Source organism: Agrobacterium sp. YIC 4121 (genome assembly GCF_002008205.1).
In the GTDB taxonomy this organism is placed as follows: Bacteria; Pseudomonadota; Alphaproteobacteria; order Rhizobiales; family Rhizobiaceae; genus Agrobacterium; species Agrobacterium leguminum.
Window position 1 is genome coordinate 172,169 of the sequence record NZ_MRDI01000023.1, and the last position, 57,008, is coordinate 229,176.

General features: G+C 55.9%; 51 protein-coding genes and 13 pseudogenes (2 of these 64 running past the window's edge). 26 read left to right on the forward strand and 38 right to left on the reverse strand.

Annotated elements, in window-relative coordinates:
• Both BTE54_RS20385 and BTE54_RS25165 read left to right on the forward strand, forming a co-directional pair.
• A protein-coding gene (locus tag BTE54_RS20385) for a PIN domain-containing protein (RefSeq protein ID WP_078053772.1) crosses the window boundary here: on the forward strand, window positions 1-295 show its 3' portion. Its footprint begins 284 nt before the window's first position; 295 of the gene's 579 nt are visible here — the last part of the coding sequence; the start codon falls outside the window, past its left edge; its stop codon occupies window positions 293-295.
• Between the two features lie 149 nt (window positions 296-444).
• Window positions 445-2,805, forward strand: a complete 2,361-nt coding sequence (locus tag BTE54_RS25165) for a hypothetical protein (protein ID WP_078053773.1) — start codon at window positions 445-447, stop codon at window positions 2,803-2,805.
• 179 nt (window positions 2,806-2,984) lie between these two features.
• On the opposite strand, the pseudogene BTE54_RS20395 reads toward BTE54_RS25165, so the two are convergent.
• The 7 genes and pseudogenes from BTE54_RS20395 to ribA form a co-directional block, all read right to left on the reverse strand.
• Window positions 2,985-3,303, reverse strand: a pseudogene (locus BTE54_RS20395) (transposase); the annotation flags it as partial.
• A 70-nt stretch (window positions 3,304-3,373) separates the two neighbouring features.
• A complete protein-coding gene (locus tag BTE54_RS20400; protein WP_078053774.1) occupies window positions 3,374-4,261 on the reverse strand; it encodes a hypothetical protein in 888 nt (295 codons plus the stop codon).
• Between the two features lies 1 nt (window position 4,262).
• Complete coding sequence (locus BTE54_RS20405; protein ID WP_078053775.1) at window positions 4,263-5,357, reverse strand: type IV toxin-antitoxin system AbiEi family antitoxin; 1,095 nt, start codon at window positions 5,355-5,357, stop codon at window positions 4,263-4,265.
• Window positions 5,358-5,593: 236 nt separating this feature from the next.
• Window positions 5,594-7,072, reverse strand: a complete 1,479-nt coding sequence (locus BTE54_RS20410) for an MFS transporter (protein WP_078053776.1) — start codon at window positions 7,070-7,072, stop codon at window positions 5,594-5,596.
• Window positions 7,073-7,095: 23 nt separating this feature from the next.
• On the reverse strand, window positions 7,096-7,506 hold the full coding sequence (locus BTE54_RS20415; RefSeq protein ID WP_143240753.1) for a VOC family protein: 411 nt from the start codon (window positions 7,504-7,506) through the stop codon (window positions 7,096-7,098).
• Between the two features lie 99 nt (window positions 7,507-7,605).
• Window positions 7,606-9,342, reverse strand: a complete 1,737-nt coding sequence (locus BTE54_RS20420) for a WD40 repeat domain-containing protein (RefSeq protein WP_078053778.1) — start codon at window positions 9,340-9,342, stop codon at window positions 7,606-7,608.
• Window positions 9,339-9,968 carry a GTP cyclohydrolase II RibA gene (ribA, locus tag BTE54_RS20425; protein WP_078053779.1) on the reverse strand — a complete coding sequence of 210 codons (630 nt, stop codon included), beginning with the start codon at window positions 9,966-9,968 and terminating at the stop codon, window positions 9,339-9,341. Before ribA ends, BTE54_RS20420 begins: the two co-directional genes overlap by 4 nt.
• Before the next feature lie 608 nt (window positions 9,969-10,576).
• On the opposite strand from ribA, the gene BTE54_RS20430 reads away from it, so the two are divergent.
• The 11 genes from BTE54_RS20430 (at window position 10,577) to BTE54_RS20480 (ending at window position 21,401) form a co-directional block, all read left to right on the forward strand.
• Window positions 10,577-11,596, forward strand: a complete 1,020-nt coding sequence (locus BTE54_RS20430; protein ID WP_198939199.1) for an SUMF1/EgtB/PvdO family nonheme iron enzyme — start codon at window positions 10,577-10,579, stop codon at window positions 11,594-11,596.
• Between the two features lie 107 nt (window positions 11,597-11,703).
• Window positions 11,704-12,402, forward strand: coding sequence for a LuxR family transcriptional regulator (locus BTE54_RS20435; RefSeq protein WP_078053780.1), 699 nt, complete (start codon window positions 11,704-11,706; stop codon window positions 12,400-12,402).
• Window positions 12,403-12,480: 78 nt separating this feature from the next.
• Entirely contained in the window at window positions 12,481-13,128 is a 648-nt protein-coding gene (locus BTE54_RS20440) for an acyl-homoserine-lactone synthase (protein ID WP_078053781.1), read from the forward strand.
• A 4-nt stretch (window positions 13,129-13,132) separates the two neighbouring features.
• Window positions 13,133-13,381 carry a helix-turn-helix transcriptional regulator gene (locus tag BTE54_RS20445; protein ID WP_158080274.1) on the forward strand — a complete coding sequence of 83 codons (249 nt, stop codon included), beginning with the start codon at window positions 13,133-13,135 and terminating at the stop codon, window positions 13,379-13,381.
• Between the two features lie 213 nt (window positions 13,382-13,594).
• Window positions 13,595-14,611: a methyltransferase gene (locus BTE54_RS20450; RefSeq protein WP_078053783.1), complete on the forward strand. Its 1,017-nt coding sequence runs from the start codon at window positions 13,595-13,597 to the stop codon at window positions 14,609-14,611.
• Window positions 14,612-14,627: 16 nt separating this feature from the next.
• The gene (locus tag BTE54_RS20455) at window positions 14,628-15,920 is read left to right on the forward strand and encodes a glycosyltransferase (protein WP_078053784.1); all 1,293 of its coding nucleotides are present in this window, start codon (window positions 14,628-14,630) and stop codon (window positions 15,918-15,920) included.
• Window positions 15,921-15,938: 18 nt separating this feature from the next.
• On the forward strand, window positions 15,939-16,859 hold the full coding sequence (locus BTE54_RS20460; protein WP_078053785.1) for a glycosyltransferase: 921 nt from the start codon (window positions 15,939-15,941) through the stop codon (window positions 16,857-16,859).
• Window positions 16,860-16,954: 95 nt separating this feature from the next.
• The gene (locus tag BTE54_RS24850; protein ID WP_112403193.1) at window positions 16,955-17,578 is read left to right on the forward strand and encodes a methyltransferase domain-containing protein; all 624 of its coding nucleotides are present in this window, start codon (window positions 16,955-16,957) and stop codon (window positions 17,576-17,578) included.
• A gap of 305 nt (window positions 17,579-17,883) precedes the next feature.
• Entirely contained in the window at window positions 17,884-19,050 is a 1,167-nt protein-coding gene (locus BTE54_RS20470) for a galactosyltransferase-related protein (protein ID WP_158080275.1), read from the forward strand.
• An 11-nt stretch (window positions 19,051-19,061) separates the two neighbouring features.
• Window positions 19,062-20,282, forward strand: a complete 1,221-nt coding sequence (locus BTE54_RS20475) for an NAD-dependent epimerase/dehydratase family protein (RefSeq protein ID WP_078053788.1) — start codon at window positions 19,062-19,064, stop codon at window positions 20,280-20,282.
• 72 nt (window positions 20,283-20,354) lie between these two features.
• The gene (locus BTE54_RS20480; RefSeq protein WP_078053789.1) at window positions 20,355-21,401 is read left to right on the forward strand and encodes a glycosyltransferase; all 1,047 of its coding nucleotides are present in this window, start codon (window positions 20,355-20,357) and stop codon (window positions 21,399-21,401) included.
• Between the two features lie 57 nt (window positions 21,402-21,458).
• Here BTE54_RS20480 and BTE54_RS20485 read toward each other — a convergent pair whose 3' ends face one another.
• The 7 genes and pseudogenes from BTE54_RS20485 to BTE54_RS20515 all read right to left on the reverse strand — a co-directional run bounded on the left by BTE54_RS20485 (window position 21,459) and on the right by BTE54_RS20515 (window position 26,563).
• Window positions 21,459-21,872 carry a hypothetical protein gene (locus BTE54_RS20485; RefSeq protein WP_078053790.1) on the reverse strand — a complete coding sequence of 138 codons (414 nt, stop codon included), beginning with the start codon at window positions 21,870-21,872 and terminating at the stop codon, window positions 21,459-21,461.
• Between the two features lie 225 nt (window positions 21,873-22,097).
• Window positions 22,098-22,844, reverse strand: a complete 747-nt coding sequence (locus BTE54_RS20490) for a hypothetical protein (protein WP_078053791.1) — start codon at window positions 22,842-22,844, stop codon at window positions 22,098-22,100.
• A gap of 262 nt (window positions 22,845-23,106) precedes the next feature.
• On the reverse strand, window positions 23,107-24,363 hold the full coding sequence (locus BTE54_RS20495) for an MFS transporter (protein ID WP_078053792.1): 1,257 nt from the start codon (window positions 24,361-24,363) through the stop codon (window positions 23,107-23,109).
• Window positions 24,364-24,900: 537 nt separating this feature from the next.
• Window positions 24,901-25,033 (reverse strand): annotated as a pseudogene (locus BTE54_RS24855) (IS110 family transposase); the annotation flags it as partial.
• 246 nt (window positions 25,034-25,279) lie between these two features.
• On the reverse strand, window positions 25,280-25,645 hold the full coding sequence (locus BTE54_RS20505) for a hypothetical protein (protein WP_034499653.1): 366 nt from the start codon (window positions 25,643-25,645) through the stop codon (window positions 25,280-25,282).
• Window positions 25,646-25,791: 146 nt separating this feature from the next.
• A complete protein-coding gene (locus BTE54_RS20510) occupies window positions 25,792-26,073 on the reverse strand; it encodes a hypothetical protein (RefSeq protein ID WP_078053794.1) in 282 nt (93 codons plus the stop codon).
• 154 nt (window positions 26,074-26,227) lie between these two features.
• Window positions 26,228-26,563, reverse strand: coding sequence for a hypothetical protein (locus BTE54_RS20515; RefSeq protein ID WP_078053795.1), 336 nt, complete (start codon window positions 26,561-26,563; stop codon window positions 26,228-26,230).
• A 303-nt stretch (window positions 26,564-26,866) separates the two neighbouring features.
• Between BTE54_RS20515 and BTE54_RS20520 the strand changes: the two genes are divergently transcribed.
• Window positions 26,867-27,154, forward strand: a complete 288-nt coding sequence (locus tag BTE54_RS20520; RefSeq protein WP_034499648.1) for a hypothetical protein — start codon at window positions 26,867-26,869, stop codon at window positions 27,152-27,154.
• A 638-nt stretch (window positions 27,155-27,792) separates the two neighbouring features.
• Here the strand turns inward: BTE54_RS20520 and BTE54_RS20530 are convergent.
• The 6 genes and pseudogenes from BTE54_RS20530 to BTE54_RS20565 all read right to left on the reverse strand — a co-directional run.
• A pseudogene (locus tag BTE54_RS20530) lies at window positions 27,793-28,225 on the reverse strand (oxidoreductase); the annotation flags it as partial.
• A 127-nt stretch (window positions 28,226-28,352) separates the two neighbouring features.
• Window positions 28,353-28,628, reverse strand: a complete 276-nt coding sequence (locus BTE54_RS20535) for a hypothetical protein (protein WP_078053796.1) — start codon at window positions 28,626-28,628, stop codon at window positions 28,353-28,355.
• 192 nt (window positions 28,629-28,820) lie between these two features.
• Window positions 28,821-29,048, reverse strand: coding sequence for a hypothetical protein (locus tag BTE54_RS20540; RefSeq protein WP_034499643.1), 228 nt, complete (start codon window positions 29,046-29,048; stop codon window positions 28,821-28,823).
• A gap of 127 nt (window positions 29,049-29,175) precedes the next feature.
• Window positions 29,176-29,385, reverse strand: coding sequence for a cold-shock protein (locus tag BTE54_RS20545; RefSeq protein WP_003519970.1), 210 nt, complete (start codon window positions 29,383-29,385; stop codon window positions 29,176-29,178).
• Between the two features lie 1,350 nt (window positions 29,386-30,735).
• Complete coding sequence (locus BTE54_RS20560; protein ID WP_078053797.1) at window positions 30,736-32,103, reverse strand: FAD-containing oxidoreductase; 1,368 nt, start codon at window positions 32,101-32,103, stop codon at window positions 30,736-30,738.
• Window positions 32,100-32,561 (reverse strand): DUF4126 family protein, encoded by a 462-nt coding sequence (locus tag BTE54_RS20565; RefSeq protein ID WP_078053798.1) that lies wholly within the window; start codon window positions 32,559-32,561, stop codon window positions 32,100-32,102. Before BTE54_RS20565 ends, BTE54_RS20560 begins: the two co-directional genes overlap by 4 nt.
• Window positions 32,562-32,912: 351 nt before the next feature.
• On the opposite strand from BTE54_RS20565, the pseudogene BTE54_RS20570 reads away from it, so the two are divergent.
• Window positions 32,913-33,122: pseudogene (locus BTE54_RS20570) on the forward strand (glutathione S-transferase N-terminal domain-containing protein); the annotation flags it as partial.
• Window positions 33,123-33,498: 376 nt separating this feature from the next.
• Window positions 33,499-33,579: pseudogene (locus tag BTE54_RS25505) on the forward strand (transcriptional regulator); the annotation flags it as partial.
• A 56-nt stretch (window positions 33,580-33,635) separates the two neighbouring features.
• On the opposite strand, the gene BTE54_RS20580 reads toward BTE54_RS25505, so the two are convergent.
• From BTE54_RS20580 to BTE54_RS20595, 4 genes are all read right to left on the reverse strand, one after another.
• A complete protein-coding gene (locus tag BTE54_RS20580; RefSeq protein WP_078053800.1) occupies window positions 33,636-34,295 on the reverse strand; it encodes a DUF2161 domain-containing phosphodiesterase in 660 nt (219 codons plus the stop codon).
• A gap of 141 nt (window positions 34,296-34,436) precedes the next feature.
• Complete coding sequence (locus BTE54_RS20585; protein WP_078053801.1) at window positions 34,437-35,939, reverse strand: tripartite tricarboxylate transporter permease; 1,503 nt, start codon at window positions 35,937-35,939, stop codon at window positions 34,437-34,439.
• Between the two features lie 38 nt (window positions 35,940-35,977).
• Window positions 35,978-36,457, reverse strand: a complete 480-nt coding sequence (locus tag BTE54_RS20590) for a tripartite tricarboxylate transporter TctB family protein (protein WP_078053802.1) — start codon at window positions 36,455-36,457, stop codon at window positions 35,978-35,980.
• A gap of 73 nt (window positions 36,458-36,530) precedes the next feature.
• Entirely contained in the window at window positions 36,531-37,511 is a 981-nt protein-coding gene (locus tag BTE54_RS20595) for a tripartite tricarboxylate transporter substrate binding protein (RefSeq protein WP_078053803.1), read from the reverse strand.
• 236 nt (window positions 37,512-37,747) lie between these two features.
• Here BTE54_RS20595 and BTE54_RS20600 point away from each other — a divergent pair, with 236 nt between their 5' ends.
• A complete protein-coding gene (locus BTE54_RS20600) occupies window positions 37,748-38,773 on the forward strand; it encodes a LacI family DNA-binding transcriptional regulator (protein ID WP_078053804.1) in 1,026 nt (341 codons plus the stop codon).
• A gap of 10 nt (window positions 38,774-38,783) precedes the next feature.
• Here the strand turns inward: BTE54_RS20600 and BTE54_RS20605 are convergent, their stop codons facing one another.
• Entirely contained in the window at window positions 38,784-39,956 is a 1,173-nt protein-coding gene (locus BTE54_RS20605) for a mandelate racemase/muconate lactonizing enzyme family protein (protein ID WP_078053805.1), read from the reverse strand.
• Window positions 39,957-40,068: 112 nt separating this feature from the next.
• Between BTE54_RS20605 and BTE54_RS20610 the strand changes: the two genes are divergently transcribed.
• Window positions 40,069-40,959, forward strand: a complete 891-nt coding sequence (locus BTE54_RS20610; RefSeq protein ID WP_078053806.1) for a LysR family transcriptional regulator — start codon at window positions 40,069-40,071, stop codon at window positions 40,957-40,959.
• Window positions 40,960-41,131: 172 nt separating this feature from the next.
• Here the strand turns inward: BTE54_RS20610 and BTE54_RS20615 are convergent, their stop codons facing one another.
• The 5 genes and pseudogenes from BTE54_RS20615 to BTE54_RS20640 all read right to left on the reverse strand — a co-directional run bounded on the left by BTE54_RS20615 (window position 41,132) and on the right by BTE54_RS20640 (window position 43,305).
• The gene (locus BTE54_RS20615; protein WP_078053807.1) at window positions 41,132-41,554 is read right to left on the reverse strand and encodes a type II toxin-antitoxin system VapC family toxin; all 423 of its coding nucleotides are present in this window, start codon (window positions 41,552-41,554) and stop codon (window positions 41,132-41,134) included.
• A complete protein-coding gene (locus BTE54_RS20620; RefSeq protein WP_078053837.1) occupies window positions 41,551-41,805 on the reverse strand; it encodes a type II toxin-antitoxin system Phd/YefM family antitoxin in 255 nt (84 codons plus the stop codon). The genes BTE54_RS20615 and BTE54_RS20620 overlap by 4 nt, the downstream gene beginning before the upstream one ends.
• A gap of 231 nt (window positions 41,806-42,036) precedes the next feature.
• Window positions 42,037-42,179, reverse strand: a pseudogene (locus BTE54_RS25510) (dehydrogenase); the annotation flags it as partial.
• Window positions 42,180-42,182: 3 nt separating this feature from the next.
• Window positions 42,183-42,793: pseudogene (locus BTE54_RS20630) on the reverse strand (MOFRL family protein); the annotation flags it as partial.
• 176 nt (window positions 42,794-42,969) lie between these two features.
• A complete protein-coding gene (locus BTE54_RS20640) occupies window positions 42,970-43,305 on the reverse strand; it encodes a hypothetical protein (RefSeq protein ID WP_078053808.1) in 336 nt (111 codons plus the stop codon).
• Between the two features lie 74 nt (window positions 43,306-43,379).
• Here BTE54_RS20640 and BTE54_RS20645 point away from each other — a divergent pair, with 74 nt between their 5' ends.
• Entirely contained in the window at window positions 43,380-43,733 is a 354-nt protein-coding gene (locus tag BTE54_RS20645; protein ID WP_078053809.1) for a cupin domain-containing protein, read from the forward strand.
• Window positions 43,734-43,814: 81 nt separating this feature from the next.
• On the opposite strand, the gene BTE54_RS20650 is transcribed toward BTE54_RS20645, so the two are convergent.
• Both BTE54_RS20650 and BTE54_RS20655 read right to left on the reverse strand, forming a co-directional pair.
• Complete coding sequence (locus BTE54_RS20650; RefSeq protein WP_143240754.1) at window positions 43,815-44,096, reverse strand: hypothetical protein; 282 nt, start codon at window positions 44,094-44,096, stop codon at window positions 43,815-43,817.
• A 5-nt stretch (window positions 44,097-44,101) separates the two neighbouring features.
• Window positions 44,102-46,294, reverse strand: a complete 2,193-nt coding sequence (locus tag BTE54_RS20655) for a prolyl oligopeptidase family serine peptidase (protein ID WP_078053811.1) — start codon at window positions 46,292-46,294, stop codon at window positions 44,102-44,104.
• Between the two features lie 151 nt (window positions 46,295-46,445).
• Here BTE54_RS20655 and BTE54_RS25370 point away from each other — a divergent pair, with 151 nt between their 5' ends.
• Window positions 46,446-47,099: a TetR family transcriptional regulator gene (locus BTE54_RS25370; protein WP_158080276.1), complete on the forward strand. Its 654-nt coding sequence runs from the start codon at window positions 46,446-46,448 to the stop codon at window positions 47,097-47,099.
• An 85-nt stretch (window positions 47,100-47,184) separates the two neighbouring features.
• Here the strand turns inward: BTE54_RS25370 and BTE54_RS20670 are convergent.
• A pseudogene (locus BTE54_RS20670) lies at window positions 47,185-47,916 on the reverse strand (L,D-transpeptidase).
• A 17-nt stretch (window positions 47,917-47,933) separates the two neighbouring features.
• Entirely contained in the window at window positions 47,934-48,854 is a 921-nt protein-coding gene (locus tag BTE54_RS20675; RefSeq protein WP_078053812.1) for an arginase family protein, read from the reverse strand.
• A gap of 123 nt (window positions 48,855-48,977) precedes the next feature.
• On the opposite strand from BTE54_RS20675, the gene BTE54_RS20680 reads away from it, so the two are divergent.
• Entirely contained in the window at window positions 48,978-49,874 is an 897-nt protein-coding gene (locus BTE54_RS20680) for a LysR family transcriptional regulator (protein WP_078053813.1), read from the forward strand.
• A gap of 131 nt (window positions 49,875-50,005) precedes the next feature.
• Here BTE54_RS20680 and BTE54_RS20685 read toward each other — a convergent pair.
• A pseudogene (locus BTE54_RS20685) lies at window positions 50,006-50,238 on the reverse strand (pirin family protein); the annotation flags it as partial.
• Window positions 50,239-50,341: 103 nt separating this feature from the next.
• The gene (locus tag BTE54_RS20690) at window positions 50,342-51,001 is read right to left on the reverse strand and encodes a hydrolase (protein WP_078053814.1); all 660 of its coding nucleotides are present in this window, start codon (window positions 50,999-51,001) and stop codon (window positions 50,342-50,344) included.
• A 136-nt stretch (window positions 51,002-51,137) separates the two neighbouring features.
• Here BTE54_RS20690 and BTE54_RS20695 point away from each other — a divergent pair.
• A pseudogene (locus BTE54_RS20695) lies at window positions 51,138-52,014 on the forward strand (LysR family transcriptional regulator).
• 14 nt (window positions 52,015-52,028) lie between these two features.
• On the opposite strand, the pseudogene BTE54_RS25515 reads toward BTE54_RS20695, so the two are convergent.
• Window positions 52,029-52,508: pseudogene (locus BTE54_RS25515) on the reverse strand (alpha/beta hydrolase).
• A 25-nt stretch (window positions 52,509-52,533) separates the two neighbouring features.
• Window positions 52,534-53,451, reverse strand: a complete 918-nt coding sequence (locus tag BTE54_RS20705; protein WP_078053815.1) for a zinc-binding alcohol dehydrogenase family protein — start codon at window positions 53,449-53,451, stop codon at window positions 52,534-52,536.
• Window positions 53,452-53,754: 303 nt separating this feature from the next.
• On the opposite strand from BTE54_RS20705, the pseudogene BTE54_RS20710 reads away from it, so the two are divergent.
• The 4 genes and pseudogenes from BTE54_RS20710 to BTE54_RS20725 form a co-directional block, all read left to right on the forward strand.
• Window positions 53,755-54,494: pseudogene (locus BTE54_RS20710) on the forward strand (SDR family oxidoreductase).
• A 337-nt stretch (window positions 54,495-54,831) separates the two neighbouring features.
• Window positions 54,832-55,740, forward strand: coding sequence for a LysR family transcriptional regulator (locus BTE54_RS20715; RefSeq protein WP_078053816.1), 909 nt, complete (start codon window positions 54,832-54,834; stop codon window positions 55,738-55,740).
• Window positions 55,741-56,065: 325 nt separating this feature from the next.
• Window positions 56,066-56,863 (forward strand): NADPH-dependent F420 reductase, encoded by a 798-nt coding sequence (locus tag BTE54_RS20720; protein WP_078053817.1) that lies wholly within the window; start codon window positions 56,066-56,068, stop codon window positions 56,861-56,863.
• A gap of 95 nt (window positions 56,864-56,958) precedes the next feature.
• Window positions 56,959-57,008, forward strand: a pseudogene (locus BTE54_RS20725) (DUF427 domain-containing protein); it runs 322 nt beyond the window's last position.

Sequence of the window (57,008 nt, forward strand, 5' to 3'; positions counted from 1 at the left end):
ACATGTCCTCGCGGCAGCCATCGCGGGCAAAGCCTCCGTCATCGTCACCTGGAACCTGAAGGACTTTCCCGCAAGCCACCTTCTCGCCCATGGTGTGACCAGCAAGTCGCCAGATGATTTCCTCACCGATCTCCATGCGGCGTTTCCGGAAGCGCTAATCTCCAGTGTCAAAAGTGCGAGGCATAATCTGCGAAAGTCGATCCCATCGTTTGAGGCGTTCGTCGACGCGCTTCATCAAGGCGGGTTGAAGACGTTTTCAGGGATGCTTCGCCGGAACATAACCGGATTGGCGTGAGCCTGCGTAATCCTTGAAAAATTGACGAGACCGCCCGACAACTTTCTTGGGTCATAGGGTCGTCCTTATGAACTTTACGGTTTCTTAACCGTCTGCCCCTAATTCCGCACGCCCTCGGCCTGAGGCCCCGAGAAAATATGGGATGACACATGCCAAACGAAGACCTTTCCAAACGCCATTTCCAGAAAAAGATCTCGACCTACTGCGATGTCCGCATTGTTCCCGTTGCGCCGGATTGGGTAGTGGACAACCTCCGCGCCTACCTTCTGGCGTTAATCGCGTTTCGAACGACGCCGGCTCTTGCAAACAACCGCTATGACTGGCGGCAGATCGCGCGCGATTGCGGGATCGATGAAGCGCTGACGACAGCGTTGAAGAAGCAACTGCGACCAGCACTGGATGCGATCATGCGCTGGCTGAAGGAGCCGCCTGTAGAAGACGACGCCAAGAAAGGTAAAAGACCGCAAGCGAGACCCAAAGCTCGTGCCACGAACAAGTTTGCCCCCTCCCCGATGGACCAGCATCACGGAGTTGAAGAGGTCGGCAGCTCCCGTTTAACTGGCCGCCCCGGCCCTAAGCCGAGGCGCGTTTCTGACAAACCAGAACCTTTGTTCGAGGCGAACGAAGATCCTAGTTCATTCAAAGATGCCCTCGCCTATCAGATGCGTCGCTTTGGCGAGAGTTACTGGCAACTCCATAGAGCGGTCGTTCGGATAGACGAATCTTTTGATGCAAAAACCTTGCTGTCGTGGATAGAGGGCCAGCGTGTACCTCGCTCGGTCGCAAGCTTCGACATCCTCGGCCGCATTGAGCGCAGATACGGCCTGCCGAACGGCTACTTCAAAGCGAAACTGCCACATCAGTCCAGGTCCTTATATGGCCACGATCTGGAAGACATCAGCCCGGCGGAGCGGCGCCGGCTTGCCTGGCATCTTCCCGACGACTTCGGCAGCCTGCCTTTTTCGAAGCGCGAAGAGATCCTGGAATGGGTCCGGCGCGTCATTATCTCGGGATCGACCGATTACAGGCGTTTCCAAGCGGCAGCGACGAAGCAGCGCTACGCAATCCGGTTCCCCGGGATCACATATGGCGGGAGTGCACTCACCCCTCGACCAGCGGCTTCTAGCTGGCTGCGAGATGAGGACAAAAAAGGGTGTTCGACCGAGGCGTTCGAGGATCCAGACCTGCTCTCCGGCGTCGTCGATGCACCCCCTCGGCTTGCGATGGAGATGGCAGATCTCATCCGCTTCAAAACGTCGACTCTCACCGAGATCGGCTTCCGCAGAAATGGCGTCTGGAATGAGGAGACAGCCAGCCAGAAAATCGAACATCTCGGCCTGATGTTTGGGGCACTTGCGGCATCCCCGAACGGGGTTGTCAAAGGCCGAGGCGTGCCGCTCAATCAACTTACCTTCGGCCTCCTGATCTTCCCGGGCGTGTGGGATTGGTATCTGCAGTGGCGCGAGCGCCGTCGCGGCTTCTTTACTAAATGGGAAGACGACATGCTGATGGTGGCCATGGCCCTTACTCGCGCTGAAGTCGGCTGGATTCGCCAACATCCCGAACTCCTGCGCAACGTGAAGCCAATCGAAGGACTGCTCACGACAGACGAGATCGAGTCTGCTCGTCGGGACTGGCATGGCGCATGCGAAAACTTCCATCGCCATGCCGCCAACCGTTCAAAAGAAATCCAGCGGGTGATGCGGGTCCACCGCGATCCATTCGAGCCGATCATGTGCGTGCTGGAAGCGCAGAGCCCGCTCGCTGAATACCGGAAGATCACCGAGGAGATCTTGAAGCGGATGCCCGACGAGCACCGCTACCCGAGAGCGGCCGCTGAGGCCGTCCGTTCGTTTCTTATGCTGAGGCTTGGCTTACATCTCGGCCTCAGGCAGAAAAACCTTCGGCAACTGCTGGTCTGCCCACGCGGACAGTTCCCCACGGCGGAACGCCGGCTCGAAGACATGAAGTGCGGTGAACTGCGCTGGAACGAACGCGAGCGTGGGTGGGAAGTCTTCATCCCATCCAACGCTTTCAAGAATTCGGGCTCCTCCTTTTTCGGGCAGAAGCCATTTCGCCTGGTGCTGCCGGATCTTCTTGATCTCTACACCTACCTCAATGCCTATATCGAACGGCATCGGAAGGTGCTCTTGGGTCGCGCATCCGATCCCGGCACGCTGTTCGTCAAGACAGTTAAGACGACCAGCATTGACGCCGCTTACAATCAGACGACGTTTTACGAGGCCTGGCGGTTGGTGATTCAGCGCTATGGCATTTACAATCCGTATACCGGCCGCGGCGCCATCAAGGGGCTCCTTCCTCATGGTCCTCACAATGTCCGAGACGTGCTCGCTACTCACATCCTGAAGCAGACTGGATCCTACGAGCAGGCAAGTTATGCCATCCAAGACACGCCAGACGTCGTGCAGCAGCACTATGGGCGCTTTCTGCCACAGGACAAAGCAGCATTGGCGGCCCGGATCCTCAATCAAGTGTGGGAGGCCGCATAGTGTGATGGTTTAGTCTCTCAGCCCATTGCAGGCATGAACGTAAAATGCCCGCATGCGTCGCGCGACTGCCGTCGTCTCTAGCTCTTGAACGGATTCGAACCAATGGCACGCTCACCAAATGAACTAAGCCCCTGAAAAGATGGCGTAACTCCTATTTATGGAACTTGAGGGAGTGCGCCCAGGCTGGAAGCCGTGCGGTGGGACTTGAGATAGGTTACATCATCATGACGGTCTGGTGTTCTGCAGCTTCAGGCACCGCCAGGCCGTCTATCATCTGGATAAACATGCCCTTGTCGCTCCAGCGTTTCCAGCGGTTATACAGCGTTTTCGCCGGGCCATATTCCTTAGGCGCATTGCACCACCGGAGCCCCTTGCGATTGACGAAAATGATGCCGATCAGCACACGCCGATCATCTACGCGCTGGCGGCCATGGCTCTTGGGGAAATAGGGCTAAAGACGAGCCATTTCTCGTTATTCAAACAGAACAAATTACTCATCAGTCAGGCTCCTGGGCGCCCGTCTGAATCATAGCCGTCAATTCAAATCAATAGGTCCTGACTCAGGGCGTCAGGCGCCAACTTTCTTCAGGAGCGTCGATATGAGATCGGAGACCTCACGCTGCCGCAGAATACGGGTGTCGCGATCGGTGTCTTCTCCCAATTCGAATTTCGCCACCGCGACAGCACCATCCTTGGCGAAGCCTTCGGTCCGCTCGTCATCAACGAAGTGCTGAGCCAACAAAGTCAGGCTCTCGGCGATAACCTCCTTGTGTTTACCACCAAGCGCTTTCACGAATTCGTCTGCAGCCGCATCGACGCTACCATCATAATGCTCGATGCAGTAGACGAGGTCGTGGGCGTCTTTTCGCTCGGCCCGTTGGTTGAAGGCATAAGCTTTCAGGCAAACGAACGCCACTAGGTCAGCATAGTGGAGGTCGACCGTTGCAACGCCGTCGTCCCCGAGAAGCTCTGCCGAGATCTTTCGCGTTTTATGATGATCGAAGACAATTGCCGAATGCGGGATGTTCATGGCCGATACGCTGCCTTCCGTGGGCAACTCAACGACCTTGCCGCCTGACTTGTCGGGATCATCGGCGAGGAGTTCGATTGCGACCTTCGTACCACCCGTGCTGATCTCCCAGCGCCAAGAGACAGACTGCCCCTTCGTGTTTGTGCCACGCGTTAATCCGAGTTTTTTGAAATTGTCTTCAAGGCTATGGTAAGCCTCCGTTTCGTTGAGCATCTGAAGCTGGATGACGACGTCGACATCGCCCGTTCCTGCGTGTGCAGGAATTTCGGGAGGCTTCCTCTCGATAAGATAGCGAGGCGTCAAACCACCCACCAGGAAGATGGAGTCACGCCATGGCCCCAACCCTCGAAGAAGCGTAACCAGGACCCGTTCGCAGTTCTCAGTGACCTGATTGCTGTATCCCTCGGCGGTCGACGGTTTCGTCATCTCAGACTCCTAAAACTTCTTTTCTAAGGTGTTCGGCCATATCCCTTGATCGCCCCTCGCCTCGCAAGAGGTCCAGATAGACCTGCAGGGGGCTCGCAAGCCAAAGTCCTGCCCGCTTCTCTTTGAAAAGAAACTCAGTTGGGGAGCGCGTCTCGATCACGTCGAGATTTGCACCTTCCGTCACAGCTCGGACATCAAGATGCTCTAGAACCATGTCTGTCTTTTCACCGGGGGCCATACGGCAAGCTATGCGATTGATAGATGAAAGGTAGGGCGAATATTCTTGTGCAGCCCTGTCTTGGGTAAGCACATACTCGGCGCCAAGAGCCTCGCATTCAGCTTCCAGCTTGTTTGCAATAGTGTCGGCACCTTTACCAGGAACGTAGAAGCGCCGGCGTTTGTGCCGCGGCCCCTCTTCCACATGGCGAGCCCAGCTGTCGAGTAATGAGGTGGTGTCCGACAGGCGCCGTTCTTTATTCGGGCCGTGGCCGCGAGCAGACACCCATTCCAGGCGCTCCAGCGCGCTAAGTGTTTCTGAAGCGGTTCCGAACGATACTTTCGCCCGCTCTGCTAGGTCGCTGACGCCGAACCAGTCTCCGTGATCCAGAACCAGGGCATGCAAGATCTGGGAGCGCTTCCCTGTAAACAGAGATCCAATCGTTCGTTCCCCAGACTTCGGGACCGGGCGCTCGATGTCGAGGTAAGCGCCTGGTGCTGGCACGAAGAGGCTTCCGCCATCATCGAAGTATCCAACCCCCTCCTCTCGAAGCAGCTGGCGAGCGCCAACCGATATGGAGCTTGCTGCGAGAACGGGCACGACAGTCTCAACGCGCTTTGCTTCAGCGTCTTTCTTGGCAGCGAGGAGGCGCCATATCGCCTCGCGGACATCACGAGGATATACGACGGATTTGCACTCGACGATCAAGAGGATGCCTTTGCCGGCTACATTGGCCTCCACTGCAGCGTCTAGGTATAGGTGACGGCCGAAACCGGGCTCGGCTTCAACATGGGAAACCGTGACCTGCGGCAGCCCTTCAAGCGTTTCAACGAGCGCATCGATCGCCTTTGTCGCACGGTCACGCTCGCTTATCTCCATTATTCAACCTTTTTCACTGCAGAGTGAAAATTCAATAAATCATCTAATATTCGATGTCACGCTAATTTTCACTGTGCAGTGAAAATACGCTTTACACAAGCGGATTTCGCCATTCCCGCTCTTCGCCTTGACAGGATTAGAACCCTAGATCCGTCTAATCACACCCTATGCAACTGAAACTATTAGAGGATCTGTGGCAATCTAGGATACGGGTTCGCTCGATCCGTACCTTCGGGTTACACATTAGTAGTCCTGTCGAGGGAGGTCTTATTCAATGATTTTATCCCATTTGGGTCAGAGGTCTTAATCGGCGAGACGATGCGCGTTGCGAAGAGGGCGAGCGGCACAACAAGCGCAGCGACGGTAGAGGTAGTGAAGTACAGCCACCATGCAGCATTCGATAAACTATTCAAATTCACTACGTCCGACACGCCGTTGAAATTCACGACCAATCCGGCAACCGCAGCGCCCAAAGCGCTAGCGAACTGTTGAATAATGGGGATAGACGCCGAGGTTAAATCCTCTTCACGAGGCAGTGCGCGAGATAACACCGCACTTTGCAGATGTGGCCAACAAACACCTATCCCTAAACCCAATCCGGACAAGCAAACTACTATCGCGACCGTTTCGTTTCGGTCGACGGCGACCCTGGGCACAGGAAGAAAAATTGAAAGCCCTACAAACGACAGAAAAACAACGATGGGCCCAACGAGGACGGCAATTCGGGCTTTTCGTCCGGTAAGTCCCGCGGAGCAGATCGCTCCCAACATCCATCCAAAAGCGATGGTCGACACCATATAGCCAGCCCAAAGCGGTTGCTGTTTTTTTAAGAGCTGCAAGAAGTACGGTACATAAATTTCACTCGCTTGGCAGGCGCTGATTAAGATCATCATGAGGTACAAAATGAATAACGGTGAGTGCATTGAGAATGCACCCGTGGGAAGGAGTTTTGCCAAGGAATAATTCTCGCGCCACACAATCACTGCCGCGGATATAAATCCGAGAAGAAGAAAGGCCCCTGCAATGAGAATATTCAATTCTGCGGCGGTGCCAGCCAACGAAAGCAACATGATCGACGCCGAAAGAAGAACAATCTGAAGCAATGGTGGCGGCGAGTCTTTCGAACCAGCAAACTCCTCAGGCAGTACTGACCATGCAATGAAAAAGAGAGAACACGCGGCAGGCAGAAGTATCCAGAAAGAGAGCCGCCATAATTCTGCGGCAGCCATGACTCCGCCGATTGCGGGTCCCAATAAAGTCGCCCCCCCCCACACCACCGACATCAAAGCCAATGCTCTCGGCCATAAACTTTCTATAAATAACGCCCTGACCATAGAATAGGATATGGCGACAAGAATGCCTGCGCCGAACCCTTGAACAAAACGCCCTAAGAGCATGCTCTCCATGTGCAGCGCAGTACCACAGAGAAGGCTGCCGATGGCGAATGATGCCGCTCCGATTGCATAAACCTGACGAGGCCCCAAGCCCGCCGGATGGTGGGCAACAAACACCGATGCGAGTATCGAGGCCACTATGTAGAGAGTAGTGTTCCAAGCGAGAAGATCAACACCACCAATATCTTTTACGATTGAGGGCATCAAAGTCGATCCAACAAAAATGTTGATCGCGTGCAAAGCTATTCCGCCACCCAAGACCACTATCTTAGAAAAATTACCGCCTAAAAACAGCGACTTCCATTCCGCAAGAACACTCATTTAGATCCCTATCGAAACAGCGGTTATTCTGGGCTATATACCTCAATTGTCCATCCATCGGGATCTTGGAAATAAAGAGCAACACGAGACGTTCCTGGCATCTCATAGATAGTTGCCTCGGGATTGTTTCCCCTTACAAGGGTGACTCCATTGTTGCTCAAATGCTCCCCCCAAAGCAGTACTCCCTGACGGTCAGTCCGAATTCCAAAGTGGATCCTCTCATCAGGTTTTCCTTGGTAATCGACCGCTTCCTCCAAGAAAAAATCGAAACCGCGGAAAGACGCGGCGATCTTCCTAGGGCCCAGATGGTTCACATACGAGAAGCCCAAAACTTCGCTGTAAAACGCCCATGAAATGTCCAAGTTATTCACCAGGATGTTGAGATGTTTTATCTCGCTGACTTTTATTATTTCCAGCGTTGGACTAGACGCCATGATGATCTCCTTCAAACAGTAGTTTCTCGACTGCTCTGTTGACGGTCAGAATGGGTGATAAGCGATACGTTTTATCTGTGATCGAGAACCTGTCACTGATCATTCGGCCGCCATTAACTGATTATAGGGCACATCTAGTCTCACATTCACCGAAACGGTTTCGTCGCAAATGGTCACACCATAGACTCTTCCGTCGTAGCAACTCGCCACGAAGCTGCTTGTTACATCCGTCGAAATCGATGAGATACCGCTGGTGCTTGGGCGCACGACATTGAGCCACGTATTAGTCTCGAGGTTATACACTGCGATGCGTCCGCCGTAGTCTCCCGTGGCGATGTACGTTTCATTGGAAGCGACACATTTCGAAGAGTTTCGATGGGGTGTTTTTATTTCCTCTATCTCGCTCCGCCGCCAAAGCCGTAAGGTTAGGTCCCTGCTCACGCTGCAAAATACGCCTGGCGCAACGACGGCACATCCGTTTGCGATCTGGCGGTGTTTTCCGATCCAAGTCTCAATGACTGAAAACGAGCCAACGGAGGCGACGGCCGCGTTGCGATTAGCGCTAACTGCAAAGATCACTTCGCCATCTGTCGCCACGCCCTTGATCGCATTTTCATGCATCTTGATCGACGTCACGACTTCAACCTTGCCGTCGATCTCACGAATGATAACCACTTCGCCGGTGTAAGTTCCGATTGCGGCATGCGGAATATCATCGCGCAGAAACGCACATGCACAGTTTAGCGGAGAGTGGTGTTGATAAACGACTTCTCCCGTCATCGCATTGTGAATACTCCCCATCTGGCCGCCGGTCACGAGAGTGCTGCCGAAGCGCGTAAAAAAATTGCAAAGACCGTTCATATCGGCAACAAACGCGTTGTCTTTCCTTACAATGCCAGCGTCGCCGACCGTATACAACGCATCTCCAACTGGCAAAACCGCGTTCACGCTCTTGCTCGCTTCATAGTCAATATCGTCCCAGGTACCGTTTCGAATATTGTAGACTGCATAGGTCGAGCCGAACGTGGCAAAAGCGATCTTCTCTTTACCCACGAAGGAGCAAGACCGAGGCCAGATTATATTTGGCAATGCAGCCTCGGCGAGTTTGACGATCGCTTCCGCATTGACTTGCCAGATCTTCATCTTCCGATCATAACTGAGACTGACTAGTTGCCGCGACACCGGAGAATAAACAAGTCGTTTGATGCCGGCTTCATGTGCAGTCACACTCGAAATTGCTGTCTCTCCGCGCAGGATCGATATACGGCCTTCATCATCTCCCGCAAAAATAAGTCCCTCGGGGGTTATCGCTACCGTATCGGTTTCGATCCCGTCAAAGTTGCTGACGGAGAGTTGCGAACCATCGCCGGCTGTCCACTGGCGAACGGATCCGTCGTCGCTGCTCGAAACAATCTCGGTACCTGAAGGCATCCACGCGACCGAGATCACATCAGCAGTATGTCCGAGGCAAGTTGCCAGATGATTGCCGTCAATGTCGAAAATGCGGATCGAATGATCTCGTGAGCAGGTTGCGACACGTTTTCCGTCAGGGGAAAACGCCACCATCTCGACGTCATCTGTATGACCCGAAAGGACAGCTCGCAACCGCATTGATGGGACGTCCCAAATGCGTGCTGTATAATCGCTACTAGCACTGGCGAGCAGATCGCCAACGGGAGAGAATACGCACATGTTAGCTAGATGGTCGTGATTGACCCTGGCCAAGGCTTGATGCGACCTCGCATCCCAGAGGATCAACTGATTGTCGTACCCCGCGCTGGCGACGTACATATCCTGGAAGCTGGCAACGCCGCTGATTGGCGCGATGTGTTTCATGATACTGTTCTCCTCGTTTGTGGAACAAACTCAATGTTATGGCCTGCGAAAGCGACTTTGCTTTCCAGGTATCGACGATTGAACTCATTGAGGTGAACGCCTGTTGGCAAAGCCTTCACAACGGCGATCCCGGCCTCTCGGATTTCTCTTACTTTGAGAGGGTTATTGGTGATGAGGTGGATCGCGCCAAGTCCGAGAGCCAGAAGCATCGCACCGGCGGCTTCAAAGGAGCGGGGATCGGCGGCATGCCCGAGACGCACATTCGCCTCGAAGGTATCCAATCCTTCGTCCTGGAGTTTGTAGGCATCAAGTTTGGCGTTCAAACCGATCCCGCGTCCCTCCTGGCGCAGATAGATTATATATCCACCACATTCGGTCATGCGCTCAATCGCCTCGTTCAATTGAGGGCCGCAGTCGCATCGCAAAGACTGAAAAACGTCTCCCGTGACACACTCGGAGTGCACCCGAACGAGAGGCAGGCCCTCAATCAGATGCGGGTTCACGCAAAGGGCAAAATGTTCCTTGCCATCGAGGAATCCATCGAAGGTGATGAATTCCGCGATTGCTTCTTTGATTCCCAGCGGGATTGTCACGCGCTGGCGAACAGCAATCTTATGTGATGCCATTTTCTCAGAACCTCCCGGATTTTGATTCAATGACGCAAAAAATCGACCGAGGTGTACTCAGCTGAAATCTAGTAGTTTTTACTTAAGCATTTGTTTTTATACGATTTTATTTCGTAAACGCTTAACTCAAACTTGTCTTTGGCGCAATTGTTAAAGTACGATGCGCCTGACAATTCCAGCGAGCAGACAGATGGGTGACACGCAATACATGACAGCGCTAACTCTCGTCAGCACCGGTTTGGGGGCGTTCTCCCAACCCGTGTGTCGGATACGTATCGTCTTGGACGGCAAAATCGTCGGCCGCGACATTACAAGTCCGATCGAAGGACCGCATGCCTAAAAGATGCATTTCGAGAGGCTGGAGCGACTGCGAAGGGCGCGACCGCCTACAATAGGACCCTGTATTGGTGGTGACGAACGTCTGATGCTCGCACCTTTGGGAGCCGATGATGTTTGCCCGACGTCGGTTCTCGAACTCATCAATTCGGCAGCGTCAGGTCCGGATTGCTCTGAGCGATACCTTACAGAGAGCGGAAAGGACGTTTTCAAAGTGCCTGGACTGCAGGCGAGATCGAACGCGAGACGTTGGCCATCAGGGAGGAGATCAGATGGATAAAAGTATGCCCGGCGTCAGCCGCTACATCGGAGATGCCGCCGATATCAATGCTATGTCGGATCGGGAAGCGCTTGGTACTGCGGAAGGCTTTCGTTCATGTCGTTTTGACTCGATCAAGGGTAATATCTTCGCTTTGAAGGGCAGCGGCAACGAAGAACTCGCGGCCGTGGTGGAATCGACGTGGGCATCACTGGCCGATCGTCTGGCTGCAGGGATTTTGCTGGGGTTGATGGGAGACCATCGTCTGGCTGCAACGGCTCCTTGCATGGTTGAAGTGCCGCGGGCGCAGGTCAAGATTGGAACCTCACCCATTGAGGTAGGTGCGATTTGTGCGCGACATCCCGATCTGGGATTGAAAGAAGAGTGGTTGATCAAAGAGACACCGTCGTTTGAGATCAATCTCGAGGCTTTCAGAATCGGCAAATATCCGGTCACCAACATCGAATATCGCCGCTTCCTGGTCGAAAACCCCAGGGAAACGCCACCTACATCCTGGCCGTTTGGTTATTTTCCCTTAGAAAGGAGCAACCATCCCGTCTATTCAGTTAGGCCGGAAGCAGCCGACCGATATTGCAGATGGCTGTCCGAAAAAACCGGTCGCCTCTTCAGGCTCCCGACCGAATTCGAATGGGAGTACGCCGCCGCCGGCTCAACTGGTCTTGAATACCCATGGGGCGACGAATTCGACCCCGAAGCTGCCAACACCCTTGAACTCGGTCTCTTTCGATCCGTGGCCGTTGGTTCTTTTGCAAAAGGCGCGTCTCCTTTCGGTGTTTTTGATATGGCGGGGACGGTCGAAGAATATGTCAGTGATTGTTATATGCCTTATCCCGGTGGCGAGTTCGTCCGTGACGATCTCGTCTCGTTTCTGGGCGATAAGTATCGGGTCGCGAGGGGCGGATCATTTACGCGGTTTCGAGACATGGCCCGTTGTCGACGCCGACATGGCGGCCCGCTTGACCGTGCGTTTTACGTAATGGGTTTTCGGCTGGCAGAAACGATCACATCATGACGTCGTGGAGGCCAACCCAAAATTGTTAACACAACTAACATTGACCTCTTTATGCAATCGTGATCCATTTATCTCGCAAAGGTTGAATATCAGGCGGGAGGCCTGCTATGTTCGATAGAAATCCACCGGCTTTCGAGACGCTAGAAGATGCCAGACGTTACCTCAGGTCCTTTGTGGGCACTGCCGGCATAACCAACCTGGCGTACCTCGCAATCTCGCTTCCTTTTGCGGACGACGCCGCTCCACTCGCCATAGCTACCTACTCGGCCGAATGGGCGAGTCATTATCTCGGCAGGGAATATTTCCGAATTGATCCTGCAATCGTACAAGGCCTGACCGGCATTCTCCCATTCGATTGGAGTTCACGACCATACACAGGGGCCGCAATAAAGCGATTTTTTGGAGAGGCAAAGGAATTTGGGGTTAGCCACCAAGGCCTCTCCTTTCCCATTCGCGGCGCCTACGGCGAAAAGGCAATGTTTTCGATCAATAGCGATCTCTCTTCCCGCGACTGGGAACGATTCAAATCCCTGAGATTTGGCGAAATCGCCATGTTTGCTTACTTTTTTCACCTTGAGGTTCTGGCCTTGTGCGGTGCAATTGAGATTCAAGTGCCTCAGTTATCAAAGCGCGAAACGGATGTTTTGAAGTGGGCCTCAGAAGGCAAGTCCGCTTGGGAAAGCGCAAAGATCATGGGCTTGACCGAGAACACGGCAAACTTCTATCTCCGAAATGCGATCTCAAAACTATCCTCGTCCAACAAAACTCAGGCGGTTGCTGTTGCGGTGCGCCGAGGCATCCTATGACGTCAATACTCAACTAATCGAGTATTTATCAACACAACCTGCACGAATATGTTGCGGCCGTCTTGGAGGAGCGGTTTGATGATAATTTTCGATTATGCCGACCAGCTCGCGCAAACAAACAAGGAATTGCTTGATCAGCTCTATCGACTTCGAGCGCGGTCGTTTCTCGACAGGAGAGGTTGGTCTGTCGTCGTCAAAGCCGGAAAAGAAATTGACCACTTTGACAAGCTCAATCCGCTTTACGTTCTGTCGGTGAGCAGGCAGGGCCAACTTCTCGCATCGCTCCGGCTCCTCCCCACAACAGGTCCTCACATGCTCTCGGACGTTTTTCCCGAGACAATGAGCGGAACACCGCTCATTCGCCATCCGTTGATCTGGGAAAGCTCCCGATTTTGTGTCGACACCAAAGCCGTCACTGACCACACTGACCACGGACTAAACTATGCCACCGGCGAGCTGTTGACAGGCTTGTTTGAAATTGCGCTTGGTGCGGGTGTTCTGAACATCGTGTCGGTCTATGATTTGCTCCTTGAGCGGATTCTCCGCAGGGCGGGATGTCGGTTCGATCGCTTGGGATCGCCTTACGAGTACGACGGCTTGCCTACCGTTGCTGGCGTCTTTGACGTGTCTGCCGACTCGATCCGTTCCATTCGGGAGAGATCAGGGATTCGAGGCGATGTCTTCGAAGATTGTTCAAATCCGCCCAAAATCCAGCGGAGAGCTTGAAGAGATGGAACCAGCACCCACTGATATGTCTTCAATGAGTGTTGCAAACGAGCTTGCGACCCTCACCAAAAGAGAAAAAGACGTGCTTCGGCTGATCGTACAGGGGCGGTCTGCCAAGGAAGCAGCTGTGGATCTCGCGGTCAGTAAGAGAACCATTGAGGTCCATCGATACAATGCGATGAAGAAGCTTCGCGCCAAAAATGCAGCGCAGATTGCGTTTCGGTATGCCTCTCAGCTTTTGGCAAGCAACTGAGGCATGTCTCGCTGTTGAGCCGACGCATGCGTCACTCCAACGAACTATGAAAGCAGCGGATCTGGCGCGAGCGTGCCCTGACCGCTGATCCTACTTGGCACCTGGCATGCCTGCTGATCGCCAAGCCCGGATTCCTCGACTGCTTGCAGGACTTGGTCCGAGTGTGTGCAGTGATCGGCATAACCCAAACAAACAGGAACGACGAGGAAGAAAATGAGCGACGCAATTCCAGAAATGACGGTAGGCTCCATTTTCAGGATGGGCGACCAGTTTCATGATTCAGCGCTTCTACATTTTGCCGTCGCCGAACGGCTTTTCGATGACCTTGTTGATCAGACCAGCGCTGCCGAACTTGCAGCACGCCGCGGTTGGTTGCCGGAGAAAAGCGAAATCGTCCTCAACGCGTTGACCGCTTTGGGGTTGCTTCGCAAGGCTGGTGAGAGGTTCCAGAATACGCTCTCGTCTGACTCATTCCTGCGCTCCACATCCACAGAGTTCGTTGGTCCCATTATCGATCATCAACGGCTACAATGGTCCCTTTGGTCAATGATAGGGCAGTCTCTTGTCACTCAGCATTCCACCGTGCATCAGCAGGAGAATCGGCTGGCCAGTGACAGCAAGGCCAACGCTGCATTCAATCAGGCGATGATACGGCTCGCAAAGGATAACATTTCCCAGTTGTTGGAGAGCGGCCTGTTTGCAGGTGCCGGACGAGTACTCGATATATGCGGTGGACATGGTGCCTATCTAGCGGAAATAGCCAAACAATACCCGAACGTTACCGGCGAGGTCTGGGATCTGGCGACGACAAGAGAAGTTGCAGAGCAACAGTTCCGCTCGGGTGCCCTGGAGTCTCGCCTCAGTTTCCGCGAAATTGACATACGCAAAACTGATTGGCGGACGGATGAGCAGTGTGATCTGTGCATGCTAAACGACTGCTTGCACTATTTCACCTACGCCGAAATCCAGGTGATCATTAAGGGCGTGGTCTCGCTACTCCGCCCAGGCGGCAAACTTATCATTCTGACGATGACGCTTGATCCCACCGGGACGGCGCCTCCCAGTGCAGCAGGCTTTTCACTTCACATGATGCTGAATACGCGTCACGGCAAACTTCATCCCACTGATTCAATTGTTGAGCTGCTGCGTGGGGCAGGCCTGCAAACGACCGCAACGACGATCGGGGCGCTGGCTCGCTACACGATGATCGTCGGCGAAAAAAATAGCTAACCATCAGGAGGCGCCGATGGAGAAAGTTGCGATCGTTGTGTGCGCAATCGACGGAATGGAAAGCATGGAGACCGGTGTCGGTGTCGTCGTCAACTCATTCATTGAACACTTCTCGGAGGCGGCCGAAGCAGAAGTGTCGGGCACTCAAGTTTCGGTCTCTCTGCATTGTTTTTTTCCTAAAATGCTCGAAGGGGCAACTGGGCTGCGTGAGGACCTATTGGCAATAACAAAGCGGAAATGCGCCGCGACAGGCGGAGACATCGTCTGCCTCCCAACGTTGTCGGACGCTCGCGAGTGGACCAGCATGTGGTTCGGCACTTCGATGAACTCCGTTCTTCAGCAATGGTCTTTCTTGAGCCGCGAAGCAGCAAAGAAGTTGGATGAGCTTTGCGAGCGATACGATCGAGTGGTCGCGGTCCTTCACGACACGCCGTTTGCGGCGACGATGAGATATTTGAAATCTCCTGAACGCCTCTCCTGTGTTTGGGTCCCACACAGCCTGGGCTCGATATTTGACATAGATACGGACAGGTACGAATTCGAAAGGCACGCCATACAAATACACACTTCGCTGCACGGTCGGGTGGGGTACGTCAGCGAGTTTTTCCAAACAGTACTTCGCGAGCAATATGACGTGTCTCCGGTCGACATGTTGGCCTTCGAACACGTGCTCGACGTGAATTCCTCGCGCTATCAGAAAAAATTCGGCAGCCGATCAGATTTTATCGACCTACTGCCGACAGCTAGTCCGCTCATATTCTCTTGGGGGCGCTGCAAGCCACAAAAGGGATTCGATCTCATTCTCGAGGCAGCTGCAACATTCCTCACCGATCCGGACTTTGATGAGTACCACCTAGCACTCCTGATGCCGGACGCGACGACCGAGCCAGACTATCTCAATCGTGTCAAGGCGTTGGCGGACGTGCTACCGAAAGAGCGGGTCACGATCGGGTGGGAATTTGATCCGGACGCGCCCTATGCTGTCCTGTCAAGCCGTAACCTTAGGTATGTCATTCTGGCTTCGAGATTTGAGGCATTTGGAATCGTTGCGTGTGAGGCAAAAGTCTTCTGCGCCAACAAAGTGAGAATCCTCTTCAGTCCTATCGAACCGTTCATAAGAACGTTCGACGGAACGGAGAATTCCGTTGTGCTCCGCAATCTGTCTGCCGGCGCAATTCTCGACGCCCTCCGGGCGGGAAGCGAAAGTGCCACAGCACGAGCACACGACACAGAGGACTACTTAACCAGACAGCGAGAAATAATCGGCGCGCTTCTTCGTCCTGGCACAGTCACCACAAGATCCATCTGAACTGAATGGGAGAGCAGAATGCGCATGGATGATCGTTTTGAAGCGTCCGTTATCGTTCCGACCTATAACAGGGCGCAGTTATTGGACTGGACATTGCAGAGCCTTGAGAGGCAAGTGACTCGTCACGCATTTGAAGTCATCGTCGTCGATGACGGGTCATCCGACGACACACGAGCGATCGTGGCGCGACACACCGGTGCGCTTTGTTTACAATATCATTTTCAGGAGGATATCGGCTTTCGCCTTGCGGAGGCGCGCAATACCGGGATCATCGCTGCCAACGGAGACATCTGCATATTCACTGACGCCGGCGTCCTGCCATCCTCACGTTTCGTTGATGAGCACGTCAATTGTCACAACGAGGACCTTCGGTCCGATGTTGCAGTCGTCGGCTACACCTATGGCTTCCGCGGACAGATGGAGGACTATGCCGATTTCGAGCATCTCGTTGATCCCGATGATGTTACCGCGACCATCCTGCGGTTGGAAACAGTGAGATCAGGTCACGATATCCGGGACGAGAAATTCTACGCAATTTATGGAGAGGATCTTGCAATACAGCCTGCACCCTGGGTCGCTTTTTGGGGCTGCAATATTTCCGCAAAACGTTCCGCCCTCATGAAAGTTGGAATGTTTGATCCCAACTACAGAGCCTGGGGTTTTGAAGATCTTGACTTGGGCTATCGTCTTTTTGTTGCCGGAAACCGGTTTTGCTTCCGCCGAGCGGCAACAGCGGTCCATTACCCGCAAGAAAAGGACAATGAACAGTCCGACCGATCGGATGTTGAAAATAAGAAATATTTTCATCGCAAGTTTAGGAACAGGGAATCGAGTCTGATCTCGATGACACCCTATAACCTTCGGCTCAACGGCATGATGCTTGCAGGAATGTATCCGCAGGTCTTCAATGAAACCTTTCTTGAGGCCGCTGGATGGTGAGCACCAAAGTGGCTGTTAAGCCGGGTGCCATCAATGCCTGAGTTTTGACTGCGTTACCGTTGCCTGGTTGGCACGCCCAAGGCCTGGAGGGGCAGATGAATATGGAACAGACAACCGCATCGAACCGAAAGAATAACTATCGCGGTCTCGTACCGACGCTATCAGCGGATCACAAGCACCTTGGCGGAAATATCAAGTACGGCGATCCCTTTACATACTGCCCGTCTGTATTGCGGTACGTCGTATCCCGCTTCGCTGTCCGAACCGCCTTGGACGTAGGGAGCGGCACCGGCTATGCGGCAGACTTTCTCTACAGGCAAGGCGTGAGCGTTATCGCAGTGGACGGCCTTGGCGAGAACGTCAGGAACGCAGTTTACCCTACCCTCATGCACGATCTCACGAAATCCGCCGTTCATTGCAACGTTGATCTCGTTTTGTGCCAGGAGGTCGTTGAGCACATTGATGAAGAGCATCTCGACAATGTCCTCTCCAGCCTGTGCTGTGGGAAAATCATAGTCATGACTCACGCACTGCCTGGCCAGCGCGGCCACCACCATGTCAATCTACAGCCGCCGAATTATTGGATAAAGCATCTCGAAGACCGTGGTTGCGGGTTATTGGCCGAAGATACGGATCGTATCCGTCGATGTGCGGAAGTGGATGGTGCATCCTTCATGCGAGATACCGCACTCGTTTTCGCGAACTATGCCCATTACTGACTGGACGGTTAGCCGAACCGGAATGTTTCTTACGCCATCGCACTTTAGTGAAGCGCACTTGGCGTCGTGAGGGCAGACGGACTGTAACCAGGCCTTTCGCGTACAAAGAAGATCTTCGCGGCGCAGTACTCGCTCGGATGTACTGCCAGTACAACCGAATTAGCCGATGGAAGGGCCACTTTATTTGACCATCAGCACTGAAGGGAAGTGATGCAGTTAATCCCGACGAGGTGCAAGGCGCTAAAGCACTGAGGCACCCATACCGCAATCGGTTTTTGATGACGAACGCAACGAGGATCATTGATATGTTTGCGCAAAATGTTGAGTGCGAATTTGATACTGAGCGGGCGCTGATCAGTTCCACGATCACCCACGCAGATCCCTATCCAAAGTTCATAAATCCGAAACGCTGGCTGGAAAATCGGGAAATCCACGCCAAAGCATTCTCCGCTCTGCATCACAGCTACGAGGTTCCCGAGCATATTAGGTTCCAATTTAACCGAGGTGGACCGGTCGACTATGAGATGTTGTACTCACTGGTAAGAGGTCCGATCGTCGCCTTTCTGTCCGCTCCAGGATCTCAGCGGAGCGCTTCTATCACGGAGGTCGCCGCGGAGGTCGCCGAAAAATCGACGCAACTTTTTTGCCGACAGTCGTTCGACCGCGCTGACCAGGAACTGAACGAATTCTCGGATACGTCGGTGTCTATCGCGATAATAATTCCCTTTCGTGCAATAGCAGCGTCAGATGGGCGCCTAGAAAATCTCCGGCTTGCCCTCCAACGACTGGCAGAAGCCAGGGAGCGATTTACCAACCTAACCGTCGTGGTCGTTGAGTCAGACACCATCAGTCGATATGAGGGCGAGGTTACGGCGAGCGGCGCCATCTATCGGTTCCAGAAAGACTCTGGGCCTTTCAATAAGTCGGCCGCCATCAACCTTGGATATCGTTCACTCCCTACCAAGCCGCAATTGCTTTGCGTCCTAGACAGCGACGCCTATCTAGATCGGTTTTTCATAGACATTTGCATTACCGGTTCGCTTCTACGCGGCGACTGTGCGTCCATGCCTTTCCGCGACATGTTCTTTATCGACATTCTCGGTTCTTCCCGCCTTCGTTCACAATGCGTGAAAGGCACGGGCCCACTTACAGGTTATCTTACGAAAAACTCGCCAGGCGGCTGCATTTGGGTAACAAGCGAAATCTTCGAGCGTGTCGGCGGGTTCAACGAAGGCTTCGCAGGATGGGGCGGCGAAGATCGTGATTTCTACAACAAGGTCGCCGGCCTCGTTCCTGTCATTCGCCATCGGGGTGTCTTCCTGCACCTGTTTCACGAGCGGGCGCCGGAGATTCATGCTTGGGCCCGGAACGGTGGTCCCTGGCAAAATAATTATAGCAAGCGAGAAAATCCGGATCAGGAGCTCATACACTCAATATCTCTCCCCGAGCGGCCATCCGCAATTGACGTTTGAAGGAGATCAAAATGAAGGTTGTAGTTACAGGCGGCGATGGGTTCTGCGGCTGGCCGACGTCGCTGCATCTAGCCAACAGAGGACATGAGGTCCTCATCATCGATGATGGATCGCGTCGGCGAATTGCCGACGATCTCGCAGCGCAGTCGCTTACGCCTATCGCTAGCCTTGAGCACCGCGTTATAACCTGGAACACGGAATTCGCGGGAAACCTACAATTCCAGTCACTGAATATCGCGGAGAACTTCGATGGGCTGAGGTCTGCACTCCGGCAATTCAAACCGGATGCGATCGTTCATCTCGCCGCACAGCGGTCAGCCCCGTATTCAATGGGGGACCAAGTAAATGGTTACTACACAATCTTCAACAACATACTCGCCATTCAGAATGTTTTGCATTTGCTCGCATCCGAGTTTTGGGGCGTACGGCTCGTTCACCTAGGGTCGATCGGCGTTTACGGTTACAGCGATCATCCGGGCGTTATCCCAGAAGGCCTCGTCGACTTTCGCTATGTCGCAGGCAACGAGCGCCCCGCTCGCGTCCGAGCACGATTCCCGGTCAACCCCGGCTCTCTCTATCATGCGTCAAAGGCTCAGATTGGCGTCTTGCTCGATTACTATCAATCTATGTTCGGCCTCGACGTGGTTGATCTTTACCAAGGCATCGTATGGGGAACGCAAACGGCCGAAACGCAGATGCACGAAAATTTCGTCAACCGCTTCGACTATGACGAATATTACGGAACCGTCGTTAACCGCTTTATGGTGCAGGGAAGTCTCGGCCTCCCGCTTAGCGTCTACGGAAAGGGAAAACAAACCAGGGCCTTCATCCACATTTCTGACACCGTCAAATGCATCGAAACCGCGCTCACTGCCACACGCCGCAACTCACCAGGGGTACAAGTCTATCATCAAATGGCAGAGACGCTTTCCGTCAGCGCCGTTGCAGAAACTGTCGCGCGGTTTACCGGAGCCGAAATCGCCACCATACCCAACCCCCGCGGGGAAGTGGAAGATCACCGATTTGCGGTCGCATCCAACCGGTTTAGAGACCTCGGACTTCGCCCACACACGCTAGCGGACGATTTGCTTCAGGAGATGCAACAGACCGTATTCCGCTACCGCACACGCCTGAATGGTGATGTAATTTCTCCGAGCGTGATTTGGCGACATGCAGACCATCGCTCCAGTGGAAACAGTGGACCCGGCCCCTTTTCCACCGAGAACGCATAACATGCGGCGAGGCGAGTATTCTCATCAAACAACTAAAGAAAACTGGCACCCCTCCAATGACAGAGGAACATTATGGACTGTAGCGTCATCATTCCACATCGTGACCGCCAATCGGCTCTGGGCGCAACGCTCGCCTCGCTTGAAAAACAAGTCACATCCCGTCGCTTTGAAGTCATTGTCATAGATGACGGCAGTATCGAACAACCGGACGCGATGTTGATGACGCAATTCTCGGAGCCTCATTTTGTCTTCGTCAGCCAAGAAAGACGGGGCATCAGCGCGGCAAGAAATACCGGTTGGAGACGGTCCTCCGGGCGGATCATCATATTTCTCGATTGTGACCAGGTGACGAAGCCGGATTTCGTGGAAAACAGTTGCTTGCCATTTGATGAGTACCCGGACGACATCATTCAATTTGGAGAACGTAATTTCCTGACGGACTCTGCCGATGTCTCTGGAGACGCACCTTGGCACCAACCTTCTCGGCCCGACGAACGCTTCCGGGTGTTTGACCTACTTTCCTGCAATATGAGTTCGATAAGGATGGGTTGGCACCTATGTTACGGGCATAACGTTGCTGTGCGACGCGAAACGCTGATGCGTGCCGGTGGCTTTGATGAGGATTTCACCGGCTGGGGATTGGAAGATTGCGAATTTGCCTTTAGGCTCGTCTCCACTGGTTCCAAGCTCGTTTTCAATCCTGCCATTGCGGCATATCATCAACACCACGAGACACTGGACAAGCAGAGCCGCTTTGAACGCTGGTCGTCCAATCTGCTCGTATTTGAGAATAAGCATCCGTGCTTCGCCGTAAGGCTCCAGCACATTGTAAAAGATTATTTCGATCCTCGCAGTTCCTCGAAAGACTGGACGCGCTGCGTCTTGGCCATGGAATTCGCCGCTCGTACCCAAGCTTTCGGCATTCCAACCAGCAAAGAAAGCCACGTGCTCTTCAATCCATCCCTGTCTAAGGTCATCGAGGCGGGGGAGAGGTTTCCTGACTACAATATTGCCGTGATGATGCCACGCCGGGAATTCATGAAGGCCGTCACGATTCAGATCAATCCCAGCTTTCGAAACGTCCGTTTGCATGTCTATGATGACCGACAAGGTAATTGAATGCCGCAGAATATGAGGGGCAACTGCCTCTTATTTTGGACGCGCAGTCCGCAACATTCACTTCACCCGCGGAATGACGGGCGGGTTCAGGAGTAGCAAAGCGTATAGCACTGCCGCCCCACCGCCGATACCGAAGCTCGCGATAAAATTCGAAAGCCAAAGATCAGGTTTCGATGTTGATGCAATCCAGTAGACAATAGCAAAGACCACGGCAGGGACCGAACTAACGGCGATCCGGCGACGTACAAAAGGGTGAGAGCTCAGCGCTACGGAGGAAAAGCCTGCAGCCACACCGACCACACATACCGTCGCAAGCTCTGAAAGAACAAATGCTTTTCCGAGAAACGTACCAATGATCGCGAAAATACATATGGCGACTGCGACCGCCACCACGTATATTCCGATCGCCATCGCTACCGAAAATCTAAGCGGGAACTTCTTGGTCGAGTACCTGAACATCATCACCATCATCGGAGCTCGTCATACCTGTAACACCACGATCTTACGGTTGTAGGACCTCAACAGTACTTGAGGTCAAGCAAAAATCCTGAATTCGATTGTGCTCGAAAGTGGGGCAGATCAATCGCCGAACCAATTCGCGAGAAATCGACGGAACAAGTGAATACGAAACGTTTGTTGCCATGCTCTTTTAAGTCCTTGGGGCAAGGATCGACCCTAAAATCCCGCCGCTAAGCATCAGTCGAAGTTGCGCAATTTGAATTCTAGTTGAGCAATCTGCGCCCGCAGTTCCGCCTCAGTGCTATTAATATATTGGATGTTTTTTACAAAATTAGCAGGATGAACAAGATCATAAACTGCGCCCGCGCGATCTTCGGCATGAAATCGGAAACTCACCGGAGTTCCTTCCCTGGCAAACAACAAAATGTTTTGCCGGTACCACCACTCCACAGCATTGTTTGTCCAGATTTTCGGCCTTATGACGTCGTAGCACTCGTAGCCCGTCGTGCGAAACAGCTCCGCCCAATAGCTTTGCCACCGCTCGTTCAGATGGTTTGTTCCACCTTGGAACGGGATCGCCGCGCTAAAAAGCACGACATCCGACGCTCGACACAAAAGCTCCACGAAGGTTTCTGCAGATGACGGACGTAGGTGCTCAGCAACCTCTAGGGACAAACACAAATCGTATCGCATCGAAACGGCTATACTTGGGTTTTCAAGGTCCTCCGTCTGCAAAACAATCTCAGGCGAGAGAAGGTCTTCTTTTCCGATCCAGGCACCTTCAACCCCTTGCAGAATCTTTGAACCAAGAGAGCCAGCCTCGCGGAGCCACGCACCTCGACCACATCCGATATCAATCACCGACTCAGGTTTGAAGATCTCGTACAAAACCGAAAGCACCACCTTCGCCGAACGAGTCATTCCGTCACGGTGAGCTTCATAGAAACTATCAGGATAAGACACGTCCGTCTCCGAAGCTTTCATCACGAACTCCAGTTCTTGCCCTAAGGCGAAATTGACTGCTCCGGTGGCTCAAGGCCACACTCACTCCCATCTAGTACCGCGCGCCTAAGATAATAAATTTCGATGCAGCCAGCCATCTACTAGCAAAACAAAACAGCAAATTCGGATAAATATCAAGAATTTACTCACCAAATTTAAGAACAAAATCAGCTGAAAATAGTAAAATAAGTAAATATACGTAGACACGCCGTCGGGGAATCGATCTCCCGCATGAAGAGCGCGATCAAATACCCTCGCGCGTCTCGATGTTATCTGCCTCAAGTTGTGGTGGACTTTTGCTTGACTCCGACGCGGCCACAGATTTGAAAAAATCTGTCCAATTAACGGAGACCATCGCTGCCCCAACAAGACATAAGACGCCGGCGACAAGTGGTATCTGGTGCAGGTCCACAACTGACATAGTGTAAGCGAAAAGTGTCGCCGCAATCATGGATCCCAGAAACCCTGTTACTGTAATAAGAGAACTTCCGAGGCCGGGTCCACGCACAATCTCCTGAACGTAGCCTATGCTTACACTCATGATTGCCGAAGCCGCGATCACATGGGTGAATAGCCATAAATAGTAGAGAATTGGAGAGTTGATCAATGGAACCAGAAGCAGGTGGATCGCCTCGATGAGCGCTGCGATCGTTAACACTCTTCGGTTGGTCAGGCGCTTCAAAAGGACGGCCCATCCGAAAATCATCGGAATTTCCAAAAGTGCGATACCACCGCTAGCTAATCCAAGCATGCCCACGCTTTGTGCGTAGGTTTCCGTTATAAGAAGTGGAAAAATCAACCCATAAAGTTTGAGGCAGCCGTCCAGAAGACCTGCTGCCAATAGGGGCGCGATTGTGGTCCGAGATAGTAACCCTTTGATTGTTGTTCCGTCACCATACCGATCGCTGCGGATTGGGTTTGCGGAGCCCGATATGAGAAAGAGCAAAATTCCATAACACGCTGCGGAGACGAGAGTGAGCGACACCAGTGTCGTGCCCTGCCATAAGAGAAAAGCCGTTAAAGCAGGCGCCATCGTCCATGCTAACGAAGACGACGCCCGGCCAGCCGCAAGGAGGAACGGGCGTCGTTCTGCTGCGAGGCTCAATATCTGCACGCGTAGAACTGCAAAGTTCTGTCCAGGTAGGGTCGCCGGAATTGGAAGGATCAGGATGAACGCGACAGCGAAGAAGTAGTCCGATCGAGAAAGGAAGATGAGGAGAAAGGCCGCCGCGCCCAAAGCCGCACTCAATCTGAGGAATGTCACACGATGTTGCGAATACCTATCAGTCAAAGATCCGATAGAGATTGCGACTAATACGGCGACGCCTGAATTGATAGCGAGCAGGAGCGAGTAAGTTTCAACGTTAAGCCCGAAAGTTTGAAGTGCTAAGAGCGTCTGATATGGGGCAATTGCTGCCGACGCGAATCCAGAAAGAAATATCCCGAGAATCGCCGATCTCGTGGGGGTTTTTTGACGCATGCTGGTGATCGCGGTTACCATCTGACCTCGAGCGAGGATCGCCGATCTCTGCTGAGGGCAGACTTTGCGACCTTTGGGAGCGGATACCAAATTAATCTACCCTTCGTCGAAGAGCCTGTCCATGAGCCGTGATGCGCGTTTGATCAACGGGCTCTATCTAGCGAACAACGTCAGTGCTTTCTGAGAGAACGCTCTTCATTTCGGGCCATCAACCTAGCCAAACCGTTTTGCTCTTGAAGGGAGTCGAACCACCGACCCGCAGTTTAGTGGGTTTTATTGGCAGCATCTTGCCGATCCGGGCAACAGTTTGCTTGCCGGAGTGGCCGGTTTGAGGCCGGGAGCGGAGTGTCCGGTGTTGGACGCATTTATCGGATAGCTGTCGTTTAGTTACCAGACCTCCAAACAGACGTCTGATGCCGCTCGTTTACGCATGCAGAGGGGCCGCCGTTGTAACATGGCGGCAATTTGGCCATGCTCAGAGATTTTCCGTGTAGAAAGGGATCAGTTTCGCCAACGCTTTTTCGACCGGCTCCGGTTTGTCATAGAGGTCATAGTGCGATCCACAGCATCGTTCTTCTCGCGCTTTACGAATGGACACATACTGTGGTGTTATCAGCCGTACTTCATGGCCGAGTTTCGGCAGTTCGCGTGACCAGTAATGAGCCATCCCGCAAGCCTCCATTACGACTATCGAAACGCCCTGCCCGGCTACAAATCTAGGAAATGCTGCCGGGATAGCTTCCGCCGAAACCTGACCTCTCCGGAAAGCGAAGCTCCATGAATCTTGGAAAACGTTCTTCGCGAAATCGCTCCCACTCATAGTGTTGGATGTCATGCCGCCGTCCTTTCACCCGTTGGGTTTAATCCGGCCATCCTCTGACAAGAACGTGCGGGGTGCGTGTACCATCAATCACACCATCTATTCAACGGGACCACGTTAATGGAGGGTTGACGCCGGTCCAGGCGAGCCAAAAAGAACGTCAGCTATCTTGCGGAGATGCTTCCTATCACCGCTAAAAGCGTAGCCTTCCGAGTTCACATCGATGAAAGATGCGAAAACGAACGGCGTCGCCATTGATTCCAGTAGCATGGCTAAGCGTAACATCATTTCTACGTCAACTTTGACGTCAATAATTGCCCCGTCGACATCGCCGGCTTCCAACAGGTTCAAGACTTGCTCGACAGAAGAAACAGGGCCTGCAACGGTGGCTCCGGCGGCAGTAAGTTGCGCATGGCACGCCGCCGTCAACGACGGACGCCGCTCTACCACTATCAGCTTCTTGCCTCTGAAGGCGCGTAACACAGGAATATCCTTATTCGTTCTGCGCTCGCCCGTGCTACGCCAGAGATAGATTTCTGCTGGAGAAAACTAAGCAGCGCAAGTGGCGTTGTATTACCGCTTGCCCATAACTGACCAGCGCACTCGCCGGCCAACTTGTGAAACGTTGATCACTGGTCCGACTCGCCGCATTGCAATTCGGTATCTTTTTGTAGCGCCACTTCTATTTCCTCCGCGGACACCTGCAAAAACTGGCGCTTCACTAATTGGGCGGAGATAGCAGGTATCTCAAGGTGTGTTGCGACAGGTTGATACGAAGGAAAACTGAGACCTTCAATGAGCTGTTCATCAACGACCAGACGATATGTTCCAGCTTCCAAAGGTACTACTAATCCATCCAATACGAACGGATTCGCGAAGGTGATTTCTTTGTATGTCGTTCTTTCTTTCATACCCTTACACTCTTTCCTGACACGTCATTCACACCGCGGCGCAACGTTTATCCTTGACCGTCATCGCTCTCCACTAAGTGGATTTCGACCCCTGAGAAGGATTAACAAAGAGATTGCCTATAGCGCGCCGGCTTCGCTCTTCCAGGGCTATTCATTAGCCCCCAATTGATCGACCACTGGCCTTCCTGAAAAAGCTGAGGACGTATATCGTGTTGCGCGGGACACTTCTGATGGTCTCAAGGACAGGCCGTGATTGGTAGGATTGATTGAGTGAGTCCGCATTCCCAAGACGGCGTTTCAATTGTGCTGCGAGAGCATCGGCAGATGTTTCTCCCGCAAGAAACAGTCTCATTACAAGAAACGCGGCCGTGTTGAATTGTCGCTGGTCATTGCCCAGCAATGTGGCGTTATAGCCCGCACTCTTCAAAACTGACTGGATCATCTCCATCTCTTTCGGGGAGATGGCTGCAAAACTGGGGTGGGAAGACATAATGTCCTCCTCTCGTTGGGGCTAGGGTAACCGACCCTCAACCAGTAGTGCCCGTGACATCGCTACCGACGCCTTACAGTGCGCCTGAATAGCTTAAGACGCAAGCGAATACGGTTTTGGAAAGCTCCAGCGAAGTTCACCAGCCATTCGCTGGTCATTATTGAGCGGCGGCTGCGTTCTAGCACATTGGAATTCCCTTGCTAATGAACCTCAAAACGCGCAGGCTGGTTCCTTCGGTAGCTTTTTTAAAGGGCGTTACCGCTTCAAGGTGAAATCCCTTGGCCCCAACGAAAGGAGGACACGATGTCTTCCACACAAGAATACGGCCCGATTTCGTCTCACGATCTGAATATGTTGCGGTCCCTGTTGTCAGATGCCGGCTTTGAAATCGACACGCGCTCGGATGACGACCGGTCATTCAACAAGGCCACCCGCAAGATAATCGATCTTTTTCAGGGTGGAATGACCGACCCTTCCAAACTCAAAGGAGAAATGCTGTTCCTGTTCGGGGTACAGAAACGGGAACGTGTGCCCTCCCGCAGACCACTCCCGAGGTATGCAATCCAAGGTCTTCCGGGGTTCGGCAGATAGCGGGGAAACACCTGTGCGCGCATATGTTCTTGGAAGCATGATGCTTTGGTCCGCTTTCTTTCTGATCTGGTATTTGTTGACGCTTTATACCGCCAGCAAAGACCTTGAAGAAATACGATCCGGTCCGGCCGGAGGAGTAGTTATGTCTGCGTCCCGATGCGGTGTAGAACTGGCGACTCTTCTCGCGATGGGCGACAAGCTCTTGAAAGCCGGCGGACCAGAAGTGCCGGCGGATTTACGCGCACATATTGAATATTGCATCTCCTCTGATACAGCGAGTCGAGATAGGCTTAGGAAGACACAGCTCATAAGATTTTTCCCCGACGAAAGATAGCCTGCGGACTCCGCCCTTGATTTCATCAACCCCATCATAAAACTTGATGCTCTCTGTTTTCACTCTGTGCTACGGATCATGGGTGCGGACAGGTGTCCTTTGAGGCGACGGTGGCCAGAGATTTTTTGATATGGCGCGGCATCCGGCTACGCAGCCTTGGGAATTATCGGAGATTGATGATGATCGATATCGCAGGAGCCCCCCCGAAGTACGCCCCCTGATGACTCACGGCCGGAAGTCCCGATGAAGCGGGATAATCGATATAACCCGCAGCGCCGCCGCCATACAGCGTGACCCGATCTCAGCCTGGGTGGCTTTGCAGTCGTTCGACGAGATTCGGATTGGCGACGAACGGGCGTCCGAAGGCGATCAGATCTGCCTTGCCATCGACCAGATGCGGCGTTGCAAGGTCGAGGTCACAGCCATTATTGGCGATATATGTCCTGCTGAAGCGGCGGCGGAGCGATCCGTATTCGAAGGGTGCGACCTCGCGCGGGCGGCCCGTCGCGCCTTCAACGACGTGAATGCAGGTGATGCCGAGAACATCAAGTCGATCGATGATATACTTGTATTGCGTCTGGGGACCGCTACAGGAAATGCTATTTGTAGGCGAAACTGGCGAAATCCGGCACACCCGTGCGCTCGCCGCCGATTTCCTGCGCCACCGTGGCAGTGACCTCGAGTATCAGACGCGCGCGGTTTTCCATCTTGCCGCCATAGGCGTCCGTTCGGACATTAGGGCTGTGAGCCTCCCATATAGTTCCTGAAAGCAGACGCTCGCCAGCGACTTGCCGCGCGCAAAGCCGAACTTATCAAAATGCTCATACGAAACAGCAGCGATGCGGCTCACGGCCCGATCTTCCACTAGATTCGATCATATGTGAACGATGTCAGCAGCATGGTTACAAAGTTACTCGCATTATCCTTGACAAGCGCTTCCGTCCATTCATTCGTCCCGCGTAGCCGCAGGTCTGCATAAATGCTTTCGACGGCGGCCTCTTCGATCCGCTTGATGTTCGCCAGAAAGACTTCCTCTCCGGCCGCATGATACATGTCTCGGATCACCATCCGCAGGATTTCCTGGATTGCGATCTGCCATGCCGTGTTGAGTGCCTGAAGTTCGCCGATACTGTCTGCCATAGGTATCCCCTTCGGTTGCGGAGTGCAACGGTTTGAAAGAAACTGCGGACAGAGCCTGATTGATGATCTCACGTGATCAAGCCATTTGCTATAACCGCCTTGCCTTGCGATTGGCGTACCGCCGATCGTGCTCGGCCTTGCGGGCGGCCTCGTCATGTTTTATCCGTCCGCGCCCCACTCTTCCTGGGCAGATCAGACCGTCTTGGCCCGTCGTTTCGTGAGAAGAGAGGCGGTCGTCGCCTCACGGTCCTTCAATTCTTTCGCAAGTCGCGCTTCACGAAGCCGCCTCGTCTTTTCCTCGCGGGCCAGAACGAGGGAATCGAGTTCCTCGACGGCGCTGTTACGCGCGAAGAATTGCGATTGAGTATTGGCGAAGGCAATCTCCGCCTTCTGCCGGGATTTGCTGTGTGTCTGTGACATGGCTTTTCCAGATTGAACGCCGCCGTGGCAACAAAAAAAGGTCAGGCAATCTGCCTGACCTTGCTGGTATCATGCTCTCGCCAGTGCCAGTACATCCGTGGTCAACGGAGAGCGGATACCGGGATGATTAAGCGGCCTGGAGGTTGCAAGCCGACATCTTGCCCGACTTGTTATCGCGCTCAAGGTCGTAGCCGATCTTCTGACCTTCAATGAGTTCGCGCATTCCGGCGCGCTCGACGGCCGAGATATGCACGAACGCGTCGGTGCCGCCATTGTCAGGCTGGATGAAGCCAAAGCCCTTCGTGGAATTGAACCATTTAACTGTGCCAGTGGTCATGATGAACCCTTTCATAGCAATAAGAGGACCACAACGCCTGCGGCGCTGCAGATGCGATAGCGATTTTTGAGAGAAAAGGCTCGTTCAGGGCACGGTGCCAGACGCGCGATAACCAAAGCTAAGCAAGCAAATATCGACAATCAACATATAGGTCGCTCATATGCGATTGTCAACTTTTAGTTTTTTTCTCGCCAATATTCTCAGCATTTAGTTGTAATTTCCGAGGCCGTTTCACAGCCTAGACTGCGGAAACGGAGCTGGGAGCGTAACCCGACACTAGGTTCACCTATGGAATCACGGTCGTCCGAAAGCAGAAATGGACTCCGGTCCCGACGGAAAACCACCGTCTCGCTGGCGTATAACTCCGGACATGAACCGGAGCAACACAGTGCGCGATTGACTTGAAAGCGCTCCTGACAGCGGTTTCATCCTCGCCGTTACATATCCGGCCTTATGAAGCATCTGGTTGAGAATTCGATTGCTGCCGGGATCGAAATCGACGGCGTGGACGCTGGAAGACATGGTGTCCTCCTTTCAGATTGCGGGCGCGGCATTAAAGCCCCCGGCGGCAGCGCCCGGTGTAATTGCTGCCGAGGTCATGATGATGAGGCCCGCTCGTCTGTTTAGCAATCCTTCAATTAAGGTCATTTGGGGGCGGGATAGCTTTGAAGCCAACCCGCACAGATATTTGCCGTTCTGTAAAACCGTTAATATCAAAGAACGAGGGCTAATTTGACCCTCCATCGATACACGCGATGCTCACTCCTGAGGAGCGGCAGGAATGAAGGAGTGGCGATGTAAAGTGCACTGCCGCCCAAAGCTCGCTGGCTCGGTGGGATGCAGCTTTCCCGCCGCCGTCGTCCGAAACCTGCCAGTCAATTTCCCATCCCTTAACATCGTTGAAGGCCTGATAAGCGAAAAGACTGCTTTAGGGACCGTGTAATTGCTATGCTTACGTCCGGAATGAAGGGGCAAAGCAGCTTTATCCGTGGATAACGAACAACGACTGCTTCGAAGGCGCAAAGCCGTCGTTGCGAATGAACCACAGTTAGCTCGAGCAAGATGCCTTGCGAGCGTCTTCGCCTTGATGGGATCAAAACCACCGACGCTGTTATTACAAACTCCCTCAGCACGAGATCGGCAGGCTAAGCAAGAGCTTGGTTTAACGTCACGGTTGCTTTAGAGGCAGTAAGCAGCCTGCCAATTCTCTGGGCCCATTGTAAATGGCTGCCGCCCAAACAGGTACGACCCACAATCAAGATTTCCGCCCCACGAACTGGGTCTGCAGTGGGTGGGACTGTTTCCCTAACAATGAGATTGGCAGACTGCTTCAATGTTGTTCGGTCCTGGCTAAGCGTCAGGTTCCCTGAGGTCGCCGATCAACGTCGGCACCAGTTCGCCGACGGTCGGATGGATCGGTACGGCCCATCTAAGTTTTTCGGTCGTGGCTTCCATGTTCATGGCATCGAGAACGCCATAGACCGCCTCGTCACCCCCCACCCCGAGAAAGGCGGCACCGAGTACCTGGTCGGTGTCGGCATCGGCCACGAGTTTGAGGAGGCCGAGCGTCTCGCCCTTCTCGACGGCGCGGCCGACGCGGCTCATGGGACGGGTCGAGACCTTGATCCGGTGGCCGGCCTCTTTCGCCTGGCGCTCTGTCATGCCAACACGCCCGAGCGGTGGATCGATGTAGAGGCCATAGCCGAGGATGCGGTCGGTCACCTTGCGGTCGCCGCCGTCGAGGAGGTTCGCCGCCGCGATCTCGAAATCATTGTAGGATGTGTGGGTGAAGGCCCCTCGCCCATTGCAGTCGCCAAGTGCCCAGACACCGTCGGCAGTCGTCTGCAGACGCTCATCGACGGTGATGAAGCCGCGCCGATCGGTCTCGACGCCTGCGAGATCGAGCCCGAGATCGTCGGTATTCGGCTGACGTCCGACGGCGACCAGGACATGGCTGCCACGAACTTCGCCCTGATCAGTCCGCACGACCACGTCTGCGCCGTCTCTGGCAATGGATAGCAGATTGTGGCCCCGAAGAATCTGGATGCCATCCTTTGTCAGTACATCCGCGATGGCTTGCGAGATATCCGTGTCCTCCCGAGCCGCCAGGTGCTGCCCGCGCTCGATGACAGTGACCTCCGCGCCGAAGCGCCGATACATCTGGGCGAATTCCAATCCAATATAACTGCCACCGAGAATGACCAGATGCTTCGGCAATTCCTCAAGCGCGATCATCGACGTGCTCGTGAGATAAGGCACGTCGGCGAGGCCCGGAACATCGGGGATATGCGGCCGCGCGCCCACATTGATGAAAATCTGCGGGGCGGTGTAGCGCTTCCCTTCCACGGATACCGCCTTCGCGGCGACGAATTTGGCGTGGCCATAGACCACATCCATCGTCTCGAGACTGTCGAACCAAGCCGCCAGACCGCTTCTCGCGTCTAGGGTCACCTTCCTGGCGCGGGCTGCCACGGCCGACATGTCCACGATGGGCTCGCCATCAATCTTGACGCCGAATTCCGATGCACGCCGGGCGACCTCGGCGGTCTTGGCACTGGCGACCAGGGCCTTTGTCGGCATGCATCCGGCATTTACGCAGGTTCCGCCAAGAAACTTCCGTTCGATCAGGACTACCTTGCGGCCCATCGCGGCCATGCGGGCGGCGAGGAACGGTCCGGCCTGTCCTGCTCCAATGAAGATCGCGTCGTACTCCCTCATGACACGGCCGTCGCGGCGAGCAGTGCAAGTGCAATGGCGACCGCATCTTCGATGAGGGCGGCGGGGAGATCACGGCCGAACCGGTTGGCGAGATAGCCGCGACCAGCCGCACCGCCAAATGTTCCGATCACAGCGCCGACGACACCCGCGAGGAGCCCAACAACCACCATGCCCTCAGTTGCGGCGATCGTCGCACCGCTGAGAGCGCCCGCCGCGATACGTGCTCCGAACTGCATGGGCACTTTGCGTGAAGGCGTGCTGGGAAGCTGGTCGGTGATGAGTTCGATGATGGCAAGCACGGTAAAAATCGCCACGGCCCAGATCGACCCCATGAAGGAGAGACTGCTTTGTGAAATATCGAACCATCCGAGATAGGCACTCCAGGCAACTACGGCGGGAGCGGTCATGGCGCGTAGACCGGCAACGAATCCTATGAGAATTGTGAAAAGAATGAGCATGCGGGTCCCCAGAAAGTTGCGCAAATCAAGAACGTGCCGCGGCGCCTAATGGGCAGAGATATAGCGGGGCTACCGTACACGTCCGGAGGCATCACTCCGGAGGAAGGCTGTCAGCGTTGATCATGCCCCTATTGATCCACATGCCGTGTCCTAGGCCCGGTAAGTCTTAAGCGTACCATTCCCGAGCAGTTCGGTCGATAGCGGTGCGGAATCGACGCAGAGAACGAGATCACACGGCCCCCAGCTTACAAAGGGTCAGCGCTCAGTTGAGCTCCATGTTGCTCTCAATGCATTTTGGGGACCAGCAATAACCAGCCCCGTTAGTGGTTTGCATGACCAATGGAGTACAACATAAGCGACTTCGACCTTTATTATTGGCCAGTTCCGTTTCGAGGTCTCTTCATTCGCGGAACTCTGGCCCATTGTGGGAGTTCCTGGGATGAACACGATGTCGATGCGGTTGAAGGCATTATGGATTTCGGGGTGGAAAAGCAGCCGGTCGCTTTCAAGGGGCCACCCGTTCTGATTGACCGTGAGCGCAATTTCGCAATCTCTCAGATGCTGGTGATCGTCATCTAATCATTCCGAAAGGTAGCTGGTTGACTTATGCCGGCGAGGCGCCATCGCTTTGTCTGTTGTGCAGCCGGTCCGGATTCTGAAAAGACTCAAACTGACGCCCCTGCTATTCCACAATCGTTGTAGATGAGCCGAACAAGCCACGGAGATTCGGCACGAATATTCCGGCTTGCCTCAACTGTCACAAAAAAGATGATAGCAACGCTGCTATTCTGCGCCTTTCCGGCCAGCCAAGCGCCTCTCTGGTAAATCAGCTTCGCCTTTTCAGTAAGAAGCGGCGTGGCGGTGGTCCCCCTACCACTGATCATGAAGTGGACCGTCGAACATTTGAATGAAGAAGACATCGAACCGATGGCCGCTTAAGGCCAGAGGGCTTGGTCCTGCCATGGAAGCATTGACGGCCTGGTGGAACAAATGCGGAAAGAGCACCCCCAAAAGGTGAGTCGGGGACGCAAGCCGACGCCGAAGATCTGAATGGAGTGGTGTGAAACCGCGGCCTCAAATGCAGTCCTGCTGCGGCCATCGCTGCAAGGCTTCACATCCGGCCGGCGTCAGGCCATACACTCCTCGATCGAGCCGCTCAAACCAGCCATAAACATTCGCAAGCAGGATCTTCCCTGCATCCGGAATGCTGGACCTGACCTGACGCACACGCATCGGCCCTGACGACAGCGCCAAAGCGCAGCCAAGCGCCTGCTGGCGATACGCGGTCATGATCGGCGCGCGGGTGCTTCCGCCTGCTGTGGGATCGCCGCGTCGTTTCCGGTGTTCACGCATGAGCCGCGACCGCCGTTTCGGATTGGTTCGCGGCATCGGCGATATCGAACCAACGATCATGCTGACCTCGCCGGTATCGGCGATACCGAGCATGCCGATCCCGAGCCTGCGGCAAAGGTCGCGGTAACGCCTGTCGGCCTCGCGGCCTTTACCCCTGGCCGAGACCCGAGCCGCGATCCAGACTTCATCGGCGATAGCCGCGCGATCAACGGCCTGCAAAATGAGTTCCAGATTGAAACTCAGTTTCAGCTCGCAAATCACGACAACCGGCGGATCGCCATCGCTCAAACCGACAAGGTCGCAACCGCCAACTTCGCCCTTGACGGTGTAACCCGCCTTTTCAAGAAAGCCTTTGATGGGCAGATAAAGCGATGTTTCCATGTGCCTGCAGGTTCAAATGAGTATCCGCCCCCAGATACATCGATACCCCCACACAGGACAACCTTCATGGCCGTCGCCACGCGGCTTCGGATCGTCCGCAGCAAGATAGTCGCCGAGCGACCTGATGGGATTGTTATAATCTCACTGTTCGGTGAACGCTTCCTCCCGTTTGCGGCTGATGCTCGGCGACAGTACCAGCGCCAGCACCGCAACCGCAAAGATCAACAGCGACAGGCTAAGCGGGCTGCGCAGAAAGATCGTCGGATCGCCCTGGCTGATCAGCATCGCACGGCGCAGATTTTCCTCCAGCATCGGCCCCAAAATGAAGCCGAGCAGCAAAGGCGCCGGTTCGAAACGCATCTTGCTCAATGCAAAACCGACAATGCTGAAACCTGCCATGACGAAGACATCAAAAACGCTGTTGTTGATGCTGTAAGCGCCGATGCAGCAGAAGCCAATGATCGCCGGAAATAAAAGGTGGTAAGGCACGGTCAGCATCCGGACCCAAAGCCCGATCAGCGGCAGGTTCAGAATGACGAGCATGAGATTACCCGACCACATGGAGACGATCATGCCCCAGAACAGGCTCGGCTCCTCGGAGATCACATTCGGGCCGGGCGTGATGCCCTGGATTATCATCGCACCGACCATCAACGCCATGACCGGGTTTCCGGGAATGCCGAGGGTGAGCATGGGAATGAACGATGTTTGCGCGCCGGCATTGTTGGCGGCTTCAGGGGCAGCAACCCCTTCGATCGCACCCTTGCCGAACTCGACCCGGTTGGGAGAAACCCGTTTTTCCACAGCATAGGCGGCGAAGGAGGCCAGCATAGCCCCACCGCCCGGCAGAACACCGAGGAAGGACCCAAGTGCGGTGCCACGCAAAACGGGCGCACAAATTCGCCGGAAATCGTCTTTCGTCAGCATCAGTCCCGTCACACGCTTGACGCCAACCGAACGCTCCTGCTCGTTTTCCAGATTGCGCAGGATTTCACAAATACCGAATATGCCCATGCTGACGGCAACGAAATTCAATCCATCATAGAGTTCTGGAATATCGAAGACATAGCGTGGCGTGCCGCTTTCAACATCTGTGCCAACTGTGCCAAGCAGCAGGCCGAAGAGGATCATGGCGAAGGCCTTCAGCAGAGAGCCGCTGGCCAGCGCAACGGAGGCGACAAGACCGAGAACCATCAGCGAGAAATATTCGGCCGGTCCGAAATTGAGCGCGACCGCGGCAAGCGGCGGCGCGGCAAGCGCAAGCAGGATGGTCGCCACCGTGCCGGCAAAGAAGGAGCCGAGGGCCGCGGTTGCGAGAGCCGTACCGGCACGGCCGTTACGGGCCATCTGGTAACCGTCAATCACGGTGACGACGGAAGAGCTTTCCCCCGGCAGATTGATGAGAATGGCCGTTGTCGAGCCGCCATATTGCGCGCCATAAAAGATGCCGGCCAGCATGATGAGGGCGGATTCCGGCGGCAAGCCGAAGGTGATCGGGAGGAGCATCGCGATCGTGGCCGTTGGTCCAAGCCCCGGCAACACCCCGATCGCAGTTCCCAGAAGACAACCGATGAAGCCGTAGAGCAGGTTCATCGGCAGGAAAGCGGTCGATGCGCCGAGCCAAAGGTTAGAAATGATGTCCATAAGTAATACAATCCGGTTTCGGGGCTGACTGGCACGCCCTAGAAAAAGTCACCGATAAAGGGGATCCACGGTCCGAAGGCACGAAGAGGGAGCGCCAAGAGCTTGGTGAAAAGCAGGGCCGAGCACCCCGCCAGGAAAACGCCCAGCAGGATGGAGTGACGCCAGTTGGCATAACCACTGGCAGCCGAGGCCCCAACGATGAGCAGGAACATCGTGGGCGCAAGGCCAAGCCCTGCCAGCAGCAGACCGAAGCCGACGGGAGCGAGGATCACCAGAAAATAAGCTTTCCAGTTCCAGGTTTCGGTCTCACCCTCTTCAACGCCAACCATCAGCGACTGGATGAGGATCAACGCGCCAAGCGTCATCAAGATCAGGCTCAGCATGGTCGGGAAATAACCAGGGCCCATCTGGAACGAGTTCCCGATCTCCAGATTGCGACCGAACCAGATGAATAACAGGCCGGCAAAAATCATCGTCACGCCGCCGGCGAAGTCGCGACCGTTTTTTATCTTCAGCATGGCACTATACTCGCTGTGGAAATGAGCCGGCCGGAATGACATCGAAGGAAATCATACCGGCCGGCAGCCTGCATCACTGCGGCGGGACGTTCGCGGCCTTGATGACCTCGGCCCACTTCGTCGTTTCCTTGTCGATGAACGCCTGGAATTCGGCCGACGTATTGCCGACCGGCGTCACACCCATTGCTTCGAGTTTCGCTTTTATCGCCGGATCCGCAATGATCTCCTGGACTTCCTTGCTGAGCTTTTCGACAATTTTCGGCGGGGTGCCGGGAGGCGCAAACAAACCATGCCACGAGGTCGCCTCGAAACCGGGAATGACGCTTGCCATGGTTGGCACGTCGGGCAGCAGGCTGGCTTTTTCCAGGCTGGTGACGGCTAGCGCCTTGACCTTACCGGCCTTCACCTGCTGGGCAGCGGTCGGAATATTATCGAACATCATGTCCACATGGCCACCAACAACGTCGAGAATGGCCTGGCTGCTGCCTTTGTAAGGCACATGCGTGATCTTGAGATCGGCCTTGGTGGCCAGAAGCTCGCCCGCAAGATGGATGGACGTGCCAACGCCGGAAGAGGCGTAGGTGTGCTTGCCCGGCTCCGCCTTCAGGAAGGCGATCAACTCCTTGACGGAATTCGCCTTTATCTTATCCGGATTGACAACCAGCACGTTCGGCAGGCTTGCAATCAGCGAAATCGGCGCAAATCCCTTTTCCTTGTCATAAGGCAAGGTCTTGTAGAGCGTCTGATTGATCGCGTTGGAACTGACCGTTCCCATACCGATCGTATAGCCATCAGGCTTTGACCGCGCTAGGTCGCCAAGGCCGATATTGCCGCCGGCACCGGGCTTGTTTTCAACGATGAAACGTTGTCCCAGCCTCTTGTCCAATTCTTCAGCCACAAGGCGGCCGAATGTATCCGTATTGCCGCCTGCGGCAAAAGGAACAATGACGGTCACCGTCTTGGACGGATAGTCTTCGGCAAAACTGGACTGGAGACCGGTTGCGGATATTGCGGCTGTGACAGCCGCAAACGTCATGAAACGCTTGAGGTTCATAGTAATTCCTCCACTTTCTGGCTTCCTGCCAGCACTGTTCACCACCCTTCGAAACCCTCCTCCCGAAGAAATGGAAGCGCTTTCATTTTAGCCCCAAAAATTTCTTCCGCAACAGCAGACGGTGTTTTTTTAATCATTATGTTTCAACATATTGACTTGAATCACTACAATACTTTAGACGCGCATCTTGATTATGCTCAAAATGAAAGCGTAAATCATTTTGAGGGGAACGAGAAATGACCGACTACGAGAAAAGAAGTTATATCGCACCAGGCGGGCCGGTCACGCTCGCCGACATTGCAAAGCTCGCGGGCGTTTCGCCGGTCACGGTTTCCCGGGCGATCAATACTCCCGCTCTGGTCAAGCCCCGCACGCTGGAGGTGATTGAGCGGGTGATCGCAAAAACGGGTTACGTGCCTAATCTGTTGGCTGGCGGCCTTGCTTCCCGGCGCACCCGGCTGATCGCTGCGATCGTCCCAACCGTTTCCAGCACGATCTTTGCCGAGACTATCGAGGGGCTTAACGCTGAACTCGTCGCCGCCGGCTATCAACTGCTGCTTGGCCTTTCCGGTTATGACAATGCCCGCGAGCTGGAACTGACACGCGCGATTTTGGCACGCCGTCCCGATGGCATCGTCCTCACCGGCATCACGCATCTTAAAGGGACACGCGCCATGTTGACAGGCGCGGGCTTGCCGATTGTCGAGATATGGGATTCCACCCCCTCACCGCTCGACACTGCGGTCGGCTTCTCGCATGCGGCGGTTGGCGCTCTGGCGGCCGAGCATCTGCTGGTCAAGGGCTACGACCGCTATGCCCAGATCGGTGCCAACGATCCCCGCGCCGTTCAGCGCCGCGACGGTTTCGTCGGTCGCCTCAGAGGGGTCGCGGATGTCGAGTTACCAGCGCTGGAAATGAATTCACCCTCTACCTTTCGGGACGGCAGATTGGCGATGGCGCAGCTTCTGGACAGTGGGCAGGGCACGCTAGGCATATTCTGTTCATCGGACGTCGTCGCCCACGGCGCCCTGGCGGAAGCAAACGCACGCGGCTGCAGCATACCCGATCAGCTTGCCGTTATCGGTTTCGGCGATTTTGACTTTGCTCCCTACACACACCCGCCATTGACAACGATCCGTATCGATCGCCGTGACATCGGCACCAAGGCAGCGCGCTCCATTCTCAGAAAGATAGAAGGCGACGGGAATGTGGAGGCCATGATCAATGTCGATTTCCACATCGTTGCCCGCGGCACCGCCTGACGCAGCGCGCTTACGGCCGCTTGCCAAATTCCGCCGTGGCCCGCGTCCAGTGATCGGCCTGTTCCGAAAGCGTAATGCCAAGACCTGGCCGGCTTGGCACCAGCATGCGGCCATCCCTGATCTCCAGCCGCTCGTTGAAAAGCGGATCGAGCCAGTCGAAATGCTCCACCCAAGGCTCAAGCTCGTAGGCGGCCGCCAGATGGAGGTGGATTTCCATGGCGAAATGGGGCGCAAGCTGCAGCTTCCTGGACTCTGCCAGCGCGCAGATTTTCAGGAATTGCGTGATGCCTCCAACGCGCGGCGCATCGGGCTGGATGAAATCGACGGATTTATTCTCAATCAACGAGATATGCTCCAGAACGCTCGCCAGCATTTCGCCGGTTGCGATCGGTGTATCGAGCGTTGCGGCGAGCGCCGCATGGCCTTCGACATCATAGGCATCGAGCGGCTCTTCGATCCATGTCAGATTATAGGGCTCCATGAGACGGCCGAAACGCATAGCGGTGGGGCGATCCCACTGCTGGTTCGCATCAACCATCATCGCCACCCTGCCGCCGAGGCGCTCATGCACCGCCGCGACGCGTTTGAGATCGACAGCCATATCGGGCTGACCGACCTTGATCTTGATCCCACCTATGCCCGCAGCAATCGAGCGCTCGACATTATCGAGAACTTCCTCAATCGGCGACGACAGGAAGCCACCTGATGTGTTATAGCATTGCACGGAATCGCGGTGGGCGCCGAGCAACTTGGCAAGCGGCAGGCCTGCACGTTTCGCCTTGAGGTCCCACAAGGCCACATCGAAGGCTGCTATCGCCTGGACGGCAAGCCCGCTGCGACCGACCGACGCTCCGGCCCAGCAAAGCTTGTTCCACAGCTTGCCAATGTCGTTCGGGTCTTCGCCGATAAGGACGCTCGCGATCTCCTTGGCGTGTTCATATTGACCCGGACCACCGGCACGCTTGGAATAGCTGAACCCAATGCCGCTATGGCCGTGCTTCGTCTCTATTTCCGCAAAGAGAAAAGCGACTTCGGTCAAAGGCCTCTGCCTGCCGGTCAAAACCTTTGCATCGCTTATCGGCGCCTTCAGCGGCAGGAAGATCGAGGAAAGCTTTATCCAGGCAATGCTGTCTGCGCCGAGGGCCTGTTGCCGGTGGCCGGTTTTTGCTGGCTGCGTATCCATCTTCGCCTCTCTGATTTTCACCCGCCGAGCGGCCCTCGTCTTGACTGATATCGCGGCAATCAATTTAAGTCCAAGTTGTTTTCTGTTGGATATTGATACCAGGATTGAATAGATGCTTGATTTGGGACAGGTCCGTTCATTTGTCGCCATCGCCGCCGAGCTGAATTTCAGCCGCGCGGCCCGGCGTTTGAATATGACCCAGCCTCCACTCAGCCGGCAGATCAAGCTGCTGGAGCAGGAACTCGACGTCACACTCTTCGAGAGAACCAGCCGCAGCGTCGTCCTGACGCCGGCAGGGGTAGCGTTTCTGGCGGAGGCCCGGAAACTGCTTGAACAGGGGGATGCAGCGGTAACCGCGACAAGAAGGGCAGCACGCGGGAGTGCGGGGGCAGTGAAAATCGCCTTTGTCGGCGCCAGCACCTATAGTTTCCTGCCGAGGTTCATCAGTCGGGCGCGTACTGCCGTACCTCAGGTCGAACTCGAACTGGTGCAGATGGAAACGGCCGAGCAGCTTCAAGCGATCAATGCCGGCGATATCGATCTCGGACTTTCCCGCCCGCTTACCGGCAATCATCATCTGGAAAGCCTGTGCGTTGCGCGCGAACCCATGATGCTCGCCATCCCTCGCGCGCATCCGCTTGCCGCAAAACGCCGACCTGCGCTGGATGCGCTCAATGGTGAGCCCTTCATCATGTTTTCCCCGCCTGCACGCTATCTGCACGACAAGCTGACCAGACTGATGGAGCAGAACGGTATTGCCCCCCGCGTCGTTCAAAGCATGACCCATTCTCAGGCCATCCTCTCACTGGTCAGCGCCGGCATCGGCCTGGCGCTAGTTCCGGCCGGCACCCAAAACGCCTGCTTCGATGATGTGATCTTTCGATCCTTGGATTTGCGAGAAGAATGTGTTGCAGAGCTTCACGCCATTTGGAGTCCCCACAACCGCAATCCTTTGCTGCCGGAAGTACGCAACATCGCTACCCTTGGGCATATTACGTTATGACCTTCATCTCCAGCAACAGGTTAAAATACATATCTTTTGAGGTATCGAGCTTGTTTCTCGAAGCCATTTCGCCTTGATATAATCTGAACGGCCGACCTCTGCATTTCGAAAACTCAATGAGGTTCCTGCCGAGCTCGCAGAAACAATTTCAAGGCGCCCCGCATGCCGGTCTTTAGGCACGCCATGGGTCTACGAGAACAACGCCTGTACCTTGGAAATCATGAATGTTGCGTGTGACAACCACTAGTCCATGCACGATCGCTGTCGCAGCAATGAGTGCATCTGCTTCATTGCGGCGATCCGGAATATGCAAGTGAGCACATCGCGTCGCAATTGCTTCATCGATAGAGATCATGCGCTCAGCGAACTCCGGTCGAACTCGGCTATCCATCCAGGTTCGTAAGCGAGAGCCCTGCTCGATGTCACGGCGCTGGATGCTGAGTATCCCGCGCTCAAGCTCTAAAATTGTTATGGCAGAAATATACAGATCACGAGAATCCTTGGCACCTAACCAAGTCGTCACGTTCAGATCAGCCTTACCGTCACCCACTTTACGGAGCTCGGAGACAACGTTTGTGTCGAGCAAGTATTTCAAGAGAGATCAACTTCGCGAGTTGCAATGACCGACCGAGACAGATCGAAATCGATATTCGACAATCCTGGCATTGAAAGCGCATCGACAAGATTGTGACGCTTACCTGTCAGACGCTCAAACTCACGGTACGTCATCAACACATGCGAAGGTCTGCCTCGATCGGTGATGACGACAGGCCCTGCCTCAGCAGCTTTTTTCGCTCTGCCAACATCGTGATTCAGTTCGCGGCTGGTCAAGTTAGTCGTAGCCATAGTCGCCTCCATGTAGGAACGTATCTACATATAACGCTTTCATTTTAATCTCGCAATCCCTTTCTTGCGCCGCGTGGCTGCCAGCCTTTTAAGCTCTTGAACCGATGTGAACCTGCGACCATTTAATTGGAAGAAAAGCGAAACCTGCGGAATTACCTAGCAACGGACCTCAGGCTTCGGTGCCAGTTCAGGCGCCATGAGAAATCTGAGTAAGGCATACTTGGCGAGATCTTCGCTGTTGTGACGCAGCGATGCCCTCGTCTCGCTGGCTCCTGCTACTACCCGAACAGCGGTCCTGGCAGGTGACGCTTGGCCGCTTTCTCGAAGTCGTTAAGGCAAGTATATTCATCGAGGTCGCGTGTGCTTGCTTGCATCTTTTACCCGATGAGGATCGCGCGGAAATCGTTTACGTTGGCTCCGGTCGGGCCGGTTACGAACAGATCGTTCGTGGCATCGAACCCGGTCCAGGCGTCGTTCGAGGCGAGCAGGTGCTGGGGATCGAGCCCTGCGGCTAGAAGCCTACTCACCGTGAACCCGGCCACAAAAGCCCCGGCATTGTCTTCGGAGCCGTCGATTCCATCCGTGTCCGCCGCAAGCGCCTCGATGTCTGCATGTGCGGCAATCTCGATCGCGAGCGAAAGAAGGAACTCAGTGTTTCGTCCGCATTTTCCTTTGCCGCGAAGCGTGCATGAACTTTTGCGATCTCGCGCGCTTCACCCTCGATTGCATCGCTCAAGACGACAGCCGGGACGCCACGATGCCGCGCGAGTGCCGCCGCGGCCTCCATCGAGGCCTGTGCGGAAGCGACAACCTTGATCTCGTTAACGCGGAAACATGGGTGGTCGGGATCGACGCCGGCATCCTCCTGAAGATTTCGGATGACGTTTCCTGGCAGTTCCATGCCATACCGCTCGATGACGGATAGTGCGTCCTTAGGCGTTGAACGCGACAAGACGGTCGGGCCGCTGGCAACCAGAACAGGATCGTCCTTTCGCGCGTTCTGCCTTCATGGTCCTCCCCGATGGAAGCGCTGTACATCTATTTCCCAAGCCTCCGTCATCAATCGGCGGCGCTGTGAGCGCTTGTCGCGTTTCTAAAATACCGAGCCAGCGACCGTCCGGTCCTGCTCAAGGGGAGAGCGATGTAACGACATCGCGCGTCGGTTTACTTAGAACCTGCAGTGTCTCGCCAATAACTGTCGATGATATGCTGGCCATTGTTGACAATCCGCTGACCGAGTTCTGGATTGCCACCCTTCAGCGTATCCGGGTCGCCGCCGCATAGGCGAACGAACGTCACCTGCTGAACCGTGAACATGAAGTACTCCCTGCTGGTCGGCTCGAATTCCAGACCGGCCTCCTTGAAACCGTCTGCTACCTCGGCAGCCGCGACGTCGATCGCCTTGAAGACTTTGTCTAACATCGAACGTTCCGCCGCACTGCGGATCTCAAGGTACCTCCGCTGTTCAGGCGTGGGCGCGGAGCAGGTCTTCTCAGTCATATCTTTCTCCTTGGCAACATGGTTGGCGTCACTGGATATTGCACTATCTCAGGTGGAAACACGGGAGGAAGTAGATGAAGGTCCAAAAGTTCAGCATTTCGGACGCGGAACTCGTCAAATCGCCGGGGCAGGATGCCGACATTTATGTCGGAAACCTGGTGGACGAGAGAAACGGTGGCCCGGTCTCGATCGGCTATGGGCGGTACGCACCCGGCCAGTCGCTGACCGAAACGATGGCCGTCGACGACACCATGATCATCCTTGAGGGCCGATTGTCCGTATCCACCAACGACGGAACGGTCACCGCGGGACCCGGCGACATCGTTTACATGCCTAAGGGCCAATCCGTCACCATCACGACAGAGGGCGAGGGTGCAACGACGGCCTTTGTGACCTATCCGCACTGGGCCGAGGCTCGCGACAGATGAAAAAAAGACGACCTCCCTCACTGAGAGGACCCGCCCGGTCTTGCAGCCGGACCGCCCTACCCTGTTCGACGATCGTGCACGTCACTGCTCGCCGCGCCGACGTCTGATTTCCCGGAGCATGCGCAGGTTCTCCCTGGCTTGCGCCGCGTTGATCAGCGCCTTTTCTTGATTGATGAGCTGCTCGCGGTCGCGATAGTGCCGCTGCGTCGACATGCAGTCGCTGTAATCGCGATAATTGGTGCAGCGACGGCTGTCGCTGTAGCGATCGTCGTCGGCCACTGAGCAGCCTGTCATTACCAGCAACATCAGGCCACCGACGTAGACGGATGTCAAAGATCTGGTTGTCGAATTAAGCATGGTCATTTTCATCATTCTCCAATTGAAGGTGTTTGTTTCACCGGGCTGATTTTCAGGCCCGTCCAGCGGGCGGCGAAAGCCCACATGTCGGCATGCTGGACGATGACCTTGTCGAGCGGCATGCCTGCGCCATGTCCGGCGCGCGTTTCGATCCGGACCAGTCGCGGTTTCCATCCGAGCTCGGCGGCCTGCAGCGCAGCCACGTACTTGTAAGTGTGGGCCGGCACGACGCGATCGTCGGCGTCAACCGTGGTCGCAAGGATTGCCGGATAGTCTTCGCCCTGCTTGATCGTATGGTAGGGCGAGTAGCTCAGAAGATTGCGGAAAGGCTGCTCTTGTGAGGGGTCGCCGAATTCGCTGATCCAGAAACCGCCCGCCGTGAACTTATCGAAGCGGAGCATGTCCATGACACCGACGCCAGGCAAAGCTACGTCGAACAGATCGGGCCGCTGGTTTGTCACCGCTCCGACGAGAAGGCCTCCGTTGGATTCGCCCTGGATCGCGAGACCATCCGATGAGGTGATGCCGCTCTTTTTAAGGAACTCCCCGGCCGCAATGAAGTCGTCGAAGGAATTCTGCTTATTCGCGAGCTGTCCGGCGCGATGCCAGGCTCGCCCGTACTCTCCACCACCGCGGATGCCGGCGATTGCCAACACCCCGCCCTGCTCCACCCAAGCGAGGTGGATCGGGTTGTAATATGGAACCTGAGGGATTCCGAAGCCGCCGTAGCCATACAGCAATGTCGGAGCAGCGACCGTGACGTCCTTGCGGCGCACGATAAAGATCGGCACCTCCGTCCAGTCCTTCGAGCGGTAGAAGCGTTGCTCGACAGTGATGTCGTCCGGTTTGACGGAAGCCTTCGGCTCCACCCAAGGCTTCACCGCGTTGGTCTCCGTGTCGTACTGATAGACCGTGGTCGGCGCATCGAACGCCGTAAAGCCGAAGAAAGCTTCCGTATCGCCCGGACGGCCCTGAAACCCGCCAGCCGTTCCGATACCAGGCAACGGAACGATCCCCTCGGACGTACCACTCAAACCAAAGCGGCGGATTTCGGTCTTGGCATCGACGAGATAGACAATGAAGAGCCTGTTGCCCATCACCGCCGCATCGTTGACAACGGCTCTATCTGGATCCTCGCCGACGATTTCCTTGGGACGAGGATCGGCTTCGGCCGTATCGAGCGTCACCACGCGCCGGCGTTCGGCGCCATCGGTGGTGAGAAGGATCAGCCTGCTGCCGTCATTGCCGATGACGGACCATTCGGCCTCCATGTGCGGCACGATCGTCCTGGGTCTCCAATCTCCGGCGGCTAGATCGATAATCGTGAGGGCGTTTTCGTTCGTGCCCGGCGTCGATGAAATGGCAAGGTAGCGGCCGCCTTCAGTGCGGTTGGCGACATGTAACAGGCCCGGTTGATCGGGTGTGGAATAGATCAGCCGATCCTCAGCCTGAGGTGTGCCCAGCCTATGAAAATAGACTGCGTGATTAAAAATAGCCGCGCCGGATGCACTTCGAGCTGGTTCCGGCATGCGCGAATAAAAGAAGCCTGAGCTGTCCGGAGCCCAGCTGATATTCGAGAAGCGCGCCCATTCGACTACATCCTGAAGCTCGTTGCCACTCTCGACGTCGAGCACCCGGATTGTCCGCCAGTCCGTGCCGCCCTTCTGCACGCTGAAAGCAACATGACGACCGTCGTCGGAGACGCTCCACTCGCCTATCGCATCGCCATTGTCGTCAGACCAGGCATTGGGGTCGATCAGCAGACGAGCCTGTCCAAAAGCACCGTCACGCACATACAAGGCGGGCTGGTTCTCAAGACCCTTGTTGACCGTGAAGAAGCACTTGTCGCCACGCTTACGGGGATCCGTGTAGCGCTCGTATTCGAACAGGGCCTTCATCCGCTGTTCCAGAATATCGCGGCCTGGAAGCGCGTCAAGATACCGCCGCGCGACCTTGTTCTGGGCTTCGACCCATGCGCCGACGGTCGCCGCCTTGCCCTGTGTGTCTTCCAACCAGCGAAAGGGATCGGCAACGGTCACGCCGAAATGCTCCTCCGCTACGTCGACACGTTCGGTTTTTGGATATTGGATCTCTGACAAGTCGCTCTCCAAGGTCTGAGCGGGTACGCTGTTGATGTGCATGAACAGCGAAACCGCGATGGCGATATATTTCCTCAACGGTCGTCCCCTCTCGATAAATTGCATAAGCCTCACCGGTAGTAAACCGTATAATGACACTTAGTGTCATTATCAAGACTGACAAAAGCTCGAAACCTTCTGACCACGTCCGCGGAGCTGCTTCTCTTGTGGCACGCGTTGCCATATAAGGATGAGATCTGACGACTGGGAGGAAGCGATGAGCAGGACGGTTGCGGAGGACGCGCATATCAACGTGGCGCGGTGCGCCGCGCGTTTGTTCCTCGAGAAAGGCGTTGCTGAGACCAGCGGCGATGAGATCGCCGAGGCGGCCGGCATCTCAAGGCGGACGCTGTGGCGTTATTTCCGCACCAAGGAGAGCTGCATCGAGCCCTTGTTTGCACTGACGTCGCAGCGCTTTGCCGAAAAACTTGCAAAATGGCCGCTCGATACGTCCGTCGAACGCTTTCTTGAGATCGCGTACGACTTCAGCAAAATTGACGCAAAGGAAATCGAGGATGGCAAGCTCGTCGTTCACCTCATCGCCCGACTGGATGAAGAGCCCGCATTGCTGGAGCCATTCTTCATGGCGACACGCATGACGGAGATCGCCATGGCGCGCGTGATTGCTTTCAGGCTGGATATGTCACCGACAGAATTCGAGATTCGCCTGTGCGCAGCCGCTGTTGCCGCGGCCATGCGCGTCATAGACGAGACCGTTAGCAGGGCAGCGGTAAAATATGGACAGATCCCGACCGTCGAGGAAACCAATGACCGGCTCGCGCAGGCGATCCGGCGTGCAAGTACTTTACCATTCTGCGATCCGATTACGCCTCGGCCACGGCGAGACGATTCCGAAATTTTCCCCGCATAGCGCAAAAGGTCAGATACATCATGGCGGCCGACAGCGCGACAGCGCCTATTTCGGCAAGACAAGGCAAGACGTTGATCGCAGAACATCAAGCGGAACCTAGCAGCGGCGCTTGATGGACGACGATCGGTGCATGATAAGGCACACGCTCGTAAAGATCGACGATGTCGTGGTTCAAGAGGCGCACGCAGCCCGACGAAACGGCTTTCCCGATGGACTGCCATTCGGGATTGCCGTGAAGACGATAGAGCGTGTCCTGCCCGTCCTGAAATATATACAGTGCCCTCGCGCCGAGCGGGTTCTGCACGCCGGGGTCCATGCCTCAATTGGCAACCGAATATTTTTCCAGTTCCGGCTGACGGGCTATCATTTCCGCCGGCGGCTTCCATCTTGGCCAATGCTGGCGCCAGTGGATCGTGCCCCTGCCCTGCCAGGCAAATCCGTCCCGCCCAATGCCGACGCCGTAACGTATGGCCGTGCCGTCTTGCTCGACCAGATAGAGGAAACGGCTCGGCGTATCGACGACGACCGTCCCTGCTGCTTCTCCTGTTGGGTTTGGAATACGCTGGCGATAGAACTTTGGATCGATTTGCCGATATGGGACGGCAGCTACCAGATGGCCGCCGTCCTCAAATGTCGCATAAGGAGCGTCAAGCTCGGCATCGGCTCCGCTTTGGGCCGGAAGTGCTGCCGGCGCTGCGAACTCGTCACGTCGTGCATCGGCCTGCGTGGAGGTCGCGCAGCTGGCAAGTGTGGACGTTGCGGCCAGTGAGCCTATCAAAAAGCCCCGGCGGGAGAGCGTATCTGTCATGAGCTGCATACCATGATCTCTGGTCTTCAGAGTTGAGAAGAAACCGTCTGCGAGACGGTGCGACCTATCAAAGGTAGTTTTGCAAGTGCATCTCGTAAGGCCATCGCATCCCACGGCATGTGCTCTGTGATACCGAGGCCAACGACATCGACTTCGCGTGACACGTCGGTCAGCAGTCTCACGACTTGCGACAGCGTCATCCGACCGGCCTGGATGTCGTCGTCCGTTGGGGCGACAGCGCCCGGTCTGGAAAAGGTCAGAGAACGGAATAAAGTCGCGTCGAGGACGTCGAGGTCAAAATGCACTGCGACGTGCCTGGCGCCCGTCGCCCGCAGCCATTTCAGGACGGGCTCGCTGTCGGCAGCGAGTTCCTCCGGCCCCACCCGCTGAACCTGCATGCGTTCGGCAAGATCATCCTCGAATTGCTGCAGTTCGGAATACTTGTCTGGCAGTTTACGCCATCCCGCGATCAGCGCTTTGCCAGGCTTGATCGGTGTTTTCACGGCATTTAAAAACTCCGGATCACCCTGGCCGAGCAGGCTCCCGAGCACATGTGCATGGGAATTTGGAAATACCTTGCTGGAAAACAGATCACTATGGGCGTCGATCCAGAGTACGGCGAGGTCGCCGCCATATCTCTCATTCAAATAGGCGAAGGGCGCAAGATCGACACCACAATCTCCGCCGAGTACAACAATGCGATCCGGCTGATGACGATCGATGCGGCTGCGTGCGTCGCGGATCTGATCAAGGACAACGTCGCGCGCCAGGATCCCCTCAACGACGGGCAAAGGTTTTCCGTCTGGTTCTGCCACGTTCACTTCTTCGAAGGGGCCATCCGTTTCCGGCGCGAGCCAAGCCAGCAGTCTCGCACCGAACATGTAAGAGGGGTCACCTCCACCCTGCCATTGGGGAAAGAGCAGACGAAGCGTTTTTTCGTTTTCCATCGGTTGGCTCCTTTCAAAGTTTTCGTAAGAGTAATGTAGCGATCCCAACAAGCGCGTTCCATCGCTCATTGGGGAATAGTGGGATACACTGACGCCAACTAAATTCGCGTCGATGGAGCTGTAATGATACGGGCGAACCTCAACGATATTGCCGTGTTTATGGCCGTGGCGGAGGCTGGGAGTTTTGCTGCCGGGGCTAGGATCTCTGGTTTGACCCGGTCCGCAGCGGGTAAGGCAGTATCCCGCCTTGAAGAGAGACTGGGTGTGCGGTTGCTGAACCGGACCACCAGGGCTTTAAGCCTTACAGATGAGGGTCGCGCGTTTCATGCACATGGTCTGCGTATCATCAATGCCGTGGATCAGGCGGAAGGCAGCGTCGCCGGTCCGACTGGCGTGCCGCGCGGCGTACTTCGTCTGTCCGCACCGCATGCTTTTGGTCAGCGCGTCATCATGCCGTTTATCGAAAGCTTCCTGGCCCGGTGGCCAGAGGCGCAAATCGAGGCAAGCTTTACCGATCGATTGGTCGATATCGTCGAAGAAGGTTTCGATCTAGTTATTCGCTTCGGCGGCACCACTGTCGATAGCCGTCTAGTATCACGCGTCCTGGCCCGAGACCGATATCACATCGTTGCATCCGCACGTTATATCGAATTGCACGGCGAGCCACGGAGCCTTGATGAACTGACCTGTCACCCGTGCCTCTCCTTCAGCAGCCGAGGGACAAGGCAACAATGGCGCTTCAAGAATGCCGATGGGAATTGGATTTCCGCGCAGATTAGAAGCCGACTGCGGCTGGATAGCGGGGAAGCCTTGCATAGCGCTGTCGGGCGCGACCTCGGCATTGCCCTGATGCCGAACTTTCTGGTTGGCGAAGATATCCAGTCCGGCCGTTTCGTTCACATTCTGCCGGAAATACCAACGGAGACTGTCGAGATCAGCGCCATCTATCCCGACCGCAGGCTTCTCGATGCAAGGGTTCGACAGTTCATCGACCTAATGGCCGTGGGCCTGCGGCTTTGATCATATGGCTGCTTCGATCGTGCCAGAGCAAACAACGTCTGAATTCCGAACGGGCTGTTGGGACGACCCCTGCCGCCGCACTCATCTGCTCCGAGTACATACGCCTTTCTCTGCAGCCGTTCAGTTCAACTCAGGTAGGTGACGGTGCGGAGACCGATTGCGGATGTGGCCGGACGTCGACGCCGTGCCCCGTCAGAAGCTCGGCGGGACCGGCCTGGTTGAAGAATATGAACGCGCCGACCAACTGTCGGTTCGGCGCGGGCAACGCACGTCGGACTTCAAAACCGCCAAGATCGCGGGCGCGCGGAACGATCAACGTTTCGATCGCGGCCACGCCGACCTCGTCAGGGCATCCTGGTTCGATCGCAGGATTTCAGCTCATGCCTTGTCCACTTCTTGCCGATGATCATCCATTCACAGCGAGGAGCGGTGACGCGTGACGCACCTGCTCCTCTTTTTAAGCGTGCTTACGCTCCAGCGCCAGCCTTGGGCGCGGTAGTGTTGAGCAACTGCTGCTCCCACAGATATGCGATGCCACTCCCGCCAGAATGCTGGACGATGACGTCGGTGACCTTTACAGCCTGTTCGGCCCGGGCCCAGTCACGCTGCCATTCGGCCGCGAGCGCGAGCCAGGTCATCATGTTGACGCCGGCCGCAATCATGCGCTGGATTGCGACTTGATGCGCCTCAGCGGAAACTGCTCCGGAGGCGTCCGTGATGACAGTTACATCCCAGCCCTCACCCGCGGCCTGTATCGCCGGCATGGCGACGCATACCTCCGTCCAGAGTCCGGCGATAATCAGTTGCTTGCGGCCTGTCGCCTTCACCACGTCGACAACCTTCGGATCCTGCCAGGTATTGATAAGCGTTCTGTCGATGATGTCCTGGCCGGGAAAGACGTCCGCGATCTGCGGGAACAGGTTGCCGCCGCGCTCCGCGATCACGGTTGTGAGGATGGTCGGAACGTCGAAGGCCTTGGCCGCCTTGGCAAGGCCAACCGTGTTGTTGACCACCATCGTCGGCTCGTGGCTGTTCACGTTCGCGAGCTGATACGGCTGATGATCGATAAGGACGAGCACGGAGTCTTCGGGGCGTAGAAGCGAGGCAAGGCCGTTACGAAAGGTCATGAAATATCCTTTTTGATGGTTCGTCGACAGTGTGAACGCGTCCGTAGGACGTCGATCCACGAAAACCTTGTCAGCGCCAGCCCTGATGCGGTAGCCCTCGGAAACGCGAGCTGTGTTGCAGAAAGGGGAACGCGAAATGGAAATCGACGATCTCAGGACCTTCGTGGAAGTCGCCGACACAGGAGGTGTCACGCCCGCCGCGCAACGGCTCGGCGTCTCAAAGTCCATGGTGAGCCGACGCATCGCGCGCCTGGAGGCGGAACTGGGCGTCCAGCTCCTCGCACGCACGACACGCGGAATCGCTTTGACAGAGGAAGGCGCGACGTTTCGCGATTACGCGGCGAGAATCTCGGCGGAGATCGACGTGGCACGCGAAACGATCCTGCCAGCGGGCGAGCTGCGCGGGCGGATCAGGATCGCCGCCCCTCTGTCGTTTGGGCCGACCCACCTCGCCCCTGTCCTGTCTCAGATGGCGCGCCGACACCCGCACCTCCAGGTCACTTCGTGCTACACCGACCGCTTCGTCGATCTTATCACCGAAGGTTTCGACTGCGCCATCCGGATCGGCTATCTGCCGGATTCCAACCTCATAGCCAGGCGCGTCGGACCTCTCTACGGAAGGTTCGTTGCGAGTCCCGACTACGTCGCCCGGAATGGTCTGCCAGAAACGCCGGATGAACTTCTCAAGCATGAGGCGCTTATGCAGGGAACGGAGAGCTGGCAGGTCACCGACGGCGACCAGGTGTTCAACATCCGGCCGCAAGGCCGGTTTTAAGGCCGACAACGGGGTAGCATTGCTTGCCGCCGCTCTGGAAGGGCTTGGCATCGCCAGACTTCCGAATGGCCTCACGGACCAGCATATCGCTTCCGGCGCCCTCGTCGAAGTGATGCCGAAGTATCCGCCTCCAACCGCCGGCATCTTCGTGGTCAGGCCACCTGGACAGCATCCTGCCAAGAAGGTTCGCGTGCTGACCGAGATGCTGATCGAGTGCTACGACTCCGGCTCGTCCTAGGAGCCTGCCGAGTCCTATGGTGCAAGATGCTCTGAAAAGAACTCGGCCAGCTTTGCGACCGCCGGGCCGACATATTCCGGCTTGTAGTACATGTCATAGTGACCCGCGCCTTCGACTTCGAAGAAGTGCTTTGCGTTCGACGGAGAATGGTCGAACAGACGCCTACCCGCCTCATACTGACCGGTCGGTCCCCGACGCCCGCCTGCGCAAATCCCGAGAAGCCCTATCCGCGCCTCGTCGACATAAGGCGGCATCGTCTTCGAGATCGCGCGGCTCGCCCGCGCTCTCGCCCTGGTATGACGGGTCGAAGGTCAGCGCTATGAACCCGTATGCGGAGAGCCGTTCGGCGTAGATCGCTCCGATCTGCTCCTCACGCTGCTGCCCGGCGTCGCAAGGACAATCGCAGGATATGAACTGGTTTGGTCAAAATCCAGCGGCAGGTGGATATTGCCGACGACCTCGATATCTTTGTTCTTGAACGAAACCCGCTTGATCATACGGCGGTCCTCCTTTTCCTAGTCACGGCGTCATCACGACACGCCCGAGGGGCTTGGCCGTCTCTGCGTAGTGATGCGCCTTCGCAGCATCTTGAAGCGCGAAGGATCGGTCGATCACGGCGTCGATCTTGCCGGCTGCGGCGGCGGCAAGAAGCTCGTCGACCGTGCCGTGCACCGAAGGCCGTTCGAGGACGGATCCCATGAATACCCCGTGGAGCGTCTGATTGCTCTGCATCGGCTGCCATAGATCGACATCGAGCTTTCCGCCGCCGGCATTGCCGAGAAAGACGAGACGCCCTTCCGGCGCGAGTGCGCAAAGCGAAGCTTGCAAAGTGGAACCGACCGGGTCGATGACCAGATCGACGCCCTTCCCGGTGGTCAGCCGGCGCGCTTCTTCCACGATGTCGTGCTCAAGGCGGTCGACGACGAAGGCGGCTCCAAGTTCGGTCAGACGAGCTTGCCTTTCACTTCCACTCGCGACGGCAATGACGGTTGCTCCTGCCTGTCTGGCAAGCTGTACCGCCGCAAGCCCAACGCCTCCAGCCGCGCCTTGTATGAGGACCGTTTCATCCTCCCGTAGGCCGCCTCGGGTGATCAAGCTGTGATAGGCGGAGCCAAAGGAGATCGGCAGCGCGGCCGCCTTTGCGATGTCCAGGCCCGTGGGCACTAGCCACGTTCGCGAAGCAGCGACAGCCCAAAGTTCAGCGTGCGATCCCTGCAGACTAAAAGCAGCGACCTTGTCGCCGACGGCACGAGTGGTCACGTCTTTGCCCACACGCACGACCGTTCCAGCCGCTGCGTAGCCTACCACGTACCGAGGTGCCTGGGACGTCGATCTGCGATTGATCAGATCTCCGCCTTCGATGGAAATTGCTTCCACCCTGATGAGGACTTCGTCCGGCCCGCAGACCGGATCAGGCACATCGACATATTTAAGCACAGACGGTGGTCCCGGATTGTCATATATGGCGGCCTTTCATCTTCACTCCATTTTCAGAGGAAACGTGTGTAGACATGTAGGTGGTCCACGGTCGTGAGAAAGGGCCCCCTGTCGGGAACGCGATGTTGCGCGACTTGCAACGGACGGGATGGAAAACGGTCGCTGTTCCCCACCGCGCAACAAGCTGTCGCATTCATCGCCACTTAAATCGCTGCGCCGGGGCCACAAAATAGGCGGTCATCCGTCGGGAGCAAAGGCTGAGGCTCTCCCGACTTCACGAATTCGAAAAAGGAATCGAATCCTATGATTGATTTGAGTGGAAAGCGCGCCTTGGTTAGGGCGGCTCTCGCGGCATCGGCGCGGCTATTGTCGAAGCACTTGCGGAGAATGGCGCCGATGTGGCGTTCACCTATCAAAATTCGAGCGAAAAAGCTGCGGCGGTTGCCCGGTCCGTCGAAAGCCACGGCCGCCGTGCCGTGGCCATCCGAGCCGACAGCGCCGATCCGCAGGCGATCGCGCGGGCTGTCGAAGACGCCGTGACCGCGCTCGGCAGGCTGGACATCCTCGTGAACAGCGCGGCGATCGGCCATTCGGGAAACATCGCCGATCTGAACCTTGACGAATATCAAACCCTCATGGACGTCAACGTTCGGGCGCCGGTGCTTTTTGCAAAGGCGGTCATCCCGCATCTGCGAGACGGCAGCCGTATCATCACGATCGGTTCCGCCCTCGGCGAGCGGGTACCTTTTCCTGGCATAACTCCTTACGCCATGTCGAAGGCGGCACTGACGTCCTTCACGCGCGGCCTCTCGCGTGAGCTGGGGCCGTCGGGCATCACTGTGAACCTGGTCCAGCCTGGGGCGACGGATACAGATGCCAACCCCGCAAACGGCGCGGCAGCAGACTTCCAGCGAAGCCTGACATCACTCGGGCGCTTCGGCGAGCCAAAGGAGATCGCAAACGCCGTTGTATTCCTGGCAAGCTCCGCCGCGAGCGTCATCACGGGCGCGACGATCACCGCAGACGGCGGCGCGATCGCCTGACCGGTATCCGCCAGGCGCCATCGGAAGGCGGCGCCTCTCCCTCCGGTACATGACGGCTCTGTCGACAATAACAGGCGACTGATATTGGCTTTCGATCACCGCCCGGCTGTAATCCAGGATGCCCCACCTTTAAACTCGCACTACGCTCATGAAAGGAAGCAAACCTTCGGCCTCTCCCCCCAACATGCTAAACTGGGGAAAACTGCGAACTAGCCCATCTGTCGTTTGAAGACACTCACATTTCAAAGACACGCGAGTCTTAATCCGGTCGTGTCCAAAGGGCGATTTCCGTTGTTCAAAAATTGATAATTCCGTCCAATCGTTCCAGACTGTTGCTATGACAGCAACAATAGATTTTTTAGAGATGCAGGCGTTTATCGCTGTGGTGACGGAAGGATCCTTCACTGCAGCGGCGGAACGCCTCGAAACGGACAAGGCGCGGGTGAGCCGCATCATCAGCCGAATGGAAGCAAAGCTCGGCGCGCGGCTTTTGAACCGATCGACCCGGCACCTCAGCGTGACGGAGGTCGGGCGCGATTATTTCGAACGCGCCTCTTCCATCGTAGCGGCTGCTGAAGCCGCAGAAGCCGCAGTGGCACAACGGACGCAAGAACCGAAGGGCCGCCTGAGAGTTACGGCGGGGGCTGAATTTGGAACGACGCGGGTCGATGGCTGGATCGCTGAATTCTTGCGCAAGTGGCCGAAGGTCACCGTCGAAACGGAGTACACGAACCGTCTCGTCGATATCATTCATGAAGGTGTCGATGTGGCGATTCGCATAGGTCCGTTGGATGACTCGGAGCTTTCGGCCCGCAGGCTGGGAGAGTTGACCTACGGCTTGTATGCTTCCCCCGATTATCTGAGGGGCGCAGCGTCTATCCGCAAGGTTGATGATCTGAAGCGGCACGACCTCATCATGCATGCGCCGCGCGGCCGTCCGAGCTGGACCTTGGTGAATGGTGAAAAGACGGAGAAGGTGTGGCACGCACCACGGTGCGCCCTCGATAACACCATGGCCGCCAGGAACCTGGCGCTGTCGGGTCTGGGGATCGTTCAGCTCCCAAGATACATGGCCGAGCCGCATGTAGAGGAAGGCGGCCTTGCTAGAGTCCTGCCGGGTTGGGCGCGTATCCCTGTACCGGTCCATGCCGTCTTTGCTTCGACGCGATACATGGATCCGAAGGTGCGGGGGTTTGTCGACGTCTGCCGCGATGGCTTCAGGAGTAATGTCGAAGGCTTCAGTTGAGACGATCTGCTGCGCCCTAGGCGTTCGATTCTAAACGGCGTGAAGCCATTCGGTGTCACCGGGTATCGTAGCGATCCGATCATCACGCTTGCGTTTCGAGCGACCTTGTCGTTCGCGGGTTGAGTGCGCCTGCACGGCTGGCGATTTATTGTCGGTTCGAGGGACAACAATGTGTTGCCTGCGGCCCGACTGTTAACTCCTCCATCAAATTCATAACTTCGCTCCTGTCGCTTGCTGGAGCGCTCGCCGTCGAAGGGCGCGCGGGACAGTGCGGCCGCATGAATCCCGTCGGCGGCTACCGCCCCTATGAAGAAAGACATCGTACATGACACAAACAATCGGAATCATCGGCTCCGGCCTCGTAGGTAAGGCAGTCGCGCGCCTCGCGACCGCGGCTGGCTACAAGGTGGTGGTCAGCAACTCCCGCGGCGCGGACAGCATCAAGGACCTGATAGAGGAGCTTGGTCCGCTGGCGCGCGCCGGCACCACCGAGGAGGCCATCGCGGCGGGTGACATCGTCACGCTCTCGATCCCGATCGCCGCTACCGAGCAGTTGCCCGCCGACAAGTTCGCGGGCAAGGTCGTACTCGACCAGACGAACTACTATCCCGCATTCGGCAACAATGACGTCCTCGACAAGGCCGAGCTGACTTCCAGCGAGCTGATCCAGCGGCGTCTGCCGGGGGCGAAGGTCGTCAAGGGCATGCACAACCTCAGCTGGCTCCACATGAAGGCCAACGCGACGCCGCAGGGTTCGGCGAACCGCACGACGCTGCCGATCGCGGGTGACGACGCCGGAGCGAAGCAGGCGGTGACCGAGTTCTTCGATAAGATCGGCTTTGATGCAATCGACGCGGGCCCGCTCGCGGACAGCTGGCGCATCGAACCGAGCACGCCGATCTACTTCTGGGCCTACGCTCCGACGGTTGACCTGCAGGCGACGGGTCCGGAAGCCGAGCGCGCCTACACGCAGCCAGGCACGCCAGTGTCGCGTGAACATGCTCGGCGCCTGATCGACGAGGCAAAGCGCCCGTCGCCGATCGGCGGCACGTTCGAGGGCATGCCGCAGGTCCACGTCGACCTCTTCATGGCCCAGGCAAGCGCCGCGACCGTCGCGAATTGACCTCCTGCCGGACGCCCCTCCAAGGGCGTCCGGCTGTCGGTTGAGAGAGGCCTCGAGCGCTGCGGACCGCCGCGAGCAAAAGAAAGGGATACGACATGGAAGGTGGAAGAAAGCCAGGTCCTGACCATCCGATCACGGTCGCTCC

Coding starts and splice junctions, on each gene's coding strand:
- BTE54_RS25165 (WP_078053773.1), top strand. CDS start 445: ATGCCAAACGAAGACCTTTCCAAACGCCATTTCCAGAAAAAGATCTCG.
- BTE54_RS20400 (WP_078053774.1), bottom strand. CDS start 4,261: ATGACGAAACCGTCGACCGCCGAGGGATACAGCAATCAGGTCACTGAG.
- BTE54_RS20405 (WP_078053775.1), bottom strand. CDS start 5,357: ATGGAGATAAGCGAGCGTGACCGTGCGACAAAGGCGATCGATGCGCTC.
- BTE54_RS20410 (WP_078053776.1), bottom strand. CDS start 7,072: ATGAGTGTTCTTGCGGAATGGAAGTCGCTGTTTTTAGGCGGTAATTTT.
- BTE54_RS20415 (WP_143240753.1), bottom strand. CDS start 7,506: ATGGCGTCTAGTCCAACGCTGGAAATAATAAAAGTCAGCGAGATAAAA.
- BTE54_RS20420 (WP_078053778.1), bottom strand. CDS start 9,342: ATGAAACACATCGCGCCAATCAGCGGCGTTGCCAGCTTCCAGGATATG.
- ribA (WP_078053779.1), bottom strand. CDS start 9,968: ATGGCATCACATAAGATTGCTGTTCGCCAGCGCGTGACAATCCCGCTG.
- BTE54_RS20430 (WP_198939199.1), top strand. CDS start 10,577: ATGGATAAAAGTATGCCCGGCGTCAGCCGCTACATCGGAGATGCCGCC.
- BTE54_RS20435 (WP_078053780.1), top strand. CDS start 11,704: ATGTTCGATAGAAATCCACCGGCTTTCGAGACGCTAGAAGATGCCAGA.
- BTE54_RS20440 (WP_078053781.1), top strand. CDS start 12,481: ATGATAATTTTCGATTATGCCGACCAGCTCGCGCAAACAAACAAGGAA.
- BTE54_RS20445 (WP_158080274.1), top strand. CDS start 13,133: ATGGAACCAGCACCCACTGATATGTCTTCAATGAGTGTTGCAAACGAG.
- BTE54_RS20450 (WP_078053783.1), top strand. CDS start 13,595: ATGAGCGACGCAATTCCAGAAATGACGGTAGGCTCCATTTTCAGGATG.
- BTE54_RS20455 (WP_078053784.1), top strand. CDS start 14,628: ATGGAGAAAGTTGCGATCGTTGTGTGCGCAATCGACGGAATGGAAAGC.
- BTE54_RS20460 (WP_078053785.1), top strand. CDS start 15,939: ATGCGCATGGATGATCGTTTTGAAGCGTCCGTTATCGTTCCGACCTAT.
- BTE54_RS24850 (WP_112403193.1), top strand. CDS start 16,955: ATGAATATGGAACAGACAACCGCATCGAACCGAAAGAATAACTATCGC.
- BTE54_RS20470 (WP_158080275.1), top strand. CDS start 17,884: ATGTTTGCGCAAAATGTTGAGTGCGAATTTGATACTGAGCGGGCGCTG.
- BTE54_RS20475 (WP_078053788.1), top strand. CDS start 19,062: ATGAAGGTTGTAGTTACAGGCGGCGATGGGTTCTGCGGCTGGCCGACG.
- BTE54_RS20480 (WP_078053789.1), top strand. CDS start 20,355: ATGGACTGTAGCGTCATCATTCCACATCGTGACCGCCAATCGGCTCTG.
- BTE54_RS20485 (WP_078053790.1), bottom strand. CDS start 21,872: ATGATGGTGATGATGTTCAGGTACTCGACCAAGAAGTTCCCGCTTAGA.
- BTE54_RS20490 (WP_078053791.1), bottom strand. CDS start 22,844: ATGAAAGCTTCGGAGACGGACGTGTCTTATCCTGATAGTTTCTATGAA.
- BTE54_RS20495 (WP_078053792.1), bottom strand. CDS start 24,363: ATGGTAACCGCGATCACCAGCATGCGTCAAAAAACCCCCACGAGATCG.
- BTE54_RS20510 (WP_078053794.1), bottom strand. CDS start 26,073: ATGAAAGAAAGAACGACATACAAAGAAATCACCTTCGCGAATCCGTTC.
- BTE54_RS20515 (WP_078053795.1), bottom strand. CDS start 26,563: ATGTCTTCCCACCCCAGTTTTGCAGCCATCTCCCCGAAAGAGATGGAG.
- BTE54_RS20520 (WP_034499648.1), top strand. CDS start 26,867: ATGTCTTCCACACAAGAATACGGCCCGATTTCGTCTCACGATCTGAAT.
- BTE54_RS20535 (WP_078053796.1), bottom strand. CDS start 28,628: ATGGCAGACAGTATCGGCGAACTTCAGGCACTCAACACGGCATGGCAG.
- BTE54_RS20540 (WP_034499643.1), bottom strand. CDS start 29,048: ATGTCACAGACACACAGCAAATCCCGGCAGAAGGCGGAGATTGCCTTC.
- BTE54_RS20545 (WP_003519970.1), bottom strand. CDS start 29,385: ATGACCACTGGCACAGTTAAATGGTTCAATTCCACGAAGGGCTTTGGC.
- BTE54_RS20560 (WP_078053797.1), bottom strand. CDS start 32,103: ATGAGGGAGTACGACGCGATCTTCATTGGAGCAGGACAGGCCGGACCG.
- BTE54_RS20565 (WP_078053798.1), bottom strand. CDS start 32,561: ATGCTCATTCTTTTCACAATTCTCATAGGATTCGTTGCCGGTCTACGC.
- BTE54_RS20580 (WP_078053800.1), bottom strand. CDS start 34,295: ATGGAAACATCGCTTTATCTGCCCATCAAAGGCTTTCTTGAAAAGGCG.
- BTE54_RS20585 (WP_078053801.1), bottom strand. CDS start 35,939: ATGGACATCATTTCTAACCTTTGGCTCGGCGCATCGACCGCTTTCCTG.
- BTE54_RS20590 (WP_078053802.1), bottom strand. CDS start 36,457: ATGCTGAAGATAAAAAACGGTCGCGACTTCGCCGGCGGCGTGACGATG.
- BTE54_RS20595 (WP_078053803.1), bottom strand. CDS start 37,511: ATGAACCTCAAGCGTTTCATGACGTTTGCGGCTGTCACAGCCGCAATA.
- BTE54_RS20600 (WP_078053804.1), top strand. CDS start 37,748: ATGACCGACTACGAGAAAAGAAGTTATATCGCACCAGGCGGGCCGGTC.
- BTE54_RS20605 (WP_078053805.1), bottom strand. CDS start 39,956: ATGGATACGCAGCCAGCAAAAACCGGCCACCGGCAACAGGCCCTCGGC.
- BTE54_RS20610 (WP_078053806.1), top strand. CDS start 40,069: ATGCTTGATTTGGGACAGGTCCGTTCATTTGTCGCCATCGCCGCCGAG.
- BTE54_RS20620 (WP_078053837.1), bottom strand. CDS start 41,805: ATGGCTACGACTAACTTGACCAGCCGCGAACTGAATCACGATGTTGGC.
- BTE54_RS20640 (WP_078053808.1), bottom strand. CDS start 43,305: ATGACTGAGAAGACCTGCTCCGCGCCCACGCCTGAACAGCGGAGGTAC.
- BTE54_RS20645 (WP_078053809.1), top strand. CDS start 43,380: ATGAAGGTCCAAAAGTTCAGCATTTCGGACGCGGAACTCGTCAAATCG.
- BTE54_RS20650 (WP_143240754.1), bottom strand. CDS start 44,096: ATGACCATGCTTAATTCGACAACCAGATCTTTGACATCCGTCTACGTC.
- BTE54_RS20655 (WP_078053811.1), bottom strand. CDS start 46,294: ATGCAATTTATCGAGAGGGGACGACCGTTGAGGAAATATATCGCCATC.
- BTE54_RS25370 (WP_158080276.1), top strand. CDS start 46,446: ATGAGCAGGACGGTTGCGGAGGACGCGCATATCAACGTGGCGCGGTGC.
- BTE54_RS20675 (WP_078053812.1), bottom strand. CDS start 48,854: ATGGAAAACGAAAAAACGCTTCGTCTGCTCTTTCCCCAATGGCAGGGT.
- BTE54_RS20680 (WP_078053813.1), top strand. CDS start 48,978: ATGATACGGGCGAACCTCAACGATATTGCCGTGTTTATGGCCGTGGCG.
- BTE54_RS20690 (WP_078053814.1), bottom strand. CDS start 51,001: ATGACCTTTCGTAACGGCCTTGCCTCGCTTCTACGCCCCGAAGACTCC.
- BTE54_RS20715 (WP_078053816.1), top strand. CDS start 54,832: ATGACAGCAACAATAGATTTTTTAGAGATGCAGGCGTTTATCGCTGTG.
- BTE54_RS20720 (WP_078053817.1), top strand. CDS start 56,066: ATGACACAAACAATCGGAATCATCGGCTCCGGCCTCGTAGGTAAGGCA.